We start from the raw sequence: 57,451 nt of genomic DNA, 5'->3' as shown, positions 1-57,451 counted from the left end.
GATGGGCTGCTCGAGCACGTCCCCTGCGGCAACCGCCGCATCGGTACTGGCCAGCTCAACAACGCCCTCGAACAACTCGGAGAGCCCCTCGTGCACTGAGAAGCCCACCACCGCGAAATGATCGTCCGGCAGTTGGCCCACCCGGACGGTGAATTGCAGTCCCTTGGCCTGTGGCATGATCTTCGGTCCGTGAAGATGAATCGATTGTGGGGTCGCCGCGGAATCCGCGGAAGGACGCGGAAAAATAAAAAGACGTTTTTAGCCACGGAAAGACACGGAAAGCACGGACGGAAAAGAACGATTGGAAACAAAGGTATCTGTTGCGCTCGTCCGTCCAACCTGCTCTTTCATGCTGTTCGCGCCCGAAGGGCGTTTCCGTGCTTTCCGTGTCTTTCTGTGGCTATTCAACCCTTTCCGCGTCCTTCCGCGGGTTCCGCGGCGACCCCCTCGTTGTCACACACTCGTTAGCGACGTTACCCGCTCATCGCCGTGCCGCTGCCGATGAGGACGCCGCCGCAGGAGACCAGGTCGCCGGTGCGGGCGACGGGGACGCCTTCGACGAGCACGGTGCTGCTGCCGGCGGCTACGGCGCGGGGATGGGGCGGTATCGGGGGTGCCGCGTGGATCATCAGCGGATCGCCGATCCGCGCCAGCGGTTTGCCGTCCAGCATGACCGTGCCACTGCCCGCGATGACGGGCGTCGGGGGGAACGGGGGGTGCCCCGTGTCGACGTCCCCCAACAGAACCACGTTTGCCATGGTGTGATCTCCTTTTCTGTGCGTCTATTCCGTTAGTACAGGCTGCCCGGCAGGCTGTAGTCCGCCAGCAGTTGCTGGGTGAACGGGTTGGTGTTGCCGGCCGCGTGCAGGCGGTATTGTACTTCGCCATCGTCCAGCCGGAACGTGATGTCCACGGCACTGGCACTGACACCGTTCACCTCCGCCTTGTCCAGCAGGCGGAAGAAGGCCCAGGGACCGCGCGCGATCTTGCTGCGCGGGGAGCGGTTGAGCGTCGCCGGCACCAGTGTGACCCGACTCTGGACACTTTCCCGCAGGGTATTGGGCCAGATCAGCGGAATACTTTGCCGGGGACCATGGCTGAATTCAACCAGTTGGCCATCGACATTCATCACACTCCGGCGTTTGTTGGCCGTCAGGTTGAGCGGTTCCAGGGCGAACTCCACGTCGAGACCGCCGCTGCGGGCGAAGTACGCCTCCCGGATCTTCTCCGCCTGTCTCAACGCCTGCATGACGTCCCGGCGCACCAGCGTGGCTCGTTGACTCAGGGCGACGTGCTCAGGGTGGTCTTCCAGAAACAGCTTCAGGTGCTGTTCATAGAACCGGTTCAGCGTGCCGTCCGGGCCGAAGAAGGATTCAAAGTCCTTCAGCCCCGCATCGCGTCCAGCGTCCGGCTGGAAGGGGTAGTGACGCGCCAGTTTCTGCTGGAACGGCTGGTAGACCTCGCGGTACCACTTGCGCTCCAGTTGCGCGACGGCCTGATTGAGGACCACCCGCCAGCTCTCTGCCGCCAGCTTCTCGAGCATGCGGTTGATCGGCTCCGGCTGGTTCCGCGCCAGCCGCTGCAGTGTGAAGATCGGGTCATCACCCTTCATGGTCAGCCGCGCACGCGCCGCCTCCAGCGCCGCCTTACCGGTGTTCGGCGCTTCCTGGATGGCGCGCAGGTAGTCGTGCAGATTCCGGCTAACCTGGAGAATGTCTTCCAGCGTCGAGGGCGTTTTCTCGTCCGGTTTTTCCGTCAGCGCGTGCAGCTCCTCGAACTGGCCGGCAATCCGCTGGGCCAGTCGATAGCGCGGGGACTCCTCCAGGGCTTCCTCGGGCAGTTGCTGATCCCCCGGTGTGTCCGGGAAGAGATCGGTGTTCATCCGCAGTGTGGTCAGCAGCTCGGTCAGCGGCTGATGGCCGCCGGTCAGGTTATCGAGCACGCGAACGCCGTGGTTCAGATCCCGGAACCGGCGCACGTCCAGATGACTGATCGCCCGGCGCCACTGCGCGGTGTAATCCCGGACGTAGCGGTCACGCAGTTGCGCGCGCAGCGCCTGCTCGTCGGCGTCGCTGAAATCCACATCGTCACGCCGGCCCAGCACCCAGGCATCCACCAGCGCCAGCTCCGTCACCGATTCCGACCGCCGCAGGAAGTAACGCTGCAGCCCCTCCCGGGTCAGCATCCGGTGAATGCGCAACGGGTCCTGCTCCGGCGCGGGCGACTCGTCCATCGCCTGCCCCCGGTCGTTGACCCGGACAAACACGGTATTGAAAGCCGGTCCGCTCTGCTGCCCCACATTCAGCGCTGCCGACAGACTGTCCGTGGACGCCTCCTTGAGGTCGCTGTAGACGCGCTCCGGCGTGGGAGTGCGGCCCAGCCGTTTCTGCGCCCAGCCCACACTGCTCTGGAAGGGCATCAGCGCCATGTCCGCCGAGCGATCGCCCTCCTGCTGCCAGGTCGCCAGATCCGTATGGGCCATGGCGTAATCGAGGTGCTTGTGCAGCCGGTCCTGAACCGAGCGTTGCCCCGGGTAACGTTGCTGCCAGTAGTCGGACATGTAATCACTGACCAGATCGTCGCGACGACCACTGCCATCGTAGAGCATGCGCAGCACCCGCAGGTGGCGCAGCCGTTCGGAACTGCCCTCCGGTGCGGCGTTCATGTTGTCCATCACGCCGATCATCAGCGCCGGCAGGTATTGATACGCCAGCATGTTGAGGTAGGCCGCTTCCACTTCCGGGCCGACACGATGGCCCTGATAGAGCCCCATGTCCTCGACCCAACGCCATTGCTCACGGTAGTTGCCGTAGGCCAGTGTCGCCTCACGCAGCTGATCCAGCGGCTCCAGCAGGTTGCGGCCGGTCGGGTCGGTTTCATGGCCCACCGGGTTCCAGTTGTCCAAAAATCCCTGCACGCGGGTCTGCACCCGCTCCGCCGCCTCGGCGTTCTGCAGGAAGAAGTGATGCCAGCCTGCTGTCGTGCCCAGACCGGCGGCAAGAAACAGCACGGCCGCGACGGCCAGTGACCGCCGGCGCTGCCGGATCACCCGTCGGTTGTCACCAGCCAGGCCCGCTTCGGGATAGATGACGCGGGAGAACAGCTGCTCACTGAACCAGGTCCGCGACTGGCGCCCCCGCTGGGCCGGCTGGACCGCCGAAGGCAACCCATAATGGTGCGCCGCGGCGGTGACGTAGGGGTCCTCGGGCACGCCTTCCTGATAGACCGAGGTGAAATACACCCCGCGCACCAGGGCTGTGGTGGAAAAGGCATCGGCGGCCAGCATTTCCCCGAGGAAGCGTTGCAGCACGCCATGCAGCCCCGCCATCTGGCGGGTGAACGAGTAGATCGCGGCGCGTTCCTCGTTCTCACGGGTGTCCGCCAGCATGGTCGGCAGGTGTTGCTGGAGCTGGTCCATCAGTTGCTCGTACTGATCGTCAAACTCATCCAGCCAACTGTCCGGCTCGTTGACCGAGCCCGGCGAGAAGGTCAGACCCAGCGGCCGCTGCCGTTCCTTTTCCGAGAGCTTGCGGAAGAACGGTTCGAAGCCGTGCAGCAGGTCCATCTTGGTGAAGGTGACATAGACGGGCAGCCGCGTGCCCAGGCGCTCCATCAGCTCCCGCAGTCGACTGCGAAGCTGAACCGCCCGCGCCTGTCGCTCCTGATCGTCCAGGCTCGCCAGTCGGGACAGGTCAACGGTCAGCACCACGCCGTTCAATGGCCGCCGCGGCCGGTTGGCCTCCAGCCAGGTCAGGAAATGCCCCCAGAGCCGCTCCGGCAGACCTTCGCCCTCGTCGGCCCCCGCCGGCTGGCTGATCAGCGTGCCGTCCGGATCGATGAGTACCGCCCGATCGCTGACCCACCACTCGAACTCCATGGGATTGCGCTCGGTGGCCCGCTTGCGCTTCTGACTGACCGTGAACCGCTGGCCGGAGCGCTGGATCAGACTGGTCTTGCCGTCCTCCTCCAGCCCGATCACCAGATACCAGGGCAGTTTGTAGCGCCAGCGCCGGCCTGGGATGGCCTGCCGCAGCCGGAGCAGTGCCTTGTCGAGCAGGCGGTTCTGGCGTCGCTCGTAGGCCAGCAGCGGGTCCTCCTGCTCCTTCTCCTCCTCGGCCCGTTCCCTGTTGACCGATTTCAGGCGGCGGGCGAGTATCAGCCCCCAGATCAGCAGGATCAGGAACACCACACCCAGGGTGATCAGCGCGCGGCTTTCCCAGGACGCCAAAGGATGCGAGCCGTCCCATTCCCACATCGGCCCGAACCACCAGAGGGCCCCCAGCGCCGCGACGAGGCCCAGCCAGAACACGAGCTTGCCCGCCATCTTGAGGAACGGCCAGACTTTCTTGCCCAGCATCAGGAACTGGCGCACGAAGGTGGGCATGGTCGGTGTGGTCGTCGGTATGTTCATGAGGCGCGCTCCAGCCGGGCCATCAGCCCCGGTTCCCAGTCTTCCAGTTGCAGGTCGCGGGTCTGTGCCCGCAGGTCATTGAGGTGCTGCCGGGCCAGTGTCGACAGCCCGGACTCGGCCAGCAGCTCGGCACTCTTCAGCCGCCAGTAGAAGCGGGCCCGGGGCTCGCGGGCCTCCGCCAGGCCGTCTTCAAGCAACTGCATCGCCGGTGCGAGACCGCGTTGGCCCAGCGTTTCACGGGCGGTTTCATAGGCCTGATCCCAGCTCTCGCCGGTGCCGCCACCGCCGGAGCCGCTGTTCAGCAGCCAGTGACTGACGGTGTCGGGCAAGAACGGCGTGCCGTCGGAGAACGTCATGTCCGCCAGCGCGGGCAGGCGATCCAGAAAGGCCGTGAGCGCCTGACGAATGGCGTCGGCGCAGGCGGTGTGACCGAGACGTTCGGCCGCCTGTGCGCTGAGATAGTGGCCTTCGAGCCAGAAGGGACTGACCGCCAGACTCTGCTCAATCCGGTGCCAGAGCGCCACGTCCACCTCACGCTCCAGCGCCTCACGGTAGTCCGCCACCCGGTCGGCACTGACGGCCGCCAGGTCGCTGCGCACGCCATCCCGCGAGGGCGGCGCGGCCGTAATGCTGTGCCAGATGGCGTAGCGTCGAAGCTGATACCCCAGCGGCTCGGTCGGCGAGGTGTCGGTCAGCAGGTCCGCCACACGCAAGAGGCTCTGGCGGGTGGCCCGCTCACTCCCGGTGTCCAGTGACAGACTGTCGGCGGTCGGCTTTTCAGAGGGGGCGGAACCACCGGCGGCGCTTTTCGCCGACGATGGCGCCTCATTGGCGGCGCCCGACTCGTCCGCTTTTGGCTCCGGTGCCTGGCTCGGTTCGGGCAGCGCTTCAATGGCCCGGCGCAGCGGGTCGAGTCCGCCGTCGGACAGGCCATGGGTGTCCGCCGCGTCAGCCAGTGCTTTCAGCTCTTCCAGGCAGAACGCCCGGCCGTCGCCCTTGGCGGCATCAAAGCTGACCTTCTCCACTTCACCCGCCGCCCGCTTAAGCATCTGGCGGAACATCAGGTTGCGGGGGCGTTTGCCTTTCTCACCCGGCCAGGGCCAGGCGTCCGTCCACCAGGTCTCCAGCGCCCGACGCAACAGGTGCAGCGACAACGCGAACCGCTCACCGTTGCCCCCGCGCTGAAGCGCCAGCAAAAGGAAGCCCAGCACCTTGAGGTCTTTACTGGTGTCGGTCAGCAGGGCCAGCGATTCACTTTCCACCTTGCCCCAGTCGATGTCCGTCTGGGCGAGCGAGCCCATCTTCATGACTTCGTCTTCGAGAAAGGTGAGGCGCTCGTCCTCGCCCAATGCCTCGCCGACGGATGAATCCCCCGGTATCGGCGTCAGGACCTGTTCCACATAGGGATGCTGTTCGACTGCCTGCATCGTCCCTGTTCCTTTGTCTGAATCCATTCCGTTGTTTCGGCGGCTTACCAGCCACACTCACGGCGCAGCGGCGCCAGCGCGTCGCCCAGCCCCTGGAGGTCAAACACCAGGCCATCCACCGGTGCCACACCCGCTTTCAGTTCCAGGCGCGAAGCCGGGAGGAACGTGCGGATGGTGTCGATGGCCGGCAACCCCCGGCCGGCACTCACCACGAAGCCGTCGTCCCGGACCCGCCAGACCTGGCGTTGCACGCGGTCGCCCGAATCCAGTGACAGTCGCACCTGGTCGGCCCGCAGGGGGGCGGGCATCATCAGGGCCAGTCGCGAGATGTTGTTGTCGCACTGCACCACCAGGATCGGCCGGGGCGGCTGGGCACCCAGCGCGGCCAGTGTGACCAGGTGGCCGGCGTCCCCGCGCCGATGGATGGCGCCCTCGCTGACGTCACGGCCGGTCTGCTGGGCGCGCGCGGCGATCCAGATCGGCGGCTGGCGTCGCGGTTGGGTTTCCTCAGCGCTCGTCCGGACCGGCGTCCCAAACACCGCATCGAAACAGGCCAGTCGCCCCGGACGTTCGACAATGTCCGTACACTCGCGTGCGGCCTCCAGCGTGGACGGTGCCGGTGCGGCGAGCGCCGGTGATACCAGAAGGCCAACAAGGGCCCATCGAAACAGGCGCATCAGTCGGCCTCCAGCGTGACATTGAATTTCTGGCACTTGTGGGCCAGCGTTCGCTTGGGCAGCCCGAGACTTTCGGCCGCCTGCGCCCGGTTGCCCTGATACTGGCGCAGGCGGGCGCTGATAATCGCCGCCTCGAACGCCCGGGCGGCCTCCCGAAGATCGTCGATTTCATGGAGCGGCGGCAGCCCCGGACACAGCAGATCGGCATCGCCCTCACCGGTTTCGTCGTCGTCCTCACCCGGCACCGGCGCCATCATGTCCAGCCGCAGATCCTCGGCCTGCACGTCCGCCCCATCCGCCGCCTGAATGCAGGCGAACTCAATGACATTGCGCAACTCACGAACGTTGCCCGGAAACCGGTAACCGGACAGGAACCGCAGCGCCTGGCTACTGATGCCCAGCGGCCCACTGCCCTCACGTTCGCGGTAGGCGGTGATGAACGCCCGACTGAGGGCTTCGAGGTCCTCACCCCGTTCCCTCAGAGGGGTCACTTTCACCGGGAACTGGCTGAGCCGGTAATACAGATCCCGGCGGAACCGGTTCTCCCGGATCAGACTCTGCAGCGGCTGGTGCGTCGCGGCGACAATCCGAAAATCCGATCGCTGCTCTGTCTGCCCGCCAAGAGGCCGGAACCGCTGGGTTTCCAGCACCCGCAGTAATTTGGACTGCAGAGCCATGGGCATGTCGCCGATTTCGTCCAGAAACAGCGTGCCACCGTCGGCCTGGGCCAGCAGTCCCTCGCGGGCGCGATCGGCACCGGAAAACGCCCCTTTCGTGTGGCCGAACAGCTCGCTTTCCAGAAGGCTGTCCGGGATGGCCGCGCAATTGACCACGACATACGGACCGTCCGCCCGCTGGGAAAAGTCGTGCAGGCCACGGGCCACCAGATCCTTGCCACAGCCGGTTTCGCCCTGAATCAACACGGACAGCTGGGTGCCGGCGGCCCGGACGATCTGGCTGCGCAGGTCGGCCATCGCCCGGGAATGGCCGATCAGGGTGGCCGCCAGTTGCTCGTTCTTGCGCCGGTCCGACTCGGAGTCCTTCAGGTGCGCCAGCGAGCGATGCAGAAGACGCTGCTGCCAGAGCCGGTCGTGACGATCCAGGTGCTGACGCCAGTGCCCGGCCAGCAGACGCAGAAAGCCCTGGAACAGGGGTTGCCCGGTCAGCCCCTCCCAGGAGCCCGGATCGCCGGCCAGTGCCAGCACGCCGAGGACCGAGCCCTGCTCAACACGCACCGGTGACAGCCAGAGCGATTCACCGGGGGCCAGTGCATCGAGCATGGTATCCAGCACCGGGTGTTCGTAGCGCACCCGGTCCGCTGTGCGCACCACCCGGGCGGCGTCCGAGCGGATCACATGGGCCATCGGATGACGAAAGTCATCGCAGGCCAGCGTGGTCTCGCCCGTCAGTGCTGGACAGACCAGATCCCGTCCGCTGGCATCGAGCTCGAACAACCAGCTGCGGGAGACCCCGAACGCCTCGCCCAGCTGGCGGTGCGCACAGTCGAGCAGGGCCCGACGGTCGGGCTGGCGAATCAGGTCCAGCGCCAGATCGATGCCGGTGTGCAGTTCCGTCTGCATCCGTGTCATGTCGTTCCTTTCCTCAGTCGACAACGCCGGTGAATCGGCCCTCATCCACGCCCAGGTGCACGCGGGCAACCGGCTCTCGGGCCGCCAGCTTTTCCAGCAGCGCCAGGGAGACCGGCGGCAGCAGTTCGCCTTCAATGATCGCCTCAAGCATCCGGGCGCCATTCTCACTGCGCCGGGCCCGCTGCCGGACGGCATCCACCACAGCCTCATCCAGCACCACCTCGGCGCGGTAGCGATCGCGAATCTGATCGGTCAGGCGCGCGAGCTTGTCGGTGACGATGCGGTTCAGCGTCTCGTCACCCAGCGGGCCGTAGGGCACGACGTTCATGCGGGCCAGCAGGGCCGGCTTGAAGAAGTCCGCCAGCTCCGGGTGCAGGGCCTCTTCCAGGGCCTGGTCGTCGCTCGTTTCGAAATGGTCGACGATGGTCTGGTAGCCCAGGTTGGAAGTCAGGAAGAACACCACGTTCTGGCAGTCAATCATCCGCCCTTCGCCGTCCGCCAGCTCGCCCTTGTCAAAGGCCTGGTAGAACAGGTTCAGCACTTCCGGGTGCGCCTTTTCCACTTCATCGAGCAGCACCACGGAATACGGCTTCTGGCGAATCGCTTCGGTGAGCTTGCCGCCCTCGCCGAAACCGACGTAGCCGGGGGGTGAGCCAATCAGGCGCGAGACGGTGTGCTGCTCCTGGTATTCGGACATGTTGATGGTGGTCAGGAACTGGCGACCGCCGTACAGCAACTCCGCAATCTGGAGCACCGTCTCGGTCTTGCCGACGCCGCTGGGGCCGACCAGCAGGAAGGCCCCCATCGGGCGTCCGGGGCGGCGCAGATCCGCCCGGGCCGTCAACAGACGCTGATGAAGCGTATCGATGGCCCGGTCCTGACCCTTGATGTGGGCTTCCAGGTGCTCAGGCAGGCGCGTGATCTTCTCCAGCTCGTCCGCCGTCATGCGATTGACCGGAATGCCGGTCCAGTCGGCGATGACTTCCGCCACCTGCCGACGATCCACCATGGCATGGACCAGCGGCTCATCGGCCTGTAGCGTTTCCAGCTCGGCCACCAGTGCCGCCGCCTGCTGGTGCAGCGAGGACGCCTCACCCTCATCGTCCGACAGCAGCTGTTCCCGGACTTCGATCAGTTGGTGCACCAGATCCCGTTGTGTCTGCCAGCGCGCTTCCAGTTCGGCAATCGACGCATCGCAGGCTTCCAGATCGCGAGCCACGGTGTCGGCACGATCGTCACTCCGGCTCTGACCCAGCTGGCCTTCCCGGCGGATCAGGTCCTGTTCCATGGCCAGCTGATGGCGCTCGCTGCGCAGATGGCTGAGCTGGCGCGGCGGCGTGCTGAGGTTGAGCGCGACCCGTGCCGAGGCCGTATCGAGTACGTCGATGGCCTTATCCGGCAGCTGACGACCGGCCAGATATCGGGCCGACATCTGCGCCGCGGCGGTCAGGGCACTGTCATCGATCAGCACCTGGTGGGCCTGCTCATGCACCCCCCGCAATCCGCGCAGGATGTGGACGGCCTGCTCCGGTGACGGCTCATCGAGCGCCACCAGCTGGAAGCGGCGGCTCAGCGCCGGGTCCTTCTCGATGTGCTTCTTGTACTCGCGCCAGGTGGTGGCGGCGATGGTGCTCAGCTCGCCCCGGGCCAGTGCGGGTTTGAGCAGGTTGGCCGCATCGGAACCGCCCTCGTTGTTGCCGGCCCCGATCAGTGTGTGGGCCTCGTCGATGAACAGGATGATGGGCGTGGGCGAGGCCTTCACCGCGTCGATGACGCCTTTGAGGCGCTTTTCGAACTCGCCCTTCACGGACGCGCCGGCCTGCAGCGCGCCCAGGTCCAGCGACCAGAGTGCGACGTTCTTCAGCCGATCCGGCACCTCGCCGGCGACGATGCGCAGGGACAGGCCTTCAACGATCGCGCTCTTGCCGACGCCCGCGTCACCGACGGCGATGGGGTTGTTCTTGCGGCGCCGGCAGAGGATGTCGATCATCTGGTCCAGCTCCGCATCCCGGCACAGCACCGGGTCCAGTTCCCCGTTGCGGGCCTCCGCGGTCACGTCCCGGGCGAAACGGTTGAGGGCATCCTCTGAGCCGGCGGCCGGCGCGGCCTCACCGGCACTGGCGGCCACCGGCTCTTCGGCCGAGCCCCTGGTCATGGCGCTGAACTGACGGCGCACCTGCTCCCGGTTGATCTCCGACAGTTCGCCACTGACCGCTGGTTTGAGGTAGCGGTCCGCGTGCAGCAACAGCGCCAGCAGTATCACCCCCGAACGCAGCTCACGGTGCTCCAGCTCCGTCGAGCCCAGCAGCCAGGCATCCTGAAGCAGCTCGATCAGCAGCGGTGAGAACGACGGGTAAGCCTCGGCCGTCTCCGCCGCGCCCGCCAGACTCTCGCCCACCACCGGCTGCAGTGCATGGGGATCGATGCCGGCATGGTCCAGGATCAGGCGGACGTCGGAATACGGTGTTTCCAGCAGTTTGAACAGCAGATGCGCGGGCGTGATTTCCGCGCCCTGCCGGCTGATGCACAGCGCCGCCGAGGCTTCCAGTCCTTCGCGGCACATATCGTTCAGACGCTCGACGAGCGCCGGTAGTTCAACCCGAAGCAAAGCAATCTCCTTATTCAGGTCGGGAGTTGGTCCAGGACGCTGAGCAGATCCTTCATGCGTTCATCCAGCGCCATGGAATAGAGGGTGTAGACGGTGCCCATCGCCACCAGGAACAGACCGCCGAGGCCCCAGATCGGGAAGCCGCGCCGCAGCCGGTTGCGCGCCGGGATCACATGGTCCAGCGCCGAGCCCAGCGACTGTTCCCGGTCCGGGGCGCGCCAGGTCTCGATCTGACGATAAAGGCCGTTGATGATCCGCTCATACTCGTCACGGCCGTTGTCCATCACCTTGTAACGCCCCTCGAAGCCGAGGCAGAGCGCCAGGTAGATGAACTCCAGCATGTCGCGGTAACGCTCCGGCGACTGTTCCATACGCGAGAGGATGGCGAAGACCTTTTCCCCGCCCCAGGTCTCGTTATGGAACCGGGACAGCAGCGAATGCTGGGACCAGACGCTGTACGCACCCCAGTCCGTGCCCAGCACCGCCTCGTCAATCAGCGCGCAGAGCACATAGCGGTAGGCCACCACCGTGGGCCGTTCATAGCCCTGCTCGATCAACGACCGGTCGATGGCGGTGATGTCGTCCACCACCTGCTGGTACAGCGTCGGCACCTGATCGAATGCCGCCAGACGACGGATGCGGATCACCAGCCCAAGCAGCGGCGTGGCCGCGTGCACCAGCCGGTTGTCCTCAAACCCCTGGAGCCGGAAGGTGTCGTCGTCACCGGCAGGCGTCGCCTCCGGCTCCTCGAACAGCATCTGGTCAAATTGTGTGCGTTCCGGTGTGGCCGTCTCGTCCATGACTAGCTCCTGATGGCCCAGAACTGCATGTCGATACCCGGGAAGTCACCCGCCACGTGGAAGGCAAAACCACTGGCGTTGTCCAGCATCTGCCAGGCCTGGCTGTGGCTGTCCAGGCGGAAGTAGGTGAACCCGGCGTGATAGGGCAGCTGCCGCGGCGCCACGGGGAGCGCTTCAAGCGGAATGCCCGGTAGCTGCAGGCTGATGAGGTCGCGGATTTTCTCGACCGAGGCGACCTTGCATTGCTGCGGGAACTGCTTGCGCAGGTCGTCCTGCGGCATGTCCGCGCGCACGGCGAGAATGAACTCGGCGTCGCCGGTCAGTTCGGTGTCCTGCAGCGGTGCGACCGTCAGACCGTACTGGCGCTGCTGGAGCTGGATGGCCACGGCGCGGGGCTCCAGCACGGTACTCAGCGCCTGACGCAGTACCTTCATCAGCGGCCCGAAGGCGGTCTCGGGCAGATCGTGGTCGTAGGCCGGCGCCTCCTGCGGCAACCGGTTTTCATCGGTAAACGTCACCAGCTCCCCACAAAGCCCCAGCAACTGCTCGTAGAGCCGCTCCGGATGGAGCTGGCGCAGCCGGGCCAGGTGACGGAGCTGGGGGTGGGACCGGTTGAGCATCTGCAGCAGCATGAAGTCGGCCACGTCCGCCACCCCACCCTGGGACGGCGCACCAACGCGTTCAGCGATGTTGCGGGCCCGTTCCTGCATCAGGCCGGCCATTTCGCCGACAAAACGCTGCAGACGCGGCGCCGCACGGACACTCAGCATGGTGGGCAGGAAATCGTTGTCCATGACCAGACTGCCATCCGGGCGCTTCTCCAGAATGCGGCCGATTGCCAGCGTCGCGTAGGCACTGCGGTCCTCACGCTCGAGCATCAGGCGCGGGTGGACCCGGGCCACGTCGATGGTGTGGCTGTCACCGTCCACCGAATGGAGGTCACGGATTTCCGCGGCGTCCGCATGATAGCGCGCGGAGACGCCCGCCTCGGGCCAGGCCACCTCCGACAGACTGTCGGTCGCCAGCGGCAGGGCCAGGTAGACCACTTCGTTCGCCACGTCCGCATCGGTAATGTCCAGCGGCTGGGGCGCGTGGTCCTCTTCCGGCAGGCTGAAGCGCGTGCCATCCGGGAACAGTCCACGGGCGCGCACCAGCCCGACGCGCCCGAAGCTCAGATACTCGTCGTTGATGGACAGTTCACTGAACCCGTAGAGGTAGTCCGAGACCGCCAGCGTCCGCTCATTGATCTGATGCTCGAAGTAGCGCTGTTGCTGCTGAAAGTGCTGCGGCTTGATGAACAGCCCGTCACTCCAGACCACACGGTTGACTGCTGACATCACTCCTCTCCCGATTTGCCGCCGGCTTTCTCAAGCACCACTTCCCGGTCCCGCAGGTTGACCAGCAGGTGGTAGTCGCCGCCCTTGGGCTCCACCTTGACCACCTTCTTCCACTGGGACTGGTTGGGGTAGGCGTAGTACGCCACCACACCGAGATAACGCGTCTTCTCGGTCAGCTCCATGGGCTCGATGAACTTGAACTGGCCGGGCACGAGCGTGTAGTCCTTGTGATCGATGTAGTTGCTGCCCAGCGCGTCCTCGAGGCCGGACAACAGTTCATCGAACCCGGCCGCCATCACCCGGGAACTGTCCTCGAGCTGAAGCACCTGGAAGTTGATCGGTGTCGGCTGCTGGGAGCCGTTGGTGTTGACGTTCGGCTCCGCCAGCATCGCCAGATCGGCGGTGCTGGGCAGGTCTTCTTCATAGCCGACCGGCACGTCCGGGTTCCACAGGACCTTGGCGGTCTTGGTCACCGCGTTGTAGGGGGTGCTGCAGGCCGTCAGGGCCAGCGCGCCGGTCAGAATCATCCATGGCATGGGTTTCACAGCATCGACTCCTTCTGTTGCTGTCGTAAGTGGTGGTCACGGGCCTGCTCGAACACCTCCTCGAACAACTGCTCAAACCCGCGCTGATGGCCGGATTGCAGCTCCGCGTGATAGTGGCGATACATGGTCCAGGCCCAGGCGTTCTCGTCCTCGCCGGGTTCCAGGTGGCGCCGATAGCCGTGAAAACGACGCAGCATCTGATCCGGATGGAAGGCGTCCAGCATGGCGCCAAGGGCCTCGCGCATGGCAGCACGGGTCGCCGCCTGATAGTGGCGCAGCTCGTCCAGACTCTCCTTCACGGCGGCCGGCGCCGACAGATGCACCGGGCTGCGGTCGTCGGCAAACAGCGTCTCCAGCGTGTCGGGATAGGACCGGCCGAGCTTGAGCGGGTTATCTTCGATCGGCTGCAGCCGCGCCCGCAATGCGAGCTGGCGATCATCCTCCTGTTCGTGCAATGCCAGCAGGCCCTCAATGGCGGCCCGCAGCGTGGCACCCGCTTCCTCCAGAAACACCCGGCTCTGCTGGCTGTCGCCAACGGCCATATCCGCGTTCAGCCCCTGAAGCAGTGGCGAGAGGCTGATGTGCGTCCGGCTGCGGTCGTCCGTTGTATTCGTTGGTGTGTCAGTGGTCATCCTGGCGCGCTCTCCTTCCGTGCGGGGTAACAGCAGGGCGGCGTCCCGGTCGCCCCGGTAAACATCGTTGCGCTCGCCCTGAACGGCCTCCGGCTCTGGCGGCTCATCGTCGCCAAGGGCGGACAACGGGTTGGTGGGCGCGGATTCTCCGGCCTCCCGGGGCAGTTCACCCAGTGGTTCCGCCGGAGTGGGACCGTCTTCCTCCACATCCCGACGAAGCAGCGCCTCTTCCGGACCATCCACCAGGCTGTGATCCGGCGCATCGGTCTCCGGAACATCGGGGGCATCGGCCACCAGTTGGTAGCGCCCCAGCCGGATCACATCGCCCGGACTGAGCCGGGCTCGGCGACCCCGGCCCACCGGCTGGCGAGCGCTGTTGATGAAGCTACGCCCGGACCGGTCGATCAGGCAGAAATCCCCGTCCAGCCAACGGATTTCCGCATGACCGGCGACGACGCCGCTGCGTCGGCCGGACAGCTGCCAGGTGTCGCTGGCGGCGGAGCCGATGGAGCCACCGGCCCGGCCGAACGCGTGGGAGGCGTTCACCGCACCGGGAACCGCGGTCGGGTTGTCGATACGCAACCGGAGTGTTTGCTGTTGTGCGTCCATGCCATCAGGTCCTGATCTGGATCCGAACCGCATGCCCCTCGGGCGAGGGCTTCGGATCGACAAACGAATTCCAGCCCAGCCGCACGTCCTGCCCCATGGTCAGCGGCCGGATGTCCTCCGGTCGCATGACGAGCTCCAGGTCGTAGGCAAGCTGTTCGCGCATGGTGAAGGCCACCAGGCTCACCAGCCGCTCATGGTCCTGCCCGTTGGGCAGGAAGTCCTCAAACCGCTCGCGGCTCAGCCCGCCGAGACGCAGGATGAACTTGCCGCTGCGATCCCGGATCCGGCTGCCCACGAGTGTGGTCTGGCCCAGTTGGGCGTTACTCTGACCCAGCGCGGTCTGCTGGTCGTCCGGAATCCGGACGGTGCGCAGCGCCCAGGGCTCGATCTGCACGTCCTCCAGGTCGAAGCAATGGGCGATGATGCCGCTGACCACATCCGGCGAGCGGCTGCGGCCGGCCATCAGGCCCGCCTGGGCCATCATCTTCGACCAGTTGATGGGCGTTTCGCCGCGCAGGTCCGGGTCCCCCAGACCGATCAGAGAGAAAATATGCTCGGAGAAGGCGTCGGTCGCGCCCGGCTGAAAACGCACGTAATATCGGTACTTGCGCCAGACCCGGTGGAACAGCGTCACCAGCCGGTGGTTGAAGAAGTCCAGAAAGTAACGGCGAAGGCCGGTCTCCTGACCATACTCCCAGGCCAGTTCGTCCAGGTAGTAACCCGGCAGGGGCGACTGCGAGCCATGCAGCCCCAGGAAGCTCACTTCCATCTGATAGGGGGCGTAATCATGAGCCGGCTCTTCAGCGGAGACCACGTCCGTGCCAGGGAACCCGAGGCTGGCGCTGGCGGAGAAACGGATGCGTTCCTGCCGCGGCTCGCTCTGACCCGGGTCCTCCAGATTGTCGCCATGCAGCCGGTGGATCAGGTCCACCAGCTGGAAAAAGCTGTAGCGCCGCGCATTGCCCAGAACGGGTTTCAGGGCGGCTACATCAGTGGCTGCTGCCCTGTCTGTAACGTCCATGTGTACCGTTCCTGGTTGTCCGAGTTCACCACATCCAGCAGGTGAAACGCGTTGATGCTGGCGTACAGGCCGAAGAAGCGGCTCAGTACGGTGCCGAACAGGTAGAGATCACCTTCCGAGGCAAACGCTTGCTGGTCCAGCGTCAGTGTGGAGCGGATGCCCCGCACCGGCAGCCCCTTGTACATGCGATCCACCGGCTCCGTGTCGATCGCACCGATACCCTCCAGCCGCTGCCGGGAGATCCGTTCGGCCTGGCGGTCCACCAGCGCGCGGAAATCATAGACCCGCAACACCGAGCGCAGCGCGTCCACGTCCAGCAGCGACAGGTAGTTGAGGGACAGGTTCGAGATCAGCGTCCAGAGCAGGCTGCCGTCCAGCGTCGGCCGCAGTGTCCGCGTCGGCCGCGTCACGTTGCGGAACGTCGCAAACGCCGGCGCGCTCTGGGTCGCCTCGCAGACGTCGCCCACCGCCAGTTGTGACGGCAGCTGCCGGTTGGTGCAGGTCAGCGTCAGGGACACGGCCTCGCGCCGATCCAGACAGCTCTGCTCGTCGCCACGGACGAAGGCGATGCAATGATCGAAGCCATCTCCGCGAACACTCTCCCGGACCCGCACCCGGTAGTAGAGCGCGGTGCGGTTGCGGTCGCGCTCCACCTGATGCTCGAAGCTCTCGAATGGCGTGTAGGTCCGCGGCTCGCCCCGTCGCTGGTGCTGCGGGTCCTCCAGCCAGCCCTCAACCCGGTCGACACTGAAAACCTCGTAGTGTGACGGGTAGCGGCTCGACGGCTGGATGCGGTACTCCGTCTGTCGGCCGTTCAGGTCCACCGGATCGGCTTCGTGCCGGAACAGGTTGATGGCCGGTGTGCAGTAGAGCTGGAAGCTGTCCTCCCGCACGCGCACATCGGGCGGCAGCGTGCGGTCACAGCGGAACCGGATCTGGATCTCGTCGGCCTGCGCCGGCGGCAGGTAGCGACCCAGCCCGGCGACGTCCACGAAATGGAACGCTTCGGGGAAGCTCAGATACTCCTGCAGAATACGGTAACCGGCATAGGCGTTCTTGGGATACGGCAACAGCGCATCCCCTTCCCCAAAGCCGACCGGCTGCAGGCACGTCGACGGAATCGGGATGGTCCCGCCGTTCACCACCAGCTCCACACCGGTCAGACAGTGGTTGAGCCACAGGTAGAGGGTCTCGGCCGTATAGCGGTCGCCGCCCAGATAAAGCCGCAGGTCGTCCATGCCCAATTCGGACAGGGGCTGATCGGTGTGGAGCGCCAGCGACAGCGTGATCGTGGACACCTCCCGCGAGTGCGCTGCCTCCACGTCCGCCACCGTCATGGGGTACATGGCCAGGTCCCGGCAGGTCCGGAAACGGCATTGGGTCCGGCCCTGGCCGTCGTCCACCGGACGGCTGCGGATTTCCGTACCCTTGGCAATGCGCTGACGCTCACTGATGGCGTGCAGTTGCGGGTCAAAGCGCATGATCGTCGCGCTCGGCACCGGCCGCAGATAGTTCGGCCAGAGCATGTTGAGCAGCGAGTGAGTCAGCTCCGGAAGCTCGTCCTCCACTTTCTCGCGCAGACGCCCGGTCAGAAACGCGAAGCCTTCCAGCAGGCGCTCCACGTCCGGATCGTTGCTCTGCTCGGAAAGGAACCGGGTGAGCTGCGGATGCGCGTCCGCAAACTCCTGGCCCTGCAGGCGAAGAAAGTTGAGTTCGTCCCGATAGAATCGATTCAGCTTCACGGTGATACCACGCGATAATATCGTCTCTCGTCCAGCACCAGGTCGATGACGGTGCGGCCTTCGGCCGCATCGACCTGCAAGTGGACCGTCACCTGAAAGCGCAACTGCAGCGGGTCCGGCCCCTGGGGCAACGTTTCCACGTCAACCCGGCGGACCCGCGGCTCATACCGTTCGATGCACTGACGGATGGCGCCCCGGATACGGATATTGAGGTCCTCGGTGCCCAGAGTGGCGTCATTGAAATCCACCAGTCCGAGCGTCGGCGCGCTGGCGCTGTTGCCCGGATGACTGTTGAGCAGCCGGACCAGGTGGCGTTTGATGGAGTCCACCACGTGGGTGACCTCCGTCATGCCCGTCCCGGCCGGCTGATCTGCCGCCTCAAGACGCTCAAACAGGCTGCCGCCCGAGGGCGCCCCGCCCGCGTTGTTTCCGAACACGGGTCAGTCCTTGTCGAGCCGCCCAACCAGCGACAGCTCGAAATTCGCCCCCATGTACTTGAAGTGCGGACGGACCGCCAGCGACACCTGGTACCAGCCCGGCTCGCCCTCGACTTCCTCGACGCTGATCTGCGCCGCACGCAGGGGGCGACGGCTGCGCACGTCGGCCGGCGGGTTTTCCTGGTCGGCCACGTACTGCTTGATCCAGGTGTTCAGCTCGCGTTCCAGATCCTGACGCTCCTTCCAGGAACCGATCTGCTCACGCTGCAGCACCTTGATGTAGTGGGCCAGGCGATTGACGATCATCATGTAGGGCAGTTGGGTGCCGAGCTTGTAGTTGGTCTCGGCTTCCTTCCCCTCCTTGGTGTTGGGGAACTGCTTGGGCTTCTGCACCGAGTTGGCGGAGAAGAAGGCGGCATTGTCGCTGCCCTTGCGCATGGTCAGCGAAATGAACCCTTCGTCGGCCATCTCGTACTCGCGCCGATCGGTGATCAGCACCTCGGTGGGAATCTTTGATTCGATCTGCCCGAACGATTCGAACAGGTGTACCGGCAGGTCCTCGACCGCCCCGCCGCTCTGCGGACCGATGATGTTCGGGCACCAGCGGTACTTGGCAAAGCTGTCGGTCAGGCGCGTGGCCAGCAGGTACGCGGTGTTGCCCCACAGGTAGTCCTCGTGATCACCGCTGACGTCTTCCTGATAGTTGAAGCTGCGGACCGGGTTCTCGACCGGATCGTACGGCGTGCGCAGCAGGAAGCGCGGCGCGGTCAGTCCCAGATAGCGGGCATCCTCAGACTCCCGCAGGGACCGCCACTTGGCATACTTCGGCCCTTCGAACACCGCTTTCAGCTCCTTGATGGCCGGCAGCTCGCGGTAGCTGTCCACCCCGAAGAAATCCGGTGCCACCGAGGACAGGAACGGCGCGTGCGCCATGGCACCGACCGACGATACGTACTGCAGCAGCTTCATGTCCGGCGTGGACGGCGTGAACGCATAGTTGCCGATCACCGCACCCACCGGCTCACCGCCGAACTGGCCATAGCCGGAGGCGTAGATGTGCTGGTAGAAACCGGACTGTGTGACGTCCGGGGCAAACTCGAAGTCCTCCAGCAGCTCGTCCTTGGTGGCATGGAGGATGTCGACCTTGATGTTTTCCTGGAAGTCGGTCCGGTCGACCATCAGCTTGAGGCCGCGCCAACTCGATTCCAGCTCCTGCAGCTTGGGCGCGTGCAGGATTTCGTCCATCTGGTCGCTGATCTTGCGATCGAGCTCGACGACCATCTGGTCCACGAGCGCCTTGTTGACCGGCTGGCCTTTCTCCTCGCTTTTCAGCAGGTTGGAAATAAAAGTCGCCACCCCCTGACGGGCGACATCATAGCCCTCATCGGCCGGCGCCATGCGACTGTTGGCCATGACCTGATCGAGCAGGGAGCCTTCCCCTGCGGCTTCGGTGTCAGCAGATTGCTGTTCGGCAGTATCAGACATACCACATCCCTTCAGTACGTTGTCGGATCAGAAAGCCGGTGCACGACGGACTCCGCATCCTGCGTGGTCGCGTTCAGTGGGAATCAGGCACCAGCGTTGCGTGTGCAGCCCGCTTCGGACTAGCCCTCGCCTTCGGGCGACTTCTCACCATCCAGATCCAGCTCGGACAAGAGCTGCTCCCGGGCCTCATCGCTGTCCAGCAGCTCCTGCAGTTTGCTGCGGAACGACGGCACGTTGCCCAGCGGGCCCTTGAGCGCAACCAGGGCTTCGCGAAGCTCGATCAGCTTGCGCAGCTCCGGCACCTGGCGGGCGACACTGTCGGGACCAAAGTCCTCGAGGCCTTCGATGTTGAGATTGACCGGCAGATCGTCCGCCTCTTCGTCCAGGCGATTGCGGACACTGGTCGACACACTCAGTCCCGCCTCCTTCATCACGGAGCGGAAATTATTCTTGTCGACGGAGACGGCCTTGCGGTCTTCAATGGGGGTTTCTTCCGGCTCACCGGTGAAATCACCGACGACCATCATCTTGAGCGGCAGTTCCTCTTCCGCCTGCTGATCACCGGTTGCGGGGACGTACTTGATATTGATGCGCTCTTTGGGCGCGACAGAACCTTCCTTAGCCATGGTAGGAGTCCTTTTGTCTTTCCGTTTACAGCGTTCAATCCTTTGCGGGAGCGACGGCGTCGTGCTTCCCGGCACATCATCCCGATGTGCGAACGCATAGAACTGTACAGGGGAACGACCGGCCATCTCAAGCAAGAATTCGCCAATTCCCGCACATTCAGGCAATTATTTGCCGGACGAGAGCAGGCGCCCCTTGATTACGGACCGAAGCATGACGCCCGGGGCCGGGTCTGGCTATACTGGCAAACCGAAACCCTGGGGAGCCTCGGACCGCCCAGCGCGCCCCGACCAACAACGACAAGAGAAGGATGACGAATGAGTGATCTGAAAGCCCAGTTCGAGGAAGCCGTCAACTACGTCCAATCCGCCGAGGGCGATTTTGAACCCTCCAATGAAACCAAGCTGGCGTTCTACGCGCTTTACAAACAGGCCACGCAGGGCGATGTCAGTGGCAAGAAGCCGGGCATGCTCGACGTGGTGGGGCGCGCCAAGTACGGCGCCTGGGAAGAGCTCAAAGGCATGTCCAGTGACGAAGCGATGCAGAAGTACATCGACCGCCTGGAGGCCGCCAAAAACGGCTGAATCACGCCCGCGGTCGCCGGCAGCCCGAACCGGGCTGCCCACTGCGCGTGTCTTTTTCACGCTGTTGTCATAGAATTCCGCGACGCTAACAACAACAACATCACGACCACAGGAATTCTTCCTCATGAGCGAAGCACTGGAGCAGAGCCGCCCCGGGCTGCTGGCCCGTGTGAACCGGCGTATTCAGAGTCATCAGCTGAACCTGCGCACCGAGCAGACCTATCTGCACTGGATCACCCGTTACCTGCTGTTCTACGACATGCAGGACCCGGCCCGGCTGGGTCATCATGACATTCGCGTGTTCCTGGGGTATCTGGAGGAGCGCATGCAGGTCTCCCAAGCCCGCCTGAACCAGGCCAGCCAGGCCCTGCACTTTCTGCACGAGGCCGTGCTGGACGAGGTGGGTGCAACGGCGGTCGCCTGAGGTCAGGGGCGGTCGGTCAGATTGGTATTGAGAGCCTCGTATGTACGGTTTTGGGGTGGCCGGATGACGTAGTCGTCGCTGAACGTCTGCCCCGGGACCCGTTTTGGCTCACTGTAAATGATCTCGACCGGTATCTGGCCGCGCTCGGCACTGCTCAGCCCATCATTCGGCTGCAGGGCAAGCGGGTCGAGATAATGATCCTCGCGACCGCCACTGGGTGAGCGGGTCGGAACGCCGGCTGCCGGCTCATCAAGACCGCCCTCGATCACGGTTGAGGACATGGCCTGCTGATCCATGCTTTCGAAGGGGATGGTTTTTAGCGTCGAGCGTTCCTCATAGGTGAACGCCCCCTGCACGCTCTGTGAAGACGACGGGGACTGGGCCCACACCGGTGCCGTGCTGACGGCACCGACCAGGGCGACCAGAGCGTATCGGGCGACCCGGGACTGAATGGCTGTTGAAACACGCATAAAAATTCCCTGGAACGAACTCCCCAAAACAGACGGCCTGCCCGGACCGTTCGAAAGAATCAATCAAGACATCAACGTCAATGATACGACGTTTTTGGTGATTTTCTAGTCAATTAAAGCAGTTGATTTTCTTTTTCGTCAATTCTGTGACGGCCATCACCCAACGGAATCATACCGAATAGCGGCGACAATGTACTCATCACGCCCCTGCGGCGTGTCAAGAATGACTTCATCGTCCTCGCGCTTACCAAGCAGAGCCCGCGCCAGCGGTGAATCGACACTGAGAAGCCCCTGCTCCAGATCGAACTCGTCCGGGCCGACCAGGCGGTACTCACGCTCCTCGCCGTCTTGCGTTTCAAGCGTAACCCAGGCTCCGAAGAATACCCGGCTGGTGTCGTCCGGCAGGCGGTCCACTACCGACAGCTCATCCAGGCGCTTGGTCAGAAACCGGACGCGTCGGTCGATTTCCCGGAGCTGCTTCTTGCCGTAGATGTACTCGGCATTCTCGGAGCGATCACCCAGCGCCGCCGCCTCCCGAACGCGCTGGGTCACCTCCGGGCGACGTTCCTTCCAGAGATAATGCAGCTCATCGCGCAGTGCCTGCTCGCCGGCGGGGGTAATGTATCGGGATCGTCGGGCCATGCGGGGGTCCTGATTGCGTTGATGGATTCTAGTGTCCCGTCGGGCACCATTGGACGCCAATCCAGAGGCAAAAAAAACCCCGCCAGAGGGCGGGGATCAAGGTTAGCGCTGTGCTGAAGGGAGCAATCAACCGGCCAGGAGACGAAGGCCGGTCTCGCCACTCAACCGTTCCCATTGTGCACACAGCACCTTACCTCGACGTGGCCCGGTTATTACGGTTTGGCAAGGGCGGATTAGGTTGAGCATTCTAATGCGACCGCTTACATTACGCTCACGCTATTGGGCGCTCCGCCCGACAACAACGGTTTGCCATCAACAACGAGGACACACCATGAACCTGAAGAGCCTCTCTGACCGGGCCCTGAACGGCCTGGACGCGGTTGGTTACCAACTCGACAACCTGGGCATTACGAACAAGATCAATCGCCATTCGCTGATCGCGCTCATGATGGCCGAGCAGAAACACCTTGAGGGTGAGTGGGACAGCCTGCAGGCCCGCTACGGCGCCCGGTTCCGTCAGGTCGAAGGTCTCGTGGGCCGCGTTCGCGGACTGATCCGGGCGTAAGACGTCGTCGGACCGGCAGTCAGTTCTCCTGCCGGTCCGGGCCACGACCGTCCGGCACGGTGACCGGCAGGTGGATGACCACCGACAGGCCGGGGTGTTCCTCATCGTCGTAACGGTCAGCCAGATCGATGCGACCCTGGTGGATGTCCGTCACGGCACTGACCAGACTCAGCCCAAGCCCGTTTCCGGGCAGTGACCGGCTCTTGCCGACCCGGTAAAAGCGCTGGAACACATTTTCTTTCTCCCCATCCGGGATGCCGATACCGCTGTCACTGACTTCCAGCCGCACTTCCGATCCGGCCGGGCTGACCGCCACGCGGATGTTCCCGCCTTCCGGTGTGTACTTGATGGCGTTGTCGATCAGGTTGCTGACCATCTGGAACAGCAGGTCGCGGTCCCCCTCGATCGTCACGTCCGAATCAATCGACTGCTCAAACGTCTGCGACTTGTCCTCGGACACCGCCTCGTACAACTCACACGCATCGGCGACGAGCTCACCAATGGGCACGTCGGTTTTGTCCGCGGCATTGCCCCGGGTTTCCAGGCGGGCAATCCGCAGCAGCGCATTGAACGTGGCCAGCAGTTGATCCGCCTCGGCGACAGCCTGCCCGGCATGCTCCCGCGCCTCGTCATTGTCTACAGCCATCAGCGTGGTTTCCAGCTGATTGCGCAGTCGGGTCAGCGGCGTGCGCAGGTCATGGGCGATGCTGTCGGACACATGCCGGATGCCTTCCATCAGGTACACGATCCGGTCCAGCATCTGGTTGAGGTTTTCGGCCAGCTGGTCGAAATCATCGTCCGTGCCCTTGGTGGGAATCCGCAACGACAGATGACCATTCATGATGCGCCGGGAAATCGTATTGATGACTTCAATGCGACGGGTCGTGCTCCGGCTCATCATGAACCCACCCAGCAGCGCCAGCGCCAGCGTGATCGCCAGCCCCCAGTTGATCGCCTGCTCGATCAGCCGTTTCAGGCGGGTCAGTTCCTGAATGTCGCGCCCGACGAGCAGTTGCAGACCGCCCTGGACTTCGAAGATTCGAGCCCGGGCCAGGCGCTCCTCACCTCGCCAACCCAGTGATTCGTCGAGCGTGAAATTGATCCAGGCGCTCTGGCTTTCCCGCGCCTGCTCCGGCCAGTTGGAAAGGTTGCCGGCCAGCTTCAGGTAGTCGTCGGTGACCAGCAGATAGATGGATTTGCCATCCGGATCGCGGGCGGCCCGTTCGCGGATGATCGAGATCAGTCCGTTGACGCCTCCGCTGCGATACTGTTCGGCCAGACCGGCGATTTCCGCCTCGATGGTTTCGTCGGTCTGGGCAGTCATGAAACCGGCGGTGCGCCAGTAGATGAACGCCAGCAACAGGAACACGGAGGTGGCGAAGACCACCATGTACAGAAGCGCCAGTTGAAAGGAGGAGGTCCGGAGCTGACTAAGAATCTTCACGCAGCATGTATCCCGCGCCGCGGATCGTCTGAAGCAGCGGCTTGTCGAATTCCTTGTCGATCTTGGCCCTCAGGCGGCTGATGTGCACGTCGATGACATTGGTCTGCGGATCGAAGTGGTAGTCCCAGACCTTTTCCAGCAGCATCGTCCGCGTGACCACCTGGCCGGCGTTGCGCATGAGGTATTCCAGCAGCCTGAACTCGCGCGGCTGCACATCAATCCGCTGGTCCGAGCGTTTGACGGTACGGGCCAGCAGGTCCATCTCCAGATCCGCCACCCGCAGGACGGTTTCCGTATCCGACGTCTGCCGCCGGCGACGCACCAGGGCGTCGATACGGGCCAGCAGCTCGGTGAAGGAGAACGGCTTCGTCAGGTAATCGTCGCCACCGCCACGCAGTCCTTCCACGCGGTCGTCCACATCGCCCAGCGCACTGAGAATCAGGACTGGAACGGTGTTGCCGGTGGCCCGGACCGTCTTGATGATCTGTAATCCGTCCATCCCCGGCAGCATCCGGTCGACAATCATAATGTCGTATTCTTCACTGGCCGCCATCATCATGCCGTCTTTGCCATTGTCGGCGTGGTCGACCGTGAAGTCGGATTCCTTCAGGCCTTTGAGCAGGTAGCTGGATACGTCCTGATCGTCTTCAATCACCAGTGCTTTCACCGGGAGCCTCCTCGTCGGCAATGTGTCATGCGGGACAGGTTAATGAAGTCCCGCTCACCATCGCCAGTTACGATCCTGTAAGAGGGTGTCGTCATTGGCGACGCGCCGGCAGCCAGTCGAGGCTGTCCAGCGTGGAGCCTGTCGGCCGGTACTCGGCACTGACCCAGCCGTCATACCCCATCTCATCCAAAGCGCGAAACACGGCCGGGAAGGCAACCTCGCCGGTTCCCGGTTCGTGGCGGCCGGGGTTATCGGCAAACTGGACGTGACCAATCCGGGACAGAGACCGCCGCAGGGTCCGGATCAGATCCCCTTCCATGATCTGCATGTGGTAGAGGTCATACTGGAACAGGACATTGGGCCGGTCCACCGCCTCAATCACAGACAGGGCGTCGGTGGAGGTGTCGAGCAGGAACCCGGGCATATCGACACGGCTGTTGATGGCCTCGACCAGCAGCGTCCGCCCTTCAGTCGCCAGTCGATCGGCCGCCCAGCGCAGATTGTCGATCAGCGTCATCCGGCAGGCCTGCGGGTCCCCATCGGGCGGTAACAGGCCGGCAAGCGCATTGAGGCGCGGGCAATCCAGGACATGGGCGTAGTCCAGCGCCTGATCGACGCCCTCACGGAATTCCGAAACGCGATCCGGCAGCCCGGCAATCCCGCGCTCACCAGCCGCCCAGTCACCAGGCGGCAGATTGAACAACACCTGCTCCAGACCGGTGTCATCCAGGCGCTGGCGTAATGTGGTCGCCGGCCATTCATAGGGAAAGAGGTACTCAACCCCCCGGAAACCGGCTTCCCGGGCCGCGTCAAAGCGCTCCAGAAACGGAACGTCGTTAAACAGCAGCGTCAGGTTGGCGGCGAAACGGGGCATGTCAGTCGTCCTCTCCCGGCCGATGGCGCCGCAGACGCGTGCCATTCAGGTGCTCCAGCCCCAGCAGCAGACCGCTATGGTCGGTCTCGCCGTGGCCGTTGGCCACCAGGGCGCGGTAGGCGTCGTGGGTCTGCTGGGCCAGTGGCAGGCTGAGCCCATCCTCGTGGGCCTGATTCAGAATCATGCGCAGGTCCTTGAGCTGGATACGTGACGGCGCACCCGGCTCGAACGTCCGGTCGATCATGCGCTGACCATGCAGCTCCAGGATGCGACTGCCGGCAAAACCGCCCATCAGCGCATCCCTCACGGCCTGCGGGTCCGCGCCGCCCTCCGCTGCCAGCATCAACGCCTCGGACACCGCCCCGATGGTGATGCCCACAACCGCCTGATTGGCAAGCTTGGCGAGCTGCCCCGCTCCGGCCGGGCCGATGTGTGTCACCCGCCCCAGAGTGTCCAGAACCGGTTGCGCCTGCTCCAGCGTGTCGGCGTCACCGCCGGCCATGATACTCAGTTGCGCCGCCTCGGCACCGGCCGTCCCGCCCGACACCGGCGCGTCCAGCCAGCCCAGCCCGAGATTCCTGCAGCGGACCGCCAGACGCTTGGCAAGACTCGGAGGCGCGGAACTCATGTCCACAACGGTGGCACCGGATGACATGGCTGCCAGCACGCCCTGCTCTTCCAGCACCGAGGACACCGCCTCACCGTGTTCTAGCATGGTGATCACCAGGTCGCTGCGGGAGGCCGCTTCCGCTGGTGTGTCGGCAATCGCCGCGCGGTCCCGAAACGGGTCACACTTCGCGGCCGTGCGATTCCAGAGCGTCACCTCGTACCCGGCACGAATGAGGTTGCTGGCCATCGGCGCGCCCATCAGGCCGACGCCCAGTAGAGCAATAGCAGGCTGTGTCATCGATGATTGGCTCCCAACGAAAAACGCCACCGACTCGTCGAATCGGTGGCGTTGCGGCTTCGGATTTCAGAGCGGGTGGCCGGTCAGGCGGCCAGTTCCCCCATTTGTGCCCGGATCTTCTTCATGGCGTTCTTCTCCAGCTGCCGGATGCGTTCGGCCGACACACCGTAGCGATCCGCCAGCTCATGGAGCGTGGACTTGCCTTCGCTCAGCCAGCGCGCCTTGAGAATGTCCTGGCTGCGCTCATCAAGGCCGGACAGTGCCGCCTGCAGACGCTGGCTGGAGTCCTCCGCCCAGTCCGACTGCTCCAGCTGGGTGGCCGGATCATTGCGACCGTCCTGGAGATAGTGCGCCGGAGCCTGATAGACGTGGTCATCGTCGTCATCCATCGGACCATCAAAGGCCGAATCCTGGGACGCCAGACGCCCCTCCATCTCCCGGACCACTTTGGGCTCCACGCCCAGATCGGAGGCGACCGCCGTCAACTCGTCCTGGGACAGCCACGCCAGACGCTTCTTCTGGCTGCGCAGGTTGAAGAACAGCTTACGCTGGGCCTTCGTGGTCGCCACTTTGACGATCCGCCAGTTACGCAGGATGAACTCGTGAATCTCAGCCTTGATCCAATGCACGGCGAACGACACCAGCCGCACCCCATAGGACGGATCAAACCGCTTCACGGCCTTCATCAGGCCCACGTTCCCCTCCTGGATCAGGTCGGACTGGGCCAGACCGTAACCGGCATAACTGCGGGCAATGTGGACGACGAACCGAAGGTGCGACAGCACCAGCTGCCGGGCGGCTTCCAGGTCATTGTCCTGGTGCAGCCGCTCGGCCAGATTCCGTTCCTCGTCAGCGGACAGCATCGGGATGCGACTCGTGGCCTGGATGTAGGCCTCGAGGTTGGCACCCGGAACCATTCGGTCGGTCAGCTGTAGACTCGTACCCATGCTTTTCACCTCCGCTGCTCGGCCACCTAACAATATAACAAGACACACAGACGGCGCCAAGCTGGCTTTTCGCCCCGCCATGGCTGGCGGGACCTGACAGGAGGGTACCTTTGAAACGGCGCCCTCCCACTTCCCTATCTCTTTTAACCGGCAACCACCAACGACACAATACGATATAACCGAAATGATCGATGACCGGTGCCCGGAAACATTCAGCTGGGGCTGTCGACCTCGTTTTTCAAGCCCGGCTGCCCTATGCGGAATCAATCTGACTGGGCTCGATGGCATCCAGATGACGCTTGACCGCCACCCAGGCCCCAAGCCAGCCCAGCAGAGCGCTGAAAACCAGCATGAGAAGCCCATCGGCGAAGGACAGGCCGGCAAGCACGAAATCGCTCCGGTACAGGCTCGCCAGCCGCCCCACCGGGCCGCTCAGCCACCAGAACGAGACCACCAGCAATATCCAGGCGCAGAGACCGCCCCCAAGACCGTACCAGACGCCGGTATACAGAAACGGTCGACGGACGAAAGCATTGGTCCCGCCCACCAGCTTGCTGACCAGGATCTCATCCCGCCGGCTTTCAATCGCCAGACGGATGGTATTGCCGATGACCAGCACCAGTGCCACGGCCAGCAGCAGCGCCAGTGTCCAGACGACCCGACCCAGCAACTCGGTCATGGTGCTCAGGCGCTGGAGCCAGCCCAGATCCACCTGCACCTGCGCCACCGCCTCCAACTGGCGCAGCTCGCCGACCAGCGCCTCAACCCCCTCGGGCGTCCGCACCGGCTCGGCGGGTGTGGCCATCACCGTGTGTGGCAGTGGGTTGGACTCCAGATAATCAAGCGCATCGCTGAGCCCGGAGGACGCCCGGAACTCCGCCAATGCCTCGTCCCGGGGGATAACGGCGACGTCGGACACGTCCGGGCGGCTCCCCACCTTCGCCGCCAGCGCCTGGAGCTGGGCCTGGTCAGCGGACTGTTCCAGATACAGCGTCACCCGGGCCGTGCTCTCCCACCCGGCGCTCACCCCCTGAAGACTGGACAGCAGGAGCAACAACCCCATCGGAAGGGCCAGCGCAATGCCCATCACCAGCCAGGTCATGCCACTGGTCAACGGCTGGGCGATCAGGCGCTGAAAGCTCTGCCGAGCCGTCTTACGGTGGTGGGCCACGTAGCTGTCCAACAGCACTCGCCAGGCCGTTTTCTGTCGGGCCGCGCCCCGGCGGGGCCCGGCATCACGCTGCGATTCAGTGGCCATGGAGTTGCTCCCGGGGCGATGCGCCACCACTGACCAGCTCACCTTCTCTCAGCGTCAGCACCCGATTGCCCATGGCGCGGACCAGTTCAGCATCGTGACTGGCCACCAGCACGGTGACGCCGACCTGGCTGAACTGCTCGAACAGCTGCATGATGTCCGCGGACAGCTCCGGATCGAGATTCCCCGTGGGCTCATCCGCCAACAGCAGCGGAGGCTTGTTCACCACGGCCCGGGCAATGCCGACGCGTTGCTGCTCACCACCGGAGAGGGCGATCGGATTCATCCGCTCCTTATTCAGCAACCCCACCTTGTCCAGCGCCGCCCGTACGCGCCGCCCGATCTCTCCCGGCGGCGCCCCGATCACCTCCAGCGGCATGGCGACGTTGTCGAACACCGTGCGATCAAACAACAACTGGTGGTTCTGGAAGACAACGCCGATGTGACGCCGCAGGAACGGCACCTGACGTGGCCGCAGCCGGTTGAGCGCCTGACCACCAACCAACACGTTTCCGGCGCTGGGCCGCTCCATGACCGTCATCAGTTTCAGAAGCGTACTTTTACCAGCGCCGGAGTGACCGGTCAGGAACGCCATCTCGCCGCGATCCATGGCAAAGCTGACGCCTTTGAGCGCCGTATAGCCGCCATCATAGCGTTTACTGACCCGGTCGAATTCGATCACTGAGCGGTCTCCGGAAACGTGTTCAGGACGCGGGCTCGTCGTCGAACAGCGCATCGACAAAGGCTTCGGAGTCGAAAGGGCGCAGATCCTCCACCGACTCCCCGACACCAATGTAGCGGATTGGCAGACCCAGCTGCCGGGCAACCGCAAAGATGATGCCACCCTTGGCGGTGCCGTCCAGCTTGGTCAGGGTGACGCCGGACACGCCCACCGCCTGCTGGAACACCTGCGCCTGGCTAAGGGCGTTCTGGCCCGTGCCGGCATCCAGCACCAGCATGACCTCATGCGGCGCGTTCTCGTCGAGCTTTTTCATGACGCGAACCACCTTTTCCAGTTCGCTCATGAGATTGTCCTTGTTCTGCAGGCGACCGGCGGTATCGGCAATCACCACGTCCGTGCCTTTGGACTGGGCCGACTGAATGGCATCGTAAATGACCGAGGCGCTGTCCGAACCGGTTTCCTGCGCCACCACCGGCACGCTGTTACGCTCGCCCCAGACCTGGAGCTGCTCTACCGCCGCCGCGCGGAAGGTATCCCCCGCCGCCAGCATCACCGACTGCCCCTCGCTCTGGTATTTGCGGGCCAGTTTGCCGATGGTCGTGGTCTTGCCGACGCCATTGACACCCACCATCAGCATGACGAACGGCTTCTTGCCGGTCGTATCGAGCGGCTCGACGCACCCACTCAGCACACCCCGAAGCTCTTCTTTGAGCGCCTGACGCACGGCATTGCCGTCTTTCAGCTCCTTGCGTTCCAGTCGCTCGGTCAGCGATTCGATAATCTCTGTGGTCGCCGTGATCCCCACATCCGCCGTCAGCAGCGTGTCCTCAATCTCCTCCAGCAGATCGTCATCCACCGCTTTATCCAGAGAGAACAGGCCCGCGAGTCCCGACCCGAGATTGTCACGCGTCTTACCGAGTCCACTGCGGATACGCTGGAAGACAGAGACTGGCGCCGGCTCGGGTTCCGGCGCCGGTTCCGATGGCTCCGCTACCGGCGGCGCCTCGACCGTTTCACCCTCGGGCAGAGGCTGGGCACGCTTTTCCGGCTCCGGCTTTTTCTGGGGGACCGGATGCGGGCGCGGCCGGGCACGGCGATTGCCGACCAGCTCCAGCACGAACACCAATACCAGCAGGGCCAGCAGCCCGGTCATGATCCATTCACTCATCATTGCGTCACAGTCCTGCGTTGATCACAAAAAGGACGAGCGCGCCGTCTGTCGGCGCTACTCCAGGGCCGCACCGTGCCCCCGGGGAAAACGGCATTTTATAGACCCGCCCGCGCCCCGTCCAAACGACCCGAAATCGGTTACACTTCCCAGCGTCAATCAGGCAGAGGCGGCTATGGCGCGCAAACGGTCCCGAGGAAATGGTTCCAGACGCCCGGAACAGGGCGAATTACGGCTCATAGGCGGCGATTGGCGCCGTCGCGTGCTGACCTTTCCCGCCGTGGACGATGTACGGCCGACGCCGGCCCGAGTGCGTGAGACGCTGTTCAACTGGGTAATGCCCATGCTGCCGGGCGCCCGTTGCCTGGATCTGTTCGCCGGCAGTGGCGTGCTCGGTCTGGAAGCGCTGTCCCGGGAAGCGGCCTCGGTCACCTTCGTCGACCAGTCGCGGCCGCTTTGTCGCGCGCTGTCGGACAACCTGCAGACCTTGGGCACGGATCGGGGCGAGGTCGTCCAGGCCGATGTCCGGCGTTTTCTGGCCCAGGCAACCACCCGGGCCATGGACCTGATCATGCTGGACCCACCCTTTCGTCAGGACTGGCCGGAGCAGCTCATCCCGTTACTGGCGCAAAACGGCTGGGCAGCACCAGGCACACTGGTGTATCTCGAAAGGGAGAAGGAGCAGTCGCTGCCCGCGCTCCCGGTGGGCTGGACGCCGCACCGGGAGAAAACCGCGGGGCAGGTGCGCTATGTGCTGATACGGGTGGAATGTCGCGACGGCGGGAATCAGGCCCGCAGCGCGTAGCTCCGCAGAAGCGCGGAAAACTCTTCCAGATGGCGGATGCCGCTGGCCTCAGCCTCACGACACCACTCCAGCAGCGCCTGTAATTTCTCCTGCTGCTTCAGCCCGCGCCGACGCCAGAGTGCCTGCAGTTCCTGATTCTTTTCGTGGATCTGGCGCAGCACGGCATCCCGTGACAGCAACGAGTCCAGCCGCTGACGCTCCTGCGGCTCAATCAGCTCGTGGTCCCGCACCAGCAGTTTGCGGGCACGACGCAGCATCGGGCGCAGATCGTCCGCCACCCGGTTTTTCTGCTGACGCAGAGCCGGCTCCAGCACACGCTTGCGGTACTGGCGCATGATGTCGAAGCGATTGTTGGTGATCGCCTGAACCGTTTCCACGTCCACCGCATGCTTGCCCGGCACACGCTGGGCAATGGGACGGTAGCCCTTGGGCGTCGCCAGCCCCAGCGCCTGGAACAGCCGGATATACCCCCAGCCGATGTCGATTTCATACCAGCGACGCGACAGCTTGGAGGAATTCGGATAGGTGTGGTGATTGTTGTGCAGCTCTTCACCGCCGATAAAGAGGCCCCACGGCACGATATTGCGGGCATTGTCCTTACACTCGAAGTTGCGATAACCAAAGTAGTGGCCAACGCCGTTGACGACCCCGGCTGCCCAGACCGGGATCCACATCATCTGCACCGCCCAGATCCAGATGCCATGCACACCGAACAGCGCCAAATTGATCACGGCCATCAGCGTAATGCCCAGCCCGTGGTGAGGGGTATAGACGTTACGCTCGATCCAGTCCTCTGGCGTGCGTTGACCATAGCGCTCGAGCGTTTCCGGCGTCGCGGCTCCCGCGTAGAGCTCCGCGCCTTCGGTCAGCACCTTTTTCAGGCCCAGAACCACTGGGCTGTGAGGGTCGTCTTCGGTTTCCGTGGTCGCATGGTGCTTGCGGTGGATCGCCGTCCACTCTTTGGTGACCGTGCCGGTGGTCAGCCACAGCCAGAACCGGAAAAAATGGGCCAGCGCCGGATGCAGGTCCAGCGAGTTATGCGCCGAATGGCGGTGGAGGTAAAGGGTGACACTCACGATCGTGACGTGGGTCAGCCCAAGAGCCACCAGAATCAGCTGCCAGACCGGCAGGTCCAGAAGACCGTAAAACCACATACAGGGAAACCTCAGACAAATAGAACAGAGCGATACTAGCTTACAGGTGTTCACCGCCTCAAGCGACCGCTTCCTGTAACAGAGCGTGGGCGTTTTGTATGACGATCCGTTGACATTCCCGGGGCGGACACCAAAATCGGATGGCCAGACCGACCATCACCCAGGAGACACCCACCCGTGCCCGAACTGCCGGAAGTCGAGACCACGCGACGCGGCATTGAGCCGCACCTGACCGGGCGCGCCGTCACCGAAGCCCGTGTCCTGAATGGCTCGCTGCGCTGGCCAGTGCCCGAGGACCTGCCAGACAAGCTGATCAGCCAGATACCTCGGGCTGTCGAGCGCCGGGCCAAGTATCTGCTGATCCGGTTCGATCACGGCACCGCCATCGTCCACCTTGGGATGTCCGGCAGCCTTCGGGTCATCACCGATGACAGCCCGCTGATGAAACACGATCACATTGAGCTGACGCTCGAAGGCGGTCAGCGCCTGCGCTACAACGATCCACGGCGGTTCGGCTCCTGGCACTGGACCGACGCGCCGCCGGAGCACCATGCCCTGCTCGCCCCGCTGGGACCCGAGCCGCTATCGCCGGATTTCACCGGCGATGGCCTCTACCATCGGTCCCGGGGACGGCGCATGCCCATCAAGGCATTCATCATGGACAGCCGCACGGTGGTGGGCGTTGGCAACATCTACGCCTGCGAAGCCCTGTTCATGGCCGGCATCCATCCCCAACGAGCCGCCGGGCGGGTCAGCCAGGAACGGTACCGCCGCCTGGTCTCGGCCATTCGGGACATTCTCAGCGCCGCCATTCTGGATGGCGGTACGACACTGAGGGACTTCGTCAACAGCGAGGGCAAGCCCGGCTATTTCGCCCAGTCTCTCAGCGTCTACGGTCGCGGCGGTGAGCCGTGCCACCATTGCGGGAGGCCGTTGCGCGACAGGCGCCTCGGTCAGCGCGCCACGGTCTACTGCCCCCGGTGCCAGCGATGATGGAACGGGACGCCCGCCCTGTCCCGCCTGCTTGAAAATACGGCATAATGTTTCATAGTTAGGACAACACTCATGACCATTGCCGCCCGCGCAACCGGGCGAATTCAGGAGACCCCTATGAAAACCTCGCTGACCCGAACCCTGGCCGCTGCGCTGGCGTTCTCCCTGATGGCATTCTCAAGCATCGGTCACGCCGACGTCGCCGAAGAAGAGCCCAGCGCCCTGGCCATGACCACGGATGCCCTCTTCGTCCGGCCCGCCATGTTTGGCGTCACACTCGTGGGCGGCGCCGTCTACGTGGTCTCGCTGCCATTCTCATTGCTGGGCGGCAACGCCGAGGAAGCGGCGGAGACCCTGTTCCTCAAGCCGGCGGAAACCACCTTCATCCGCTGTCTGGGCTGCACGCGCCCCGGACGCAAGGGCGAGGCAGTCTCCTCCGACGGTAGCCAGTAAGCCGGCATTGACGGTATCCCCTATTGCAACGTGGCACCCGCCCCACCATCCTTCGAACGCCACTGGCAACCGGGTGACCACGCATGATTGACTGGGCTTCACTGGATACCGTCCTGCTGGACATGGACGGAACGCTGCTCGACCTTCACTTTGACAGTCATTTCTGGCTGGATCACCTGCCGCGGCGGTACGCGCAGATCAAGCAGCTCCCTGAACAGACCGGGTACGAACAGATCGTGCCGCTGATTGAGTCCGAGAAGGGCCGGCTCCACTGGTACTGCACCGATTACTGGAGCAACCGGCTGGATGTCGACGTGGTCGCACTCAAGCGGGAGGTCCGGGACCGGATCGGCTATCGCCCCGAGGCGGAAGCATTCCTGAGGGCGCTGCACCGCAGTGGTCGGCGGACCGTGATCGTCACCAACTGCCATCCCGATCCGCTGACCCTCAAACTGGAGCGCACCGGGCTGGACCGGCACGTCGACCGGGTGCTGTCCACCCACGAGTTCGGTCGCCCCAAGGAAGACCGGCAGTTCTGGGTGGATCTGGCGCGTCGCGAGCCTTACGACCCGGAGCGGACTCTGATGGTCGACGACAGTCTGCCGGTGCTTGAAAGCGCCGCCGATCACGGCATCCGTCACCTGCTGGCCATACTGGCGCCGGACAGCAGTCAGCCGGCGCGCCATCACGACGGCACGCTGCCGGCCATCCACCATTTCGACGAAATCCTGCCCGCGCTGGAGACGGTCTCCCGAAACGGGTGACGACGCCAGCATTCGGGTTACAATGTCGACACAGTCACCAATCACCACGGGTTATGGGTTCAGACAACAGCGACCATCGGGTGCGGCTCGACAAATGGCTCTGGGCCGCGCGGTTCTACAAAACACGCTCGATCGCCAAGGCGGCGATTGAAGGCGGCAAGGTCCACTACAACCAGTACCGCACCAAGCCCGGCAAGATGGTGGAAGAGGGGGCCACGGTCCGCCTCAAGCAGGGGACGCAGGAAAAAGTGGTCGTGATTGATCGTCTCAGCGAGGTCCGTCGCGGCGCTCCCGAGGCCCAGACTCTCTACCACGAGACTGAGGACAGCCAGGCCCGGCGCGAAGAAGAGCAGTGGCGCCGCCGGACCCTGCAGGCGGCGGACCGACCACCGGCCCGGCGCCCCAACAAAAAGGACCGGCGGGATATCCGCCGTTTCAAGGACCAGCATGGTCTCTAGCCGATGACGCACCAGCCCCGACCCGTGCATTCAAGAGATTGCTTTTATGGCCTTTGACGACGAATTCCAGCGCTTTCTGTTCGAGGAAGGCGATGTCCGGGGCGAGTGGGTTCGCCTCTCCGACAGCTACCGCACCATGACGACCCAGGCCGACTACCCCGCCAGCATCCGCCATCTGCTGGGCGAATCCCTGGCGGCCAGCGTCCTGCTGAGCGGCACACTCAAGTTCGACGGTAGCCTCTCGATCCAGGCCCAGGGCAATGGCCCGGTGCGAGCCCTGATGGCCGAGTGCACCCATCAGCAGAATCTGCGCGGACTGGCCCGGTTCGATGCGCCGGGCGCCGGTGCCGATGAAAGCCTCGACGGCCTGCTCGGACAGGGTCAGACCGTTATTACCATCACACCTGAGAGCGGTCAGCGCTATCAGGGGATTGTGCCCCGCGAAAGGGACACCCTGTCCGGCTGCCTCGAGGACTACTTCGAGCGTTCAGAGCAGATCGATACTCGCCTGTTTCTGTTCGCTGACGATCACCAGGCGGCGGGCCTGCTGATCCAGCGCCTGCCGGGCAGCACCGAGGTCGATCCGGACCTGTGGGATCGCGTCACACACCTGGCAGGCACGATCAAGCCCGAAGAGCTGCTGACCCTCGACAGTGACACCCTGCTGCACCGCCTGTTCCATGAGGAAGCGCTGCGACTGTATCCGGCCAACCCGGTACAGTTCCGCTGCAGCTGCAACCGCGATCGCACACTCTCGGCTCTGGAGTCGATCGGCGAGGAAGAGTGCTACAGCATTCTCCGTGAACAGGGCAGCATCGACATGGACTGCCAGTTCTGCCACGCCCAGTACCGGTTCGACCGCAGCGACATTGACCGGCTGTTTCACGGCCAGCCGCTGCATTGACGCCCGCTCTTCCGGGCCCAAACCCACCCTGACCGACTGACTGCCGGGTGACGCAACAGGCGCCACTCCGGCCAGTCGTTTTTTACCATTGTCTCTGGCATAATGGCGCGCCTGTGTTGGCGGACCTCTCACCCGACACGCAGCTCGACGGTGTGCCGAGGTCCCGGATCCCCAATTGCTCCCAGCACGACCCGTTTCAGGTGCGGGCGCTTCCGGTATCCATCCCGGACGGAACACGGAGCAATGCCGAATACATCCCAAGGGCGAGGTCGAAGTGAGTAACACCTACACTGATTTGAGCGCAGCACGACTGGTAGAGCTGGCACTGGAGCGCAATGAGGGCCAGCTGGCCGCCAACGGGTCGCTCGTTGTGAAGACCGGGAACCGGACCGGCCGTTCCCCCATGGACCGGTTCATCATCGACGAGCCCAGCACGTCGGACGCCATTGAATGGGGCCCGATCAACCGCCCCTTTGATGCCGAGCGGTTTGATGCGCTCTGGGACCGGGTGGAAGCCTACCTGGCCGACAAGACCCGGTTCATTTCCCACCTGCACGTCGGTTCGGATCCGGAGCACTACCTGCCGGTGCGCATGACTACCGAGACCGCCTGGCAGAACCTGTTCGGCCGCAATCTGTTCATCCGCCCGGAAGGCTACAACCCGTCGGACAAACAGGAATGGCAGATCCTCAACGCCGCCAACTTCGAGTGTGACCCGGAGCGCGACGGCACCAACAGCGACGGCTGCGTGATGATCAACTTCGCCAAGCGCAAGGTGCTGATTGCCGGCATGCACTACGCGGGCGAGATGAAGAAGGCCATGTTCTCGGTCCAGAACTTCCTGCTGCCCGAGAAAGACGTGCTGCCGATGCACTGCTCCGCCAACGTCGGCGAAGATGGCGAAACCTGCCTCTTCTTCGGCCTCTCCGGCACCGGCAAGACCACCCTGTCCGCCGACCCGGACCGGTACCTGATTGGTGACGACGAGCACGGTTGGGGCCCGGGCACGGTCTTCAACGTCGAGGGCGGTTGCTACGCCAAATGCATCGACCTGAGCCGCAAGAACGAGCCAATCATCTGGGACGCCATCCGCTTCGGCGCCATCGTCGAGAACGTGGTGGTGGACCCGGAAACCCGCGAGCCGGACTACACCGACGTCTCACTGACGGAGAATTCGCGCTGCGCCTATCCGCTGGACCATGTTGAAAAGCGTGTTCTTGAGAACCGCGCCGGCGAGCCCTCCGCCATCGTCTTCCTGACCTGTGACATGACCGGCGTTCTGCCGCCCGTGTCCGTACTGAACAAGGAAGCCGCGGCCTATCACTTCCTGAGTGGTTACACCGCGCTGGTGGGCTCGACGGAAATGGGCTCGTCTTCCAAACTCAAGTCCACCTTCTCCACCTGCTTCGGCGCGCCCTTCTTCCCGCGTCCGGCCGGCGTCTACGCCGAGCTGCTGATGAAGCGCATGGAGGAGTTCGGCAGCCGGGTTTTCCTGGTCAATACCGGCTGGACCGGTGGCCCCTACGGCGTGGGCAGCCGCTTCAGCATCCCCACGACCCGGGCGATCATCAGCGCCATTCAGAACGGCGACCTGGACAATGTCGAGACCCGGCATCTGGACAAGCTGAACCTCGACGTGCCGGTCTCCGTGCCGAATGTGGACGACAACCTGCTCAACCCGCGCAACACCTGGAGTGACCCGGCCGAATACGACGCCAAGGCCCAGGAGCTGATCGGGCAGTTCGTCGACAACTTCAGCAAGTTCGATGTGGACGACGCCATCGTCGAGGCCGGCCCGCAGCTCTGATTCCAGAGCGAACACAGCGGGAAACAGGAACGGCGCCCCTCGGGGCGCCGTTTTTTGTGGTCAGCCGGCTATCACAAGCCGTCGGTTGGTGACCCGCGGCGCCCCTCACGCATAGAACATCAACGGCACAAAGGCCACCAGCAACAACGAGATGCCCATGACGATCAGCGGCATGATGATCCGTTCGTGGCGTTGATAGAAAGTGCCACCCTCGTTCTGGGCCGCCAGCACTTCCTGCTCGCCCACCACCTGACGGGTCAGCAGGTGGTTGAGTGCCACGGGTGGGCTGAGATAGCCCAGTTCAAAGGCCACCAGCGTCACCATCCAGAAATGGATTGGATTCACCCCGCTGGCATAGGCCATCGAGGCGACCGTGGCGCTGACCAGAATGACCGCGCCGAAGGCGTCCATGATCATCCCGAGGATCACCAGCACCACCACCATCAGCAGCATGGCCGTCCAAGGACTGTCAAACGAGGCCGGAAACATCTGCATGAGCTCCGCGCGCTCGATCACGCCACCCAGGCTGACCGACAGACCGAACAGCAGCAGCAACGCGCCAATCTCGGCGGTGGTGTCGTTGGTCGCTGCCCGGATACTGCGCTCGAACCCCCGGGGCGGTTGTCGTGGGCCCTCCGCGGGACGGCGGCGGCCAGCGAAGTGCTCGTACACCAGAATGGCCAGCATGATCACCGGCAGAATACGCGGCGCGGAGAACTCATCCACCCCCACATCCAGGGCCAGGCTGTAGAACAGCACCACCCCCGTAATCACCAGAGCGTACGGAACCAACGGCAGCAGTTCGCGCGCCATGGCGGGCATCGCCTCGCCAAAAGGTGCCGGCTCAAAACGGCTCTGGCGATTGATTGTGTTGGAAATCAACAGGAACATGCCGGCGGTCAACAGGAACACCCAGACGCCCCAGCCAAACAGGTCGTCCGTGGTCACCTCCCGGTTGAGGTAAGCGATGATCACGACCAGCAGGCAGGGTCTCAGCACCACGCCCAGCGACCCCGACATGGCAGAGGCTGCCAGCGCCAGGTGCCGGCGGGCACCGGCGGCCCGCAACTCACTGTAGATCACCGCGCCGGCGGCAATCACGAAGATCCCGGAGGCACCGGTATAGGCCGTCGGAATCGCCGCAACCGCGACCGCCACCACCGCCAGCGCTTCCGGTGGCAGACGCCAGGGGCGGAACACGTTGAACACCAGCGTCGCCAGCCGGGTCTGTTTGAGCATCATGCCCACCCAGACGTACAGCGCCACGTTCAGGAACATGCTGGACAGTTCCATCAGCTTGTCCAGATACACGCCAATCCCGGCCCCATGGCCGATAAACACAAAGTAGCTCCCCGAAATCAGGCACATGCCGGTATAGAGCGGAACGGCCAGACCGGCCCGGCCCAGATCGCCGCCGGGAATCAGATCCGATGGCGGACGGATCAGACGGTAAAGGGAGGCCAATGCCAGTACGGCGAAACAGACAATCCAGAAGTCGTGAAGCAGCTCCTGCTCCAGCGACACCGCTCCCACGTCGTGCGAGACCTGACGATAGAGCACGCTGGAGCCCATCAGCATCACATTGGCAATGGTCTGAAGCGTGTAGGACAGGGTGTAGTCCAGCCGCGTCTCCATCGGCCGCATGGCAATGTGATGGCGACTCAGCGTTGCGGTGGCGGCGCAGATCATGACGATGGCAATCAGAATATAGGGCTGCGCCGTCAGGCCCGCTGCGATGATGTCGCCAATGAAGCCCTCCACGGCCCGATAGGCTTTCACCGACGGCGTAATCCGCTCCTTGAGCGTGGCAAAGTCCGCATGCTTTTCCCGGCACTGGGCAATGGCATTCTCGACGGATTCACGGACCTTGGCACGGTCCACCGTCGCCTCACCCAGCAGTGATGTCACACTGTCCTGCTGCGAGGACTGCAGCTGTCGGACCCGGGCATCGACGGCCTGATCGACCGAGCGGTCCGGGTTACATTCCGGGCGGCTCGGATCTTCCCGCAGCTTGAAATAGCCGCTCCAGAGCGCTTCGCCGCCACTGAGCATCTGGTTGTGAATATCGCTGCTGGTGGAGAACAGTACGACCAGCAACAGGAGCAGACAGGCCGGGAGTGAGGAAAACCATTCCAGTCCCGTCCGTTGAGTGGTTTCATTCGCCATTCCGGGCGTTCCTGTGACCGCAGTGTGGGGAAAGGCGCGCTCCGGGGAACGCGCCTGATGCTACAGAATGCCTTCCAGATCCATCGCCTCGGCGTCGGACTTCTGGTCATCCCAGAAGGTGCCCAGTCCATCCACTGGCGTGCGGTGACCGGTCTCCTTCATCCACATCCGGTCCGAAATGGCGCGAATGTTGTGTGTCGCCAGCTGGTCGATCAGGCGCCACTGCTCATTGGCGGGGTGTTCCTCAACTTCCGACACGTGCCGGCGAATCGTATCCCGGACCAGCTCATCCTTATTCTTGTTCTGCGCGGCAATGACCTGGAACACATGGGTCAGCCGGACCCGCGCTTCTTCGCCCAGCTCGGCCGCTCGCGCCAGACGCTCGAATGGGTCTTCGCCCTGAGGCACGGAGCCGGGAATCATTGCCCAGACGGTCGCACGCAGCCCCATCGGCACGCCCCACCACTTCTCGTTGTCGACACAGCGAGTGGATTCAGCCACCAGAGAGCCCATGTTTTTCGGGACGCCGGCCGCTCCGCTGGATTGAATATCCGCGTTCAGGGCCTGCAGGCCCGATATCAAGCCGGCGATATAGATAAACTCATCATACTCGCTGTCAAAGGACGGGCATTCGCCTTGGGCGGCCTCGCCGTAGTACGCCTGATGGTGCTTCCAGCCATCGTAGTAGCGGGAGGCGGTGGTCTCGTAAAGACGCCGCTGGACAATCATGGCGTCCTGGGACGCCTCTGCGTTACCCGCCTCAAATGCCGCCAGCCCGCGCAGGTCGGCCTCCCGGGCTTCGCTTTCCATGCAGCCACCTGTCTGGAGGCTCATCAGGACGCCCAACTGGTGCGGCTCACTCGTGACCCGCCGAAACGACATCAGCAGCGGTTTGGTGGCCTCGTTCATGGAGCAGGCCATTTCGAGGTCGCTGGTTTCAAGCAGGTAGGGCACCGTATGGGAGGCGGAGTAGGCCTGAAGCACATCGCCCGTGGTCTTGTAGATCAGACTGCATCCGCCCAGTGACAGAGCCAGTGCACCGGCCGTGATCAGGCGGAAGGCGCCTTTTCGCAACATCGTCATACCCTGTTTCCTTTTGTATTGTTTTGTTGTGATTGTGGGACGCTGCCCTTCCCTCAGCGGTTCGCTAGTTGACATGCCATTCAGACCCGCTATATCTGATAGCCAAGCCGTCGCTGTCGTCGGAAGGCATTCGCGGTGGCTTGCCGTCCAGAGACAACAAGGAGCACACAATGCGCAAACCAGAACTCGCCAGCGCGATCGCTGACCAGACTGGCCTGACCAAAGAAAAAGCCAGCGAAGTGATCAATGCCGTAACCGATCAGATTTCCGCCGCGACGGCCCGCGGTGATGACGTTTCTCTCATCGGCTTTGGCACCTTCAGCGTTCGCAAGCGCGATGCGCGCACCGGACGCAATCCCCAGACGGGCGCCACCATTCAAATCCCCGCCAGCCGTACCGTTGGCTTCAAGGCTGGCAAAGCGCTCAAGGAGGCCGTCAGCGGCTGACGCATACCCGGGCAGGCGGGCGACGACCCATCTGCCCGGACCCTCCGTTACCCCGAGCACTCCGCCCGGGAGGCATCCACCCGGCAACGAATCGCTTTCATCAGCTTGAGCGCTTTCTCGTCGTATACGCCATCCTCAAGCAGTGCCAGGCGCACCTCCCGGAGCATCTGATTGTATTCGGCGACATCTTCCTCGGGCGGGTGCATCCAGAGGTCATCCGGAATCTCGGCTTCCGCTTCGGCGATGATGTCATACGCCTGGTTGATGCGCTCCACCGCCTGATTGCGAACCATCTGCCCGGCGTTTTCCGGGAAACGATCCTTGTGCAGGATGACCTGGAAATTCATGTAGGCCACGGCGTAGTCGAAAACGCCGCCATCCGGTTTCACGCCCTTGTAGAGCTCCAGCGGCGTGTAGGCGACCGCTGGGGCATAGGCGATATCGACACTGCCATTGTTGAATTTGCCGGCGAATGATGCCGAGTTGGCGCCGACCACCGAAGCGCCGACATGACGTACCATTCGCAGCGACGGTTTGTCGTAGTCGAGCGTGGCGATCTTCTTGCCCTGCAGTTCTTCGACGGTGTCGATGGAACGGTCACGGGTATACAGATAGACAGCGCCGCCTGGGAAGATGCCGGCCACTTCATACTTTTCGGTGGTCAGCAGCGGACGCGCCTTGGGTTGGCTAAGGGTGTTGAACAGCAGCCGCATCTCCTTCTCGCCCGGAATGGCGCCGAGCGCCTCCAGGCTGCCGGTGAACCGGTTGAACTGTCGTGCGCGGGTGCCCGTCAGCAGCACCGCATCGCACTGCCCGGCCTTGAAGTCCTCAGCCGCCACTTTCTCATCGGTGTAGGCACGCAGGTCGAGTTTGACGCCCTCTTTCAGGGCCACCGGTTTGAAGCTCTTCGTAATGGAAAACAACGGGCCGTTGGCACCCACCGGATCGAAAACACAGAGACTGCGCTCAATCACGTCCTGATCCTGCTGGGCGAGAGCCGGTGCGGCCATGCCCAGACACAGCGCGGCAATACCCAACGCCCGGCGAGTGAGGGAAGCTTTCATTCGTGCGATCTCCTGTTGTTTTTATTGATTGCCACACCACCCTAGGAACTTCATCCCGGTTTGGCGTTGGCAGAAGTGCCCATTCCTCTGGGCAGTGATGCCATGAAAGGGCCTGATGATGGCACAGGCAGCAGAGGACCGGGACCGGCCGCCGGCCGGTCCAGCGGGGGATTTTTCGATATTGTGAGGAAGTTCGCGCTTTAGGAGTCTGCGCGGTGGAAATCGTTCCACTGAGAGGCCATTTTAACGGTCATTTGAGGCGCATAGTGGTTTTATATAACAACAATGAGTGCTCAAAAGGGACCGCAGTGGGGCGGTCGAAGCGGTGCGACTTTCTATCGCCCAGACTCCTTCAGGTAAGTCCTGATCCATTCCCGGCATTGTCGCCGGTGCTGTGGACGGGATGCCCGCCACACCACGTCTGATGGACCACACCCGGCAGCGACCGATCCATCACCGGCGCGTTCTTGCCCGTCGACATCAGCGTGTCCGCCGAGGGATGCCATTCAGCAGCGGGATCGAACAGACACAGGTCGGCATGAGCGCCTTCTACAAGGGCGGGCTCCGGCAGGTCCAGCACGGCCGCCGGCCCCACTGTGAGCGCGCGGATCAACGCAGACTGCTCCAGCTCGCCGGCAGCGACACGCTCAAGTCCGAGCGACAGCACACTCTCAATGGTGGACAGTCCCGGCGCCGTCTCGGCCAAAGGCGCCCGCTTGGCGGCATCATCGTGCGGCTGGTGCTGGCTGACGATGGCACTCAGGGTGCCGTCGTTGACGCCCGCGAGCAGGGCCTGACGATCCCGTTCCGAGCGCAACGGCGGACGCAGGTGAAAGCGGCTGTCGAAGCCACCCAGCGCCTCTTCCGTGAAACACAGATGATGAATCGCGACGTCGCCGGTAACCGCCAGGCCCCGGTCACGGGCCTCCCGCAGCATGGCCACACCCCGGGCTGTCGACAGCTGCGACAGATGCAGACGCACGCCGGTTTCCTCCGCCAGCAGCACCATCTCGGCCACCGCCGCCGTCTCGGCCACCTCCGGCACGCCGACCAGGCCCAGCCTGGCCGTGATCCGGCCATCGTGGGCAAAGCCGCCAGCGGCCAGCGTTGCGTTCTCCGGCTGCAGCATCAACGTGATGCCAAACGTGCGGGCGTACGCCATGCAGCGTCGCAGGACCCGGGCGTTGGCCAACGGCTCACCCCCATTGGACAGCGCCACACACCCGCTGCCCGTCAACCCAACCATGTCGCTGAGGCGTTCCCCCGCCAGCTCCCGGGTGGCGGCACCCAGGGGCAGCACCTGAATCGGTGAATGGCGGGCGGCCAGATCCCGGATCAGACTCGTAATCGCCCCCGAGTCGTTGACCGGCGAGGAATCCGGCGCGGTGCACACGGTGGTAAAACCGCCCCGGGCGGCGGCCCGGGCTTCGCTCGCCATGCTCCCTTTCTGGCCGTCACCCGGCTCCCGGAGGCTGGCGTACAGATCCGTCAGGCCCGGCGTCAGCAGACAGCCATGCCCGGACACCACCCGATCGACCGGCGACTCATCCGCGGGCGCGCCGAGCGCCGCGACCCGTCCACGGTCAATCAGAACCGACCGGTCCGTTTGCTGCCCCGAGGCCGGGTCCACCAGCGTGGCCCCTTCAATCCGCACCCGCTCCGGGTTCCGTGCCCAGGTCAAACTCATGACGAGCCCTCCCCGGTCCGGTTCCAGGCTGTTGCCCGCTGCCCGCCCATGGCCATCGACATGACCGCCATGCGGATGGCGATGCCGTTGGTGACCTGATCGAGAATGACCGATTGCGGCCCGTCCGCCACGGCCGATTCGATTTCCACCCCGCGATTGATCGGCCCCGGGTGCATCACGATCGCCTCTGGATGGGCCCAGGCCAGTTTCTCGTTGCTCAGGCCGTAGACCCGGTAGAACTCCCGTTCGCTGGGCAGCAATGCCCCCTCCATGCGTTCACGTTGCAGGCGCAGCATGATGATCACATCCACATCCGCCAGTCCGGACTGCATGCTGTCGTCCACCCGGCAGCCCAGCGACTCCACGTCTGTCGGCAGCAGAGTGTCCGGTGCAATGACCCGCACCTCTTCGACCCCCAGCGTATTCAGCGCCCGGATCTGGGCCCGCGCCACCCGGCTGTGCAGGATATCGCCCACGATGGCCACCTTCAGTCCCTCAAAGCCGCCCTTGTGCTGACGGATGGTGAGCATGTCCAGCATCGCCTGGGTCGGGTGCGAGTGACGACCATCCCCGGCGTTGATGATCGCAACACCGGGAGTGACCTGACTGGCAATGAAATGGGCCGCGCCGCTGCGGGAGTGACGCACCACGAACATATCGCTGGCCATGGCTTCGAGGTTGAGAAGCGTGTCGGAGAGCGATTCCCCCTTGGCGGTCGCCGAGGTGCCGATGTCCAGATTGAGAACATCGGCGGACAACCGCTTGGCGGCCAGCTCGAAGGTACTGCGTGTGCGCGTGCTGGACTCGAAGAACAGATTGACCACGGTGCTCCCGCGCAACAGCGGTACATTCTTGATCCGGCGCGCGCCCACTTCGATGAACGAATCGGCGGTATCGAGGATGCGCGTGAGCATGGTCCGGTCGAGACCATCAAGGGTCAGGAAATGGCGCAGATCGCCGTCGTCCGTCAACTGGATGGATCGGGCCGGATCTTCGACAACGCTCATTGATCGCTCTCCCCGCCACGTGCGTCCGACAGGGTTACCGCCTCAACCCGGAGCGGGTCGGGGCCTCGCAGTTTGAGGCGCTTGTCCCGTGGCAGCGTCAGCGACTGACCGGCAATGTCCGGCTGCACCGGCAGCTCCCGGGCACCGAGATCCAGCAGCGTAGCGAGGACGATGCGCGCGGGGCGCCCATAATCAAACAGTTCATTCATGGCAGCCCGAATCGTACGACCACTCATGATGACGTCGTCCACCAGCACTATGTTGCGGCCTTGCGTCTCAAACGGCAGAGACGAGGGCCGGACCCGGGGGTTGAGGCCCAGCCGGGAGAAGTCATCACGATAAAAGGAAATGTCCAGCTCGCCGATGGGCTCGCTCAGTCCGAGACGTTCATGGAGTCGATTGGCGAGCCAGACCCCGCCGGTGCGGATGCCCACCAGGGCCGGGTTGTCCAGCTGCTGGTACTGGCGTCGAACGCCGTCTTCCAGATTCGCCAGCAGCTCATCCATGGGTAACAGTGAGGTCATTGCGATCTCCCGCCGGTAACGGCCCGCTAGTGTCCCGTCGGGCTAATTCCTTAATCGACTGCTTGCCTCTGAGGGCTCTGACCAAGGCGCCAGTCTGCAGGTGTGGTGGTTCCACATCAAAGACTGGCAACACAGGCTCAGAGCCCTCAGAGGCAAGCCCTTCGGGAGCTTCTGAAACACCGAAGAGCTAGGCGTGCTGGTGAAGGTTTGGTGGTTCCAAATCGAGACAGCACAACGACGCTATTCGGTGTTTCAGAAGCTCAGTAGGTTAAGGAATTAGCCCGACGGGACACTAGTCTAGCACGACCCGGAGGCCTGACGGGATCAGCCCCCGGTCAGCCACGTCTGCAGAATCAATACCGCCGCACGGTCATCCACCCCGTCGCGACCAAAATCCTGCGAGCCACCCTCCGCCATGACCTGCCCCTTGGCCTCATAGCTGGTCAGACGCTCATCCACCATCACCACAGGCCGACCATACCAGGCCTCCAGGCGGCGCCCGAACTTGCGGGCGCGGCGGGACATCTCGCTTTCACTGCCATCCATGTTCAACGGCAGACCAACCACCAGGACATCCGGCTGCCACTCACTGATGAGGGCTTCAATCCGGGACCAGTCGGGAATGCCATCGCGGGCAGGCAACATGGTGAGGGGTCCGGCGGTGCCGGACAGGGTCTGGCCCGACGCCACCCCAATCCGGCGATCACCAAAATCGAAACCAAGCGCACGCTGATGCTGGAATTCAGGCATGGCCAACGGTGTTGGTGAGCTGATTGAGGTCGATGCCCATCGCCCGCAGGACCCCGGCATAGCGGGACTCGTCGGGTGTTCGAAACAACAGGTCATCGTCGGCCGGCGTAACCAGCCAGCTGTTGCTCGCCAGCTCCTCTTCAAGCTGGCCCTCGCCCCAGCCCGAATAGCCGAGCGCCATCAGATACTGGCGCGGCCCGTCGCCCCGGCCGATGGCCTCCAGTACGTCCCGGGACACCGTCAGGGAGATCCGGTCCGAAACCGGTATGGTGCCGTGCCAGTCCCCGCCGGTGCGGTGCAGGACGAAGCCGCGCTCGGTCTGCACCGGCCCTCCGGCATAAACCGGCTGATCCGGCCGTTCGCGGCGGATGTCGAGCTGATCCAGCACTTCCCCGACGGTGATTTCCAGCGGCTGATTGACCACGATGCCCATGGCGCCTTCGGCGCTGTGCTCGCACAGATACACCACGGCACCGTGAAACCCCGCATCCTCAAGATAGGGCGACGCCACCAGGAAATGATCACGAAGAGAATCGTCCGTCTGAGTCATGCAGCCAGTATTCGCTCCCTCGCCGAGTTTGGCAAGCGCCATATCAGCCCTGCCCCGAGGTCAGCCCCCGTTGCTGGAAGGACCAAGTTCGGATGATCTCTAACTGGTCGATACGCCCTTTCATCTCTGGCGTAAAGGACTGGAACGGCGCTGCCATGCGTACGATCCGGATGGCGGCGTCGTCGAGCACGCGACTGCCGGACGACTCCAGGATTTCCACATCCTCCAGGCTGCCATCCCGGCGCACCACAACCACCATCCGCAGCGAGCCATAGATGCCGGCCCGGCGGGCTTCGGCCGGGTAGTTGAGGTTGCCCACCCGCGTGACCCGGCTGACCCAGTTCTGGACATACCACGCATTGTCCGAACTGAGCGTGGAGGCCGCGGTCACGCGCAGGATCCGGGGGCGGCGCGCGTAAGCCCGGCGCTGCCTGTCCAGCTTCGCCTCAAGGCTCGCAATCTCCAGACTGCGCTGCATCAGGCTCTTTTTCTTCGCCGGCTCTTGCGTCTTTTTCCGGGATTCCTCGGCCGTTTCGGTCGACCGTTCGCGCTCGCTGTCGGCGGTCGTGGTGACCTGCTGTCGGTCCGTGTCCTGCTGCTCTGGCGTGGACTGGGGCTGAGGCGGCGTCACCGGTTTGACCTGGGCATCCCGCACCGGTGCCTTGCGCGTGGTGGTGACCTGTCGCTTTTCCTTTTGGGTGCCGCTGCCCTGTTGATTCGTCGCGGCCAGAAAGTCCGCCTCGTCCGGCGCCTTTTTATCGTCGAAACGGGACAGCGTAATGTCCATGGTCTGGGCCTGCGGCTCAGGCTCCTGCGGCGCAAAGGTCACGCCCAGCACCAGAATGCCGTGCAGCGCCACCGCAACGAACAGCGTGAATGTAAGCCGGTCGAATTCACTGACCTGGACCGCCATGGGTGTCACCGTGTCTGATTAAAGCCGTTTCTCAATAGCATCCAGCAATTGTGCCGAGATGTCCGACTCGTAGATGCGATCCAGTTCGCGCACGCAGGTCGGGCTGGTGACATTGATCTCGGTCAGGTAGTCGCCAATGACGTCAATACCGACAAATATCAGTCCTTTCTCACGCAGCGTCGGCGCGATCCGCTCGCAAATCGCCCGGTCGCGATCGGTCAGGGGCCGCCCTTCACCACGACCCCCGGCGGCCAGGTTGCCGCGATTATCGCCTGCAGAAGGAATCCGCGCCAGCGCATAAGGCAGCGGCTCACCATCGATCAGCAGAATGCGCTTGTCACCCTCCCGGATCTCCGGCAGGTACTTCTGGGCCATCGCCTGATGGGCGCCATCCTGGGTCAGGGTCTCGATGATCACACCGAGGTTGTCATCCCCCGGACGCACCCGGAAGATCGACCGGCCGCCCATGCCGTCCACCGGTTTCATGATGACGTCCTCATGCTCGGCGTAGAACGCCCGGAGGCGCTCTGCCGAACGGGTCACGATCAACGGCGGTGTGCAATCGGTGAAGCGGGCCGCAAACAACTTCTCGTTACAGTCCCGCAGGGCCGCGGGCGGGTTCACCACCAGCGCACCCGCGTCGGCGGCGGCATCCAGGATGTAAGTCGCCATTATGAACTCACGGTCCACCGGCGGGTCTTTGCGCATCAGGATGACATCCAGATCTCCCAGCGCCTCATCGCGGGACTCCCCCATCATGTACCAGTCCGACGGGTCCATGCGGACCGTCAGCGACCGGGTCCGGGCCCGCGCCTCCCCCCCATTGAGGTAAAGGTCCGGCAGCTCCATGTAGACCAGTTCCCAGCCCCGCTGCTGGGCCGCCCACAGCATGGCGAGCGAGGTGTCTTTCTTGTAGGTAATGGCCTCAATGGGGTCCATGATGACCCCGAGTCTGACGGTCATAGTGAACGTGCCCTTCTGAAATTTCGGTTAAAAACCGGAACGGGTCAGCAATGCGCTGCCTGAAATTAGTGCTATCCTTCCCTGCTGAGGGCGTCATTGTAACGAAAAGCGTGCGCAGACGCTGCTCAACACGCGGCCTGGTACATTCCGTCACAAACTGACGCTTTTTTCCGGCGGGCCTATACTTTATAACAATGTGGCTTCGTAGAATGGCCCGACGATGTGTGTTAAAACGTCCGCTCAAACCCCCGGACGGGGCCGGACGCCTCACGGGGCGCGACAGCAACCCCCCGGCCACAGATAACAACATTCCGAAGAGCGCAAGGCTGTTGGACAATGGATGACAACTTCGAAAACCTGAAGATCATGGTGATCGACGACAGCAAGACGATTCGTCGCACCGCCGAAACCCTGCTCAAGAAGGTTGGCTGTGAAGTCATCACCGCAACCGACGGGTTCGACGCATTGGCGAAGATTGCGGATTCCCAGCCCGACATCGTCTTCGTGGACATCATGATGCCGCGGCTCGACGGCTACCAGACCTGCGCTCTGATCAAGAACAACTCTGCGTTCCAGAAAACACCGGTCATCATGCTATCCAGCAAGGATGGTCTCTTTGACAAGGCCAAGGGGCGCATCGTCGGGTCCGATCAATACCTGACCAAACCCTTCAGCAAGGACGAGCTGCTGAACACCATCCGTCAATATGTTCCCACAGCGGAACAGTAATCCAGACCGACGCAAAGACGCATTGAGGAACTCATGGCCCGTATCCTGATAGTCGACGACTCTCCCACCGAAGTACAGAAGATTTCCAGCATGCTGGAAAAGCACCAGCACGATGTGATTTCGGCGGACAACGGCGCCGACGGCGTGGCCAAGGCGCGGGCGGAAACCCCCGATCTCGTACTGATGGACGTCGTCATGCCTGGCCTGAATGGTTTCCAGGCCACTCGTCAGTTGACCCGTTCACCGGACACGGCCTCTATCCCGGTCGTGATTGTCACCACCAAGGACCAGGAAACCGACCGGGTCTGGGGCACCCGTCAGGGCGCCAAGGGCTATTTGGTGAAGCCCGTCAACGAGGACGAACTCGTCAAGACGATTGACAGCCTTATTTCCTGATTTCCCGGCGCGGAGTGACCATGTCTGCCAAGGCAGCCCCTTTTGCCGTTCTGACGGACATCGCCAAACGCAGCCGATCGCTGGCCGAGGGCCTGCCGGCCCAGCAGGAGGCCGTGGAGCTGTGGAACGGCATCGGTTTTGAGCTGGCTGGCGAGCGATATGTTGCCCCCATGGGCGAAGTCGTGGAAATCCTTCACCTGCCCCGTTATACCCACATTCCCGGCGTCCGCAGCTTCATGATGGGCGCCGCCAACGTGCGCGGCCGACTGCTCCCGATGATCGACCTGTCCCAGTTTCTGGAGCTGCCCCGACAGGCACGCGCCAGCCGGAACCGTCGAGTCCTGATCGTCGAGCACGGTGACGTGTTCAGTGGACTGGTCGTGGACGGGGTGTCCGGGATGCAGTACTTCGCCGTCGAGAATGAAGTGGACAATCCCGCCCACCTTCCGGAACGGGTCAAGCCGTTTCTTCAGGGCGGTTACCGGCGTAACGAGGAAATCTGGAACGTGTTCTCCACGTTTCGCCTGGTCGAGGACGAGCAGTTTCTGGATGTCGCCCAGTGGTAACGGCGGTTGCCGCATCCCCAGCAGGGCGGTCATCACGGGCGCGGCCATCGCGGCAGTGCCCGACGAACACGGGCGGACGGGACGGCAGGCCCGTCCGTCCAACCATCACACTGACAAGGGATTCACTTGCCAACGATAGAGGGCCGGGAGCCAGAAAATGAAGAATAGAGCTGGAAAGTTCAGCGCCGGACAGGGGGCCAACAAGCTTGTTGCCAGCCTGATCGGTGCGCTGATTATACTCACCATCCTCCTGGTGGCCGTGCTGTTCGTGATCAACCGGGACAGCCAGAACGACCAGGCCTACATCGCGCACGCCAGTGAGCTGCGGGTTCTGTCCCAGGAGATCGCCAAGAACGCCTCGGAAGCCGCTGGTGGAACCGCCGAAGCATTCGAGCAGCTCAACCGCTCCCGGGACGAATTTGCCCGGCTCTGGGGATATCTGACCGAAGGCAACACGGAAACCGGCCTCCCGCCCAGTGAACTGGCCGCCGGCAGTGGGGTACAGGCACTCTGGACCCAGGTCCGGAACCGGGCCGACACCATCGTTGCGAACCGCGAGGCGGTGCTCAGCCTGCACGAGGTCGCCCGGACACTGAACGAAACGATCCCCCAGCTTCAGGTCGAGTACGACAACATCGTACAGATCCTGCTGGAGAACGACGCTCCGGCCTCACAGGTGGCACTGGCACAGGAACAGTCACTGCTGGCCGAACGGATCGCACGATCGGTGAACAACATCCTCTCCGGTGACGAAGACGCCGTAACCGCGGCCGACCAGTTTGGCCGGGACGCCGCCCGTTTCGGGCAGGTGCTCGAAGGCCAGCTCAGCGGCAGTCCGGCCTCCGGCATCTCGCAGGTCCGGGATGAAGACGCCATCTACGGTCTCGAGGCGGTTGCGGAGCAGTTCCAGTTTGTCTCTGAAAACGTCGACGCCATCCTGCAGGCTTCTCCCGACCTGTTCACTGTACGTCGCGCCGCCAACCAGATCTTCCAGACTTCCCAGTCCCTGCTGTCAGAGACGTCCAATCTGGCGGACGCGTTCCGGAGTCAGGCCGAGTCCCGTTTCATCGGCCCGACGCTGGCCTACATCATCCTCGCCGCCCTGATTGGCGTGGCCGTCCTGATTGGTGTCGCCCTCTATCGCGCCTCCCAGGAACGCCTGGCCACGACACAGGAGCAGAACGAACAGAACCAGAACGCGATCCTGCGACTGCTGGACGAGCTGGCCGACCTCGCCGATGGTGACCTGACCACCGAGGCCACGGTCACCGAGGACTTCACCGGCGCCATCGCCGACTCGATCAACTACGCCATCGACCAGATGCGCGGTCTGGTCCAGGCCATTCGTGGCACCGCCGTCCGGGTGTCCTCAGCGGCTCAGGAAACCCAGTCCACGGCCATGCACCTGGCCGACGCCTCCGAGCACCAGGCCCAGGAAATCGCTGGTGCCTCAGCGGCCGTAAACGAGATGGCCGTCTCGATCGACCAGGTGTCGTCCAACGCGTCCGAATCCTCGGCGGTTGCGGAACGATCGGTATCGATCGCGAAGAAAGGCGCCGAGGTGGTGCAGAACACCATCAAGGGCATGGACAACATCCGCGAGCAGATCCAGGAAACCTCCAAGCGGATCAAGCGACTGGGCGAATCCTCCCAGGAAATCGGCGACATCGTCTCGCTGATCAACGACATCGCCGACCAGACCAACATCCTGTCGCTGAACGCGGCGATCCAGGCAAGCATGGCGGGCGATGCCGGCCGCGGTTTCGCGGTGGTTGCCGACGAGGTCCAGCGCCTGGCGGAACGCTCCTCTGCTGCGACCAAACAGATCGAAGCACTGGTCAAGACGATCCAGTCGGACACCAACGAAGCCGTCATCTCGATGGAACACACCACCTCCGAGGTGGTACGTGGCGCCCGCCTGGCTCAGGACGCCGGTGTCGCCCTGGAGGAGATCGAGAACGTTTCCACCAGTCTGGCGGAGCTGATCCAGAACATCTCCAACGCGGCCCGTCAGCAGGCGTCTTCCGCGGCGCACATTTCCAACACCATGAACGTCATCCAGGAGATCACCTCACAGACCTCCTCCGGCACCAACGCCACGGCCAAATCCATCGGCAACCTGGCGGAAATGGCCGGCGAGCTGCGGTCCTCCGTGGCCGGCTTCACGCTGCCTGAAGGGGACCTGCCGGACGAAGAGGCACAAGAGGCGTCCGGGGAGACCCCGGACGGAGACGACGACGAGGACGACAACAACGTCCCGGTCGTCAACTGATCAACGTCGGACAGGTGTTGCACTGACTGATGGCCATGGCTGAGGCGCGACAACCCATGCACCCGGGAATCTGGACGCTGCGCCCACTGCCGGAAATGGACGACGACCAGTTCCGGCAGTGGCAGACGCTGCTGGAAGAGCGGACCGGCATGACACTGAGCCCGGAGCGCCGCTCCTTCCTGCAGACCAATCTGGGCATCCGGATGCGGGAGATCGGTTGCGAGAGCTATCAGGCGTATTATGAAAAGGTGGTCTCCGGTCCCGGCGCCATTGTCGAGTGGACCACTCTCGTCGACCGTCTGACGGTCCAGGAGACACGCTTTTTCCGGGACGGGGAAGCCTTTCGCCTGGTTTCCGACTACGTCATGACCCGGCCAAGGGATCTGCTCCGGCATCGCCCGCTGGAAGCCTGGAGTGTGGGCTGTTCCACCGGCGAGGAGCCGTACACGCTCGCCATGCTGCTGGATCAATGCATGGAACAGCTGGCACTGCCGCCACTATTCGGCATCACCGGTTCGGACATCAGTAAGCCGGCGATCCAGAAGGCGCGCGATGGCCTGTACGGCGCCCGCAAACTCGCCGGTATGGACGAGGCAATGCGGTCACGGTATTTCCAGCCGGCCGGTGCAGACCAGTGGCAGGTCATTCCGAGCGTCCGGCAGCGGGTCTGCTTCACGCGGCTCAATGTGCTGGACCTCAAGAATGCGCCGATGCATGGCATGAATATCATTTTCTGCCAGAACCTGTTGATCTATTTCCGCCGCTGGCGGCGCCGGGAAATCGTGAAGCGGCTGACGGAATGCCTGGCTCCGGGCGGGCTGCTGGTTCTCGGTCAGGGGGAGCTCGACGATTGGCAACACCCCTCACTGCAGCGCGTGCCATCGGATAATGTTCTGGCGTGGATTCGCCGCCAGACGGACGGAGAGTAACCGGAGTCGTTATGGCCAACCACCATGACAGCATCGCCCTGGACTGGGTTCGGGACGAGATACAGGACACGCTCAACCAGGGCCAGAAGGCTCTGGAGGCGTTTGTCGAAAACCGGGAGGACACCGCCCGTCTGCGCTTCTGCCTGAATCACCTGCATCAGGTACACGGCACGCTGAAGATGGTGGAGCTCTCCGGGGCAGCCCTGCTCACTGATGAGATGGAGCGACTGGCGCAGGCCATCCTCAATCACACGGTGACCACACAGGACGAAGCCGTCGATGTGCTGATGCAGGCCATCCTGCAACTACCGCAATATCTCGAACATCTGGGCAGCAGTCGCGATGACTTTCCAATGGTGTTGCTGCCGCTGCTCAACGACCTGCGTGCCGCCCGTGGCGAGTCACTGCTGTCGGATAATGCCCTGTTTACGCCGGATCTCACACCAGCCCGGATTGATGCCCCCGCCGGGGCATCCGCCCGGCTTCAGGACGAAAAGGTCAGCGGCCATGTGCGCAAACTGCGCCAGATGTTCCAGTTCGCCCTGGCCGGCGTGGTCCGCGAAACCGACCTGGATTCCCATTTTGATTACCTGCAGAAGGTTCTCGATCGACTGATCCGGCTTAGCCATCGCACGCCCCGGGAAGAGCTCTGGCGGGCAGCGGCCGGCTTCGTGGAAACCTTGCGCGGGCGTCATAATCCGGTCAACTCAGCGGTCAAACAACTGCTGCGGCAACTGGATGCGGAAATCCGTCGGCTGCTTGATGAAGCCGTCGATATTCTCCAGCAGCCGGTACCGGAAACCCTGCTCAAGCACCTGCTCTACTACGTGGCCCGGGCTAACGATCTGGATTCGGAACCGATCCAGGACCTGCGCCAGCGATACCGCCTGGACGAGGCCCTGCCGTCGGACGAACAGGTAGCCGACGCCCGCAGTCGGACCTCGGGCCCGGGAAGACAGGCGATTCACTCGGTCGTGGATGCCCTCAACGAGGAACTGGCCCGCCTCAAGGACCAACTGGACCTGTTCGTCCGCGCCACGGACCGCGACGCCAGTGAACTGGAGGAGCTTCAGCCCGGGCTGGAGCAGGTGGCCAACACCCTGAACGTTCTCAACCTGTACATTCCCGCACGGGTGATCAACGAGCAGATTGAACTGATTTCGGAGCTGACCTCTGGCCGAAGAGACGCCGATGACGGCACCCTGATGGACATTGCCGGGGCCCTGCTTTACATCGAGTCCACACTCGCCGGTCTCGACGACGACTACACCGACTCCCAGCACGACGATGGGGCGGACAGCACGACCCGTTACAGTCGCTACGAGCTGGGCGAGGCCAACAGCGCATTGCTCCGCGAGGCCCGCAATTCGCTGGAGCAGGTCAAGACAGCGATCGTCAATTTCATCGCCTCTCAGTGGGACGTCCGGGAGATCAACCACGTCCCCGGTCTGCTGCACAGCATCCGTGGCGGGCTGGACCTGATTCCGCTGGAGGAAACCAGCGACATTCTCGGGTCGGCCCAGCGCTATGTGACCGACGTGCTTCTCGAAGGCCAGCGCGTCCCGGACTGGCGCCAGCTCGACACGCTGGCCGATCTGTTCACGAGCATTGAGTACTATCTCGAACGCCTCGCCGAGGGCATTGGCGAGAACACTGCAATTCTCGACGTTGCCCGCGACAGCCTGGTGACTCTCGGCTTCCCGGCGGGTGAAGAACCCACCTGGCAGGAAGACGCATCGGCGCCGGTTCCCGAGCTGGAGGAGGCCCCTCAGCCAGAACCGGAGACGACTGGCGGCGATGCCGACCTAGTGGACGATGAGATCCTGGAGATCTTTATCGAGGAGGCCGGCGAAGTTCTGGAAACCATTCGTGAGTTCTACCCCCGGCTTCGCCAGGACCAGGACGATCGTGAGGCGCTGACCGAAGTCCGCCGAGCCTTCCATACACTCAAAGGCAGTGGCCGTCTCGTGGGTGCCAGCGACATTGGCGAGTTGGCCTGGTCCGTCGAGAACCTGCTGAACCGGGTTATTGACCGCTCAGTCGCTCTCACGGACGAGGTGTTCGAACTGATCGACACCGTCATCAACCGGGTTCCGGATCTGATCGATGCCTTCCGGGACGGTCGGCGCCCCGAGGGCATAACACCGCTAATGGAACAGGCGGATGCCCTGGCGACCACCCGGGTCACGGATGAGAGCGCCGAAGGCCCGGACGACAGTGAGCCAGAACCGGAAGTCACTGAAACGACCGTCTCCGAGATCGACCCGACGTCGGAAGCCGAAGCGGTCGAGGAGCCAGACGACACGCCCGCTGTGCAGGAGGGCACCGCTGAGGATCAGTCGCCCGGGGCAGACGCCGGAGACGACGACCTGATCGATGACGAGATTCTGGAGATCTTCATCGAGGAGGCGGACGAGGTTCTCGAAGCCATCCGGGAATACCTGCCGTCACTGATGAATCAGTACGAGGACCGCACAGCCCTCACCGAAGTCCGCCGGGCGTTCCACACCCTCAAGGGCAGTGGCCGCATGGTGGAAGCCAACGTCATCGGCGAGTTGGCGTGGTCCATCGAGAACATGCTCAACCGGGTCATCGACGGCACCATTTTCATGAACGATGACGTGGCCAGCCTGCTGCAGGATGTTGTGGGAGTGATCCCCGACCTGGTTGAGGACTTCAAACACCAGCGCTCCGCGTCGGTTGACACGACCCCATACGAGAATCGCGCCAACACGCTGGCCGCCGGGGAAATTCCCGAGTCCGAGCCCATGCCGGAAGACCTCACGCCGGCTTCCGATACGACACCGGCCGGCCCCGAGACCGGGCCTGCGCCGGCGGAGGAAGACGAGGCGGATGAGGTCGATCCGGTCCTGCTCGAGATCTTCGAGAGCGAAGCCCAGACCCATCTGGAGACCCTGAACGAATTTCTGGAGCGGGTCCGCGGGCAGGACAGCGCCGCCTACAACGACGACCTGTCCCGGGCGCTGCACACCCTGAAGGGATCGGCCAACACAGCGGGCATACAGCCCATCGCCCGGGTGATTACCCCGCTCGAGAAGTTCATCAAGCATGAGCGCGCCGAAAGCCATCGCGCCGACACGGATATCCTGGAGCTGCTCGAGCGCGCCAGCAGGTTCGTGGAAAAGGGACTGGCCCAATTACACGACAGCCCGCAAGCCACGCTACCCGGCACGGATGATTTTCTCGCCAAACTGGACGAACGGGCCGGACAGGCCATTTCCGATGAATCGGCCAGCAGTGCCGAAAGCGAGCCGGCGGCACGCCCGGACCCACAACTGATCCAGCTGTTCCTGAGCGAGGGCCTGGATATCCTGCTGAATGCGGACTCTGCCCTGGCGGACTGGTCCGGCGAGCCGGAGCGGCGCGATACGCCGGAACAACTCGGCGCGGAGCTGCGCAAATTGGCGCGTGGCGCCGAGGTCGCGGGCCTGACCGAGGTTTCCGAGCTCGCCGATCTGCTGGATCGCAACTACG

At 63.7% G+C, this 57,451-nt stretch carries 53 protein-coding genes (1 of these 53 only partly in view); 17 read left to right on the top strand and 36 right to left on the bottom strand.

The features are described 5' to 3' along the window. Positions 1–473 precede the first annotated feature (473 nt). From C8D92_RS06830 to tssB, 15 genes are all read right to left on the bottom strand, one after another. Positions 474–758: a type VI secretion system PAAR protein gene (locus C8D92_RS06830; protein WP_095611364.1), complete on the bottom strand. Its 285-nt coding sequence runs from the start codon at positions 756–758 to the stop codon at positions 474–476. Positions 759–790: 32 nt separating this feature from the next. After that, positions 791–4,411 (bottom strand): type VI secretion system membrane subunit TssM, encoded by a 3,621-nt coding sequence (tssM, locus tag C8D92_RS06825; RefSeq protein WP_243402381.1) that lies wholly within the window; start codon positions 4,409–4,411, stop codon positions 791–793. Continuing rightward, positions 4,408–5,838, bottom strand: coding sequence for a type VI secretion system protein TssA (gene tssA / locus C8D92_RS06820; RefSeq protein WP_116918829.1), 1,431 nt, complete (start codon positions 5,836–5,838; stop codon positions 4,408–4,410). The genes tssM and tssA overlap by 4 nt, the downstream gene beginning before the upstream one ends. Before the next feature lie 44 nt (positions 5,839–5,882). Then, positions 5,883–6,515 carry a type VI secretion system-associated protein VasI gene (vasI, locus tag C8D92_RS06815; protein WP_116918828.1) on the bottom strand — a complete coding sequence of 211 codons (633 nt, stop codon included), beginning with the start codon at positions 6,513–6,515 and terminating at the stop codon, positions 5,883–5,885. Next, positions 6,515–8,104 (bottom strand): sigma-54-dependent Fis family transcriptional regulator, encoded by a 1,590-nt coding sequence (locus tag C8D92_RS06810; protein ID WP_341477026.1) that lies wholly within the window; start codon positions 8,102–8,104, stop codon positions 6,515–6,517. The genes vasI and C8D92_RS06810 overlap by 1 nt, the downstream gene beginning before the upstream one ends. 13 nt (positions 8,105–8,117) lie before the next feature. Then, the gene (gene tssH, locus C8D92_RS06805; protein ID WP_116918826.1) at positions 8,118–10,712 is read right to left on the bottom strand and encodes a type VI secretion system ATPase TssH; all 2,595 of its coding nucleotides are present in this window, start codon (positions 10,710–10,712) and stop codon (positions 8,118–8,120) included. 14 nt (positions 10,713–10,726) lie between these two features. Then, the gene (icmH, locus tag C8D92_RS06800) at positions 10,727–11,512 is read right to left on the bottom strand and encodes a type IVB secretion system protein IcmH/DotU (RefSeq protein ID WP_116918825.1); all 786 of its coding nucleotides are present in this window, start codon (positions 11,510–11,512) and stop codon (positions 10,727–10,729) included. 2 nt (positions 11,513–11,514) lie between these two features. After that, positions 11,515–12,849: a type VI secretion system baseplate subunit TssK gene (gene tssK, locus C8D92_RS06795; protein WP_116918824.1), complete on the bottom strand. Its 1,335-nt coding sequence runs from the start codon at positions 12,847–12,849 to the stop codon at positions 11,515–11,517. After that, the gene (gene tssJ, locus C8D92_RS06790) at positions 12,849–13,385 is read right to left on the bottom strand and encodes a type VI secretion system lipoprotein TssJ (RefSeq protein ID WP_116918854.1); all 537 of its coding nucleotides are present in this window, start codon (positions 13,383–13,385) and stop codon (positions 12,849–12,851) included. The genes tssK and tssJ overlap by 1 nt, the downstream gene beginning before the upstream one ends. Positions 13,386–13,390: 5 nt before the next feature. Next, positions 13,391–14,635 carry a type VI secretion system-associated FHA domain protein TagH gene (gene tagH, locus C8D92_RS06785; protein WP_116918823.1) on the bottom strand — a complete coding sequence of 415 codons (1,245 nt, stop codon included), beginning with the start codon at positions 14,633–14,635 and terminating at the stop codon, positions 13,391–13,393. 4 nt (positions 14,636–14,639) lie between these two features. Next, complete coding sequence (gene tssG / locus C8D92_RS06780) at positions 14,640–15,656, bottom strand: type VI secretion system baseplate subunit TssG (RefSeq protein ID WP_116918822.1); 1,017 nt, start codon at positions 15,654–15,656, stop codon at positions 14,640–14,642. After that, positions 15,620–17,398, bottom strand: a complete 1,779-nt coding sequence (gene tssF, locus C8D92_RS06775) for a type VI secretion system baseplate subunit TssF (RefSeq protein ID WP_095611373.1) — start codon at positions 17,396–17,398, stop codon at positions 15,620–15,622. Before tssF ends, tssG begins: the two co-directional genes overlap by 37 nt. Further along, positions 17,395–17,835, bottom strand: a complete 441-nt coding sequence (gene tssE, locus C8D92_RS06770; protein WP_116918821.1) for a type VI secretion system baseplate subunit TssE — start codon at positions 17,833–17,835, stop codon at positions 17,395–17,397. The genes tssF and tssE overlap by 4 nt, the downstream gene beginning before the upstream one ends. A gap of 3 nt (positions 17,836–17,838) precedes the next feature. Beyond that, positions 17,839–19,320, bottom strand: coding sequence for a type VI secretion system contractile sheath large subunit (gene tssC, locus C8D92_RS06765; RefSeq protein WP_116918820.1), 1,482 nt, complete (start codon positions 19,318–19,320; stop codon positions 17,839–17,841). A gap of 119 nt (positions 19,321–19,439) precedes the next feature. After that, positions 19,440–19,946, bottom strand: coding sequence for a type VI secretion system contractile sheath small subunit (gene tssB / locus C8D92_RS06760; RefSeq protein WP_095611376.1), 507 nt, complete (start codon positions 19,944–19,946; stop codon positions 19,440–19,442). A 315-nt stretch (positions 19,947–20,261) separates the two neighbouring features. Between tssB and C8D92_RS06755 the strand changes: the two genes are divergently transcribed. Together C8D92_RS06755 and C8D92_RS06750 are read left to right on the top strand one after the other, a co-directional pair. Beyond that, entirely contained in the window at positions 20,262–20,528 is a 267-nt protein-coding gene (locus C8D92_RS06755) for an acyl-CoA-binding protein (protein ID WP_095611377.1), read from the top strand. 124 nt (positions 20,529–20,652) lie between these two features. Continuing rightward, positions 20,653–20,952 (top strand): phage integrase N-terminal SAM-like domain-containing protein, encoded by a 300-nt coding sequence (locus tag C8D92_RS06750; protein WP_095611378.1) that lies wholly within the window; start codon positions 20,653–20,655, stop codon positions 20,950–20,952. A 2-nt stretch (positions 20,953–20,954) separates the two neighbouring features. Here the strand turns inward: C8D92_RS06750 and C8D92_RS06745 are convergent, their stop codons facing one another. Continuing rightward, entirely contained in the window at positions 20,955–21,422 is a 468-nt protein-coding gene (locus tag C8D92_RS06745; RefSeq protein ID WP_116918819.1) for a hypothetical protein, read from the bottom strand. Between the two features lie 156 nt (positions 21,423–21,578). Next, on the bottom strand, positions 21,579–22,064 hold the full coding sequence (greB, locus tag C8D92_RS06740) for a transcription elongation factor GreB (RefSeq protein ID WP_116918818.1): 486 nt from the start codon (positions 22,062–22,064) through the stop codon (positions 21,579–21,581). 331 nt (positions 22,065–22,395) lie between these two features. Here greB and C8D92_RS06735 point away from each other — a divergent pair, with 331 nt between their 5' ends. Further along, positions 22,396–22,629, top strand: coding sequence for a hypothetical protein (locus C8D92_RS06735; protein ID WP_095612111.1), 234 nt, complete (start codon positions 22,396–22,398; stop codon positions 22,627–22,629). A 19-nt stretch (positions 22,630–22,648) separates the two neighbouring features. Here the strand turns inward: C8D92_RS06735 and C8D92_RS06730 are convergent, their stop codons facing one another. The 8 genes from C8D92_RS06730 to ftsY all read right to left on the bottom strand — a co-directional run bounded on the left by C8D92_RS06730 (position 22,649) and on the right by ftsY (position 30,576). Next, positions 22,649–24,073, bottom strand: coding sequence for a HAMP domain-containing sensor histidine kinase (locus C8D92_RS06730; RefSeq protein WP_116918817.1), 1,425 nt, complete (start codon positions 24,071–24,073; stop codon positions 22,649–22,651). Further along, on the bottom strand, positions 24,060–24,740 hold the full coding sequence (locus C8D92_RS06725) for a winged helix-turn-helix domain-containing protein (RefSeq protein WP_095612109.1): 681 nt from the start codon (positions 24,738–24,740) through the stop codon (positions 24,060–24,062). Before C8D92_RS06725 ends, C8D92_RS06730 begins: the two co-directional genes overlap by 14 nt. 91 nt (positions 24,741–24,831) lie before the next feature. Then, positions 24,832–25,614: a hydroxypyruvate isomerase gene (hyi, locus tag C8D92_RS06720; RefSeq protein WP_116918853.1), complete on the bottom strand. Its 783-nt coding sequence runs from the start codon at positions 25,612–25,614 to the stop codon at positions 24,832–24,834. 1 nt (position 25,615) lies between these two features. Beyond that, entirely contained in the window at positions 25,616–26,521 is a 906-nt protein-coding gene (locus C8D92_RS06715) for an NAD(P)-dependent oxidoreductase (protein ID WP_116918816.1), read from the bottom strand. An 83-nt stretch (positions 26,522–26,604) separates the two neighbouring features. Beyond that, the gene (rpoH, locus tag C8D92_RS06710) at positions 26,605–27,468 is read right to left on the bottom strand and encodes an RNA polymerase sigma factor RpoH (RefSeq protein WP_116918815.1); all 864 of its coding nucleotides are present in this window, start codon (positions 27,466–27,468) and stop codon (positions 26,605–26,607) included. A gap of 253 nt (positions 27,469–27,721) precedes the next feature. After that, positions 27,722–28,726: a permease-like cell division protein FtsX gene (gene ftsX, locus C8D92_RS06705; RefSeq protein WP_116918814.1), complete on the bottom strand. Its 1,005-nt coding sequence runs from the start codon at positions 28,724–28,726 to the stop codon at positions 27,722–27,724. Next, positions 28,716–29,405: a cell division ATP-binding protein FtsE gene (ftsE, locus tag C8D92_RS06700; protein ID WP_095612105.1), complete on the bottom strand. Its 690-nt coding sequence runs from the start codon at positions 29,403–29,405 to the stop codon at positions 28,716–28,718. Before ftsE ends, ftsX begins: the two co-directional genes overlap by 11 nt. Before the next feature lie 22 nt (positions 29,406–29,427). Further along, positions 29,428–30,576 (bottom strand): signal recognition particle-docking protein FtsY, encoded by a 1,149-nt coding sequence (gene ftsY, locus C8D92_RS06695; RefSeq protein ID WP_116918813.1) that lies wholly within the window; start codon positions 30,574–30,576, stop codon positions 29,428–29,430. 172 nt (positions 30,577–30,748) lie between these two features. On the opposite strand from ftsY, the gene rsmD reads away from it, so the two are divergent. Next, positions 30,749–31,378 carry a 16S rRNA (guanine(966)-N(2))-methyltransferase RsmD gene (rsmD, locus tag C8D92_RS06690; protein WP_116918812.1) on the top strand — a complete coding sequence of 210 codons (630 nt, stop codon included), beginning with the start codon at positions 30,749–30,751 and terminating at the stop codon, positions 31,376–31,378. Here the strand turns inward: rsmD and C8D92_RS06685 are convergent. Then, positions 31,360–32,532 carry a DesA family fatty acid desaturase gene (locus C8D92_RS06685; protein WP_116918811.1) on the bottom strand — a complete coding sequence of 391 codons (1,173 nt, stop codon included), beginning with the start codon at positions 32,530–32,532 and terminating at the stop codon, positions 31,360–31,362. The two genes, rsmD and C8D92_RS06685, sit on opposite strands and share 19 nt — an antisense overlap. Positions 32,533–32,709: 177 nt before the next feature. Between C8D92_RS06685 and mutM the strand changes: the two genes are divergently transcribed. From mutM to C8D92_RS06655, 6 genes are all read left to right on the top strand, one after another. After that, the gene (gene mutM / locus C8D92_RS06680) at positions 32,710–33,525 is read left to right on the top strand and encodes a bifunctional DNA-formamidopyrimidine glycosylase/DNA-(apurinic or apyrimidinic site) lyase (RefSeq protein ID WP_116918810.1); all 816 of its coding nucleotides are present in this window, start codon (positions 32,710–32,712) and stop codon (positions 33,523–33,525) included. Positions 33,526–33,642: 117 nt separating this feature from the next. Continuing rightward, a complete protein-coding gene (locus C8D92_RS06675) occupies positions 33,643–33,978 on the top strand; it encodes a hypothetical protein (RefSeq protein ID WP_095612100.1) in 336 nt (111 codons plus the stop codon). 83 nt (positions 33,979–34,061) lie between these two features. Next, on the top strand, positions 34,062–34,742 hold the full coding sequence (gene yrfG, locus C8D92_RS06670; RefSeq protein WP_116918809.1) for a GMP/IMP nucleotidase: 681 nt from the start codon (positions 34,062–34,064) through the stop codon (positions 34,740–34,742). A 53-nt stretch (positions 34,743–34,795) separates the two neighbouring features. Beyond that, on the top strand, positions 34,796–35,200 hold the full coding sequence (locus C8D92_RS06665) for an RNA-binding S4 domain-containing protein (RefSeq protein ID WP_116918808.1): 405 nt from the start codon (positions 34,796–34,798) through the stop codon (positions 35,198–35,200). Between the two features lie 46 nt (positions 35,201–35,246). Then, complete coding sequence (hslO, locus tag C8D92_RS06660; RefSeq protein WP_116918807.1) at positions 35,247–36,104, top strand: Hsp33 family molecular chaperone HslO; 858 nt, start codon at positions 35,247–35,249, stop codon at positions 36,102–36,104. 250 nt (positions 36,105–36,354) lie between these two features. Then, positions 36,355–37,911 (top strand): phosphoenolpyruvate carboxykinase, encoded by a 1,557-nt coding sequence (locus C8D92_RS06655; protein ID WP_095612113.1) that lies wholly within the window; start codon positions 36,355–36,357, stop codon positions 37,909–37,911. Between the two features lie 105 nt (positions 37,912–38,016). Here the strand turns inward: C8D92_RS06655 and C8D92_RS06650 are convergent, their stop codons facing one another. Further along, complete coding sequence (locus C8D92_RS06650) at positions 38,017–40,077, bottom strand: TRAP transporter large permease subunit (RefSeq protein WP_116918806.1); 2,061 nt, start codon at positions 40,075–40,077, stop codon at positions 38,017–38,019. 60 nt (positions 40,078–40,137) lie between these two features. After that, entirely contained in the window at positions 40,138–41,160 is a 1,023-nt protein-coding gene (locus tag C8D92_RS06645) for a hypothetical protein (protein WP_207775131.1), read from the bottom strand. Between the two features lie 170 nt (positions 41,161–41,330). Between C8D92_RS06645 and C8D92_RS06640 the strand changes: the two genes are divergently transcribed. Then, complete coding sequence (locus tag C8D92_RS06640) at positions 41,331–41,606, top strand: HU family DNA-binding protein (RefSeq protein WP_095612095.1); 276 nt, start codon at positions 41,331–41,333, stop codon at positions 41,604–41,606. 47 nt (positions 41,607–41,653) lie between these two features. On the opposite strand, the gene C8D92_RS06635 is transcribed toward C8D92_RS06640, so the two are convergent. The 8 genes from C8D92_RS06635 to gshB all read right to left on the bottom strand — a co-directional run bounded on the left by C8D92_RS06635 (position 41,654) and on the right by gshB (position 49,064). Next, the gene (locus C8D92_RS06635) at positions 41,654–42,670 is read right to left on the bottom strand and encodes a putative solute-binding protein (protein WP_095612094.1); all 1,017 of its coding nucleotides are present in this window, start codon (positions 42,668–42,670) and stop codon (positions 41,654–41,656) included. 352 nt (positions 42,671–43,022) lie between these two features. Further along, positions 43,023–44,357 (bottom strand): dihydroorotase, encoded by a 1,335-nt coding sequence (locus C8D92_RS06630; RefSeq protein ID WP_116918805.1) that lies wholly within the window; start codon positions 44,355–44,357, stop codon positions 43,023–43,025. Further along, complete coding sequence (locus tag C8D92_RS06625) at positions 44,354–45,364, bottom strand: aspartate carbamoyltransferase catalytic subunit (protein ID WP_095611635.1); 1,011 nt, start codon at positions 45,362–45,364, stop codon at positions 44,354–44,356. The genes C8D92_RS06630 and C8D92_RS06625 overlap by 4 nt, the downstream gene beginning before the upstream one ends. Next, complete coding sequence (gene pyrR, locus C8D92_RS06620) at positions 45,361–45,888, bottom strand: bifunctional pyr operon transcriptional regulator/uracil phosphoribosyltransferase PyrR (RefSeq protein WP_095611634.1); 528 nt, start codon at positions 45,886–45,888, stop codon at positions 45,361–45,363. Before pyrR ends, C8D92_RS06625 begins: the two co-directional genes overlap by 4 nt. A 324-nt stretch (positions 45,889–46,212) precedes the next feature. Continuing rightward, positions 46,213–46,638, bottom strand: coding sequence for a Holliday junction resolvase RuvX (gene ruvX, locus C8D92_RS06615; RefSeq protein WP_116918804.1), 426 nt, complete (start codon positions 46,636–46,638; stop codon positions 46,213–46,215). After that, on the bottom strand, positions 46,631–47,188 hold the full coding sequence (locus tag C8D92_RS06610; RefSeq protein WP_116918852.1) for a YqgE/AlgH family protein: 558 nt from the start codon (positions 47,186–47,188) through the stop codon (positions 46,631–46,633). The genes ruvX and C8D92_RS06610 overlap by 8 nt, the downstream gene beginning before the upstream one ends. Before the next feature lie 43 nt (positions 47,189–47,231). Further along, entirely contained in the window at positions 47,232–48,101 is an 870-nt protein-coding gene (locus C8D92_RS06605) for an energy transducer TonB (RefSeq protein WP_116918803.1), read from the bottom strand. A gap of 18 nt (positions 48,102–48,119) precedes the next feature. After that, positions 48,120–49,064: a glutathione synthase gene (gshB, locus tag C8D92_RS06600; protein WP_116918802.1), complete on the bottom strand. Its 945-nt coding sequence runs from the start codon at positions 49,062–49,064 to the stop codon at positions 48,120–48,122. 336 nt (positions 49,065–49,400) lie between these two features. On the opposite strand from gshB, the gene pilG reads away from it, so the two are divergent. The 6 genes from pilG to C8D92_RS06570 all read left to right on the top strand — a co-directional run. After that, positions 49,401–49,793, top strand: coding sequence for a twitching motility response regulator PilG (gene pilG / locus C8D92_RS06595; protein WP_095611631.1), 393 nt, complete (start codon positions 49,401–49,403; stop codon positions 49,791–49,793). Between the two features lie 33 nt (positions 49,794–49,826). Then, positions 49,827–50,189 carry a twitching motility response regulator PilH gene (gene pilH, locus C8D92_RS06590; RefSeq protein ID WP_095611630.1) on the top strand — a complete coding sequence of 121 codons (363 nt, stop codon included), beginning with the start codon at positions 49,827–49,829 and terminating at the stop codon, positions 50,187–50,189. A 20-nt stretch (positions 50,190–50,209) separates the two neighbouring features. Next, positions 50,210–50,755: a chemotaxis protein CheW gene (locus C8D92_RS06585; RefSeq protein ID WP_095611629.1), complete on the top strand. Its 546-nt coding sequence runs from the start codon at positions 50,210–50,212 to the stop codon at positions 50,753–50,755. Positions 50,756–50,912: 157 nt separating this feature from the next. Beyond that, positions 50,913–53,027 carry a methyl-accepting chemotaxis protein gene (locus tag C8D92_RS06580; RefSeq protein ID WP_095611628.1) on the top strand — a complete coding sequence of 705 codons (2,115 nt, stop codon included), beginning with the start codon at positions 50,913–50,915 and terminating at the stop codon, positions 53,025–53,027. A gap of 29 nt (positions 53,028–53,056) precedes the next feature. Next, on the top strand, positions 53,057–53,956 hold the full coding sequence (locus C8D92_RS06575; protein WP_409456179.1) for a CheR family methyltransferase: 900 nt from the start codon (positions 53,057–53,059) through the stop codon (positions 53,954–53,956). An 11-nt stretch (positions 53,957–53,967) separates the two neighbouring features. Beyond that, positions 53,968–57,451 carry the 5' portion of an Hpt domain-containing protein gene (locus C8D92_RS06570; protein ID WP_116918801.1) on the top strand. 3,776 nt of this gene lie beyond the right edge of the window, so only the first 3,484 of its 7,260 coding nucleotides appear in the window; its start codon is at positions 53,968–53,970; the stop codon falls past the right edge of the window.

This window comes from Tamilnaduibacter salinus (genome assembly GCF_003096655.1).
GTDB lineage: Bacteria > Pseudomonadota > Gammaproteobacteria > Pseudomonadales > Oleiphilaceae > Tamilnaduibacter > Tamilnaduibacter salinus.
This window is presented reverse-complemented; position numbering and strand designations above follow the sequence as displayed.

Coding starts and splice junctions, on each gene's coding strand:
- C8D92_RS06830 (WP_095611364.1), bottom strand. CDS start 758: ATGGCAAACGTGGTTCTGTTGGGGGACGTCGACACGGGGCACCCCCCG.
- tssM (WP_243402381.1), bottom strand. CDS start 4,411: ATGAACATACCGACGACCACACCGACCATGCCCACCTTCGTGCGCCAG.
- tssA (WP_116918829.1), bottom strand. CDS start 5,838: ATGCAGGCAGTCGAACAGCATCCCTATGTGGAACAGGTCCTGACGCCG.
- vasI (WP_116918828.1), bottom strand. CDS start 6,515: ATGCGCCTGTTTCGATGGGCCCTTGTTGGCCTTCTGGTATCACCGGCG.
- C8D92_RS06810 (WP_341477026.1), bottom strand. CDS start 8,104: ATGACACGGATGCAGACGGAACTGCACACCGGCATCGATCTGGCGCTG.
- icmH (WP_116918825.1), bottom strand. CDS start 11,512: ATGGACGAGACGGCCACACCGGAACGCACACAATTTGACCAGATGCTG.
- tssK (WP_116918824.1), bottom strand. CDS start 12,849: ATGTCAGCAGTCAACCGTGTGGTCTGGAGTGACGGGCTGTTCATCAAG.
- tssJ (WP_116918854.1), bottom strand. CDS start 13,385: ATGCCATGGATGATTCTGACCGGCGCGCTGGCCCTGACGGCCTGCAGC.
- tagH (WP_116918823.1), bottom strand. CDS start 14,635: ATGGACGCACAACAGCAAACACTCCGGTTGCGTATCGACAACCCGACC.
- tssG (WP_116918822.1), bottom strand. CDS start 15,656: ATGGACGTTACAGACAGGGCAGCAGCCACTGATGTAGCCGCCCTGAAA.
- tssC (WP_116918820.1), bottom strand. CDS start 19,320: ATGTCTGATACTGCCGAACAGCAATCTGCTGACACCGAAGCCGCAGGG.
- tssB (WP_095611376.1), bottom strand. CDS start 19,946: ATGGCTAAGGAAGGTTCTGTCGCGCCCAAAGAGCGCATCAATATCAAG.
- C8D92_RS06755 (WP_095611377.1), top strand. CDS start 20,262: ATGAGTGATCTGAAAGCCCAGTTCGAGGAAGCCGTCAACTACGTCCAA.
- C8D92_RS06750 (WP_095611378.1), top strand. CDS start 20,653: ATGAGCGAAGCACTGGAGCAGAGCCGCCCCGGGCTGCTGGCCCGTGTG.
- C8D92_RS06745 (WP_116918819.1), bottom strand. CDS start 21,422: ATGCGTGTTTCAACAGCCATTCAGTCCCGGGTCGCCCGATACGCTCTG.
- greB (WP_116918818.1), bottom strand. CDS start 22,064: ATGGCCCGACGATCCCGATACATTACCCCCGCCGGCGAGCAGGCACTG.
- C8D92_RS06735 (WP_095612111.1), top strand. CDS start 22,396: ATGAACCTGAAGAGCCTCTCTGACCGGGCCCTGAACGGCCTGGACGCG.
- hyi (WP_116918853.1), bottom strand. CDS start 25,614: ATGCCCCGTTTCGCCGCCAACCTGACGCTGCTGTTTAACGACGTTCCG.
- C8D92_RS06715 (WP_116918816.1), bottom strand. CDS start 26,521: ATGACACAGCCTGCTATTGCTCTACTGGGCGTCGGCCTGATGGGCGCG.
- rpoH (WP_116918815.1), bottom strand. CDS start 27,468: ATGGGTACGAGTCTACAGCTGACCGACCGAATGGTTCCGGGTGCCAAC.
- ftsX (WP_116918814.1), bottom strand. CDS start 28,726: ATGGCCACTGAATCGCAGCGTGATGCCGGGCCCCGCCGGGGCGCGGCC.
- ftsY (WP_116918813.1), bottom strand. CDS start 30,576: ATGATGAGTGAATGGATCATGACCGGGCTGCTGGCCCTGCTGGTATTG.
- rsmD (WP_116918812.1), top strand. CDS start 30,749: ATGGCGCGCAAACGGTCCCGAGGAAATGGTTCCAGACGCCCGGAACAG.
- C8D92_RS06685 (WP_116918811.1), bottom strand. CDS start 32,532: ATGTGGTTTTACGGTCTTCTGGACCTGCCGGTCTGGCAGCTGATTCTG.
- C8D92_RS06675 (WP_095612100.1), top strand. CDS start 33,643: ATGAAAACCTCGCTGACCCGAACCCTGGCCGCTGCGCTGGCGTTCTCC.
- yrfG (WP_116918809.1), top strand. CDS start 34,062: ATGATTGACTGGGCTTCACTGGATACCGTCCTGCTGGACATGGACGGA.
- C8D92_RS06665 (WP_116918808.1), top strand. CDS start 34,796: ATGGGTTCAGACAACAGCGACCATCGGGTGCGGCTCGACAAATGGCTC.
- hslO (WP_116918807.1), top strand. CDS start 35,247: ATGGCCTTTGACGACGAATTCCAGCGCTTTCTGTTCGAGGAAGGCGAT.
- C8D92_RS06650 (WP_116918806.1), bottom strand. CDS start 40,077: ATGGCGAATGAAACCACTCAACGGACGGGACTGGAATGGTTTTCCTCA.
- C8D92_RS06645 (WP_207775131.1), bottom strand. CDS start 41,160: ATGACGATGTTGCGAAAAGGCGCCTTCCGCCTGATCACGGCCGGTGCA.
- C8D92_RS06640 (WP_095612095.1), top strand. CDS start 41,331: ATGCGCAAACCAGAACTCGCCAGCGCGATCGCTGACCAGACTGGCCTG.
- C8D92_RS06635 (WP_095612094.1), bottom strand. CDS start 42,670: ATGAAAGCTTCCCTCACTCGCCGGGCGTTGGGTATTGCCGCGCTGTGT.
- C8D92_RS06630 (WP_116918805.1), bottom strand. CDS start 44,357: ATGAGTTTGACCTGGGCACGGAACCCGGAGCGGGTGCGGATTGAAGGG.
- C8D92_RS06625 (WP_095611635.1), bottom strand. CDS start 45,364: ATGAGCGTTGTCGAAGATCCGGCCCGATCCATCCAGTTGACGGACGAC.
- pyrR (WP_095611634.1), bottom strand. CDS start 45,888: ATGACCTCACTGTTACCCATGGATGAGCTGCTGGCGAATCTGGAAGAC.
- ruvX (WP_116918804.1), bottom strand. CDS start 46,638: ATGCCTGAATTCCAGCATCAGCGTGCGCTTGGTTTCGATTTTGGTGAT.
- C8D92_RS06610 (WP_116918852.1), bottom strand. CDS start 47,188: ATGACTCAGACGGACGATTCTCTTCGTGATCATTTCCTGGTGGCGTCG.
- C8D92_RS06605 (WP_116918803.1), bottom strand. CDS start 48,101: ATGGCGGTCCAGGTCAGTGAATTCGACCGGCTTACATTCACGCTGTTC.
- gshB (WP_116918802.1), bottom strand. CDS start 49,064: ATGACCGTCAGACTCGGGGTCATCATGGACCCCATTGAGGCCATTACC.
- pilG (WP_095611631.1), top strand. CDS start 49,401: ATGGATGACAACTTCGAAAACCTGAAGATCATGGTGATCGACGACAGC.
- pilH (WP_095611630.1), top strand. CDS start 49,827: ATGGCCCGTATCCTGATAGTCGACGACTCTCCCACCGAAGTACAGAAG.
- C8D92_RS06585 (WP_095611629.1), top strand. CDS start 50,210: ATGTCTGCCAAGGCAGCCCCTTTTGCCGTTCTGACGGACATCGCCAAA.
- C8D92_RS06580 (WP_095611628.1), top strand. CDS start 50,913: ATGAAGAATAGAGCTGGAAAGTTCAGCGCCGGACAGGGGGCCAACAAG.
- C8D92_RS06575 (WP_409456179.1), top strand. CDS start 53,057: ATGGCCATGGCTGAGGCGCGACAACCCATGCACCCGGGAATCTGGACG.